At 70.7% G+C, this 54,533-nt stretch carries 61 protein-coding genes (2 of these 61 cut by a window edge); 42 read left to right on the top strand and 19 right to left on the bottom strand.

The features are described from left to right. The 6 genes in view from OIC96_RS11980 to OIC96_RS11955 are tightly spaced (at most 41 nt apart) and all read left to right on the top strand, a layout consistent with a single transcriptional unit that may run on beyond the window. Nucleotides 1-848 carry the 3' portion of an acyl-CoA dehydrogenase family protein gene (locus OIC96_RS11980; RefSeq protein ID WP_330307841.1) on the top strand. The gene continues 430 nt to the left of window position 1, outside the view, so only the last 848 of its 1,278 coding nucleotides appear in the window; its start codon lies off the left edge, out of view; it ends in the stop codon at nt 846-848. Next, nucleotides 845-1,858, top strand: coding sequence for a phosphotransferase family protein (locus OIC96_RS11975; RefSeq protein ID WP_330307842.1), 1,014 nt, complete (start codon nt 845-847; stop codon nt 1,856-1,858). The genes OIC96_RS11980 and OIC96_RS11975 overlap by 4 nt, the downstream gene beginning before the upstream one ends. Continuing rightward, the gene (locus OIC96_RS11970) at nt 1,855-2,796 is read left to right on the top strand and encodes an NADPH:quinone oxidoreductase family protein (protein ID WP_330307843.1); all 942 of its coding nucleotides are present in this window, start codon (nt 1,855-1,857) and stop codon (nt 2,794-2,796) included. Before OIC96_RS11975 ends, OIC96_RS11970 begins: the two co-directional genes overlap by 4 nt. Continuing rightward, nucleotides 2,786-3,658, top strand: coding sequence for an acyl-CoA dehydrogenase (locus OIC96_RS11965; protein WP_330307844.1), 873 nt, complete (start codon nt 2,786-2,788; stop codon nt 3,656-3,658). Before OIC96_RS11970 ends, OIC96_RS11965 begins: the two co-directional genes overlap by 11 nt. Next, nucleotides 3,655-4,803 carry an acyl-CoA dehydrogenase family protein gene (locus OIC96_RS11960; RefSeq protein WP_330307845.1) on the top strand — a complete coding sequence of 383 codons (1,149 nt, stop codon included), beginning with the start codon at nt 3,655-3,657 and terminating at the stop codon, nt 4,801-4,803. The genes OIC96_RS11965 and OIC96_RS11960 overlap by 4 nt, the downstream gene beginning before the upstream one ends. A 41-nt stretch (nt 4,804-4,844) precedes the next feature. Further along, nucleotides 4,845-5,639 (top strand): enoyl-CoA hydratase, encoded by a 795-nt coding sequence (locus OIC96_RS11955; protein ID WP_330307846.1) that lies wholly within the window; start codon nt 4,845-4,847, stop codon nt 5,637-5,639. Between the two features lie 57 nt (nt 5,640-5,696). Here the strand turns inward: OIC96_RS11955 and OIC96_RS11950 are convergent, their stop codons facing one another. Genes OIC96_RS11950 through OIC96_RS11925 form a run of 6 tightly spaced genes read right to left on the bottom strand, consistent with a single transcriptional unit; the run spans nt 5,697 to nt 10,033 of the window. Beyond that, on the bottom strand, nt 5,697-6,929 hold the full coding sequence (locus tag OIC96_RS11950) for a metal-dependent hydrolase family protein (RefSeq protein WP_330307847.1): 1,233 nt from the start codon (nt 6,927-6,929) through the stop codon (nt 5,697-5,699). A 5-nt stretch (nt 6,930-6,934) separates the two neighbouring features. Continuing rightward, the gene (locus OIC96_RS11945; RefSeq protein ID WP_330307848.1) at nt 6,935-7,255 is read right to left on the bottom strand and encodes a hypothetical protein; all 321 of its coding nucleotides are present in this window, start codon (nt 7,253-7,255) and stop codon (nt 6,935-6,937) included. Beyond that, the gene (locus OIC96_RS11940; protein ID WP_330310320.1) at nt 7,242-8,507 is read right to left on the bottom strand and encodes an aromatic ring-hydroxylating oxygenase subunit alpha; all 1,266 of its coding nucleotides are present in this window, start codon (nt 8,505-8,507) and stop codon (nt 7,242-7,244) included. Before OIC96_RS11940 ends, OIC96_RS11945 begins: the two co-directional genes overlap by 14 nt. Before the next feature lie 34 nt (nt 8,508-8,541). After that, on the bottom strand, nt 8,542-9,069 hold the full coding sequence (locus tag OIC96_RS11935; protein WP_330307849.1) for a carboxymuconolactone decarboxylase family protein: 528 nt from the start codon (nt 9,067-9,069) through the stop codon (nt 8,542-8,544). Next, nucleotides 9,066-9,770 carry an SDR family NAD(P)-dependent oxidoreductase gene (locus OIC96_RS11930; RefSeq protein WP_330307850.1) on the bottom strand — a complete coding sequence of 235 codons (705 nt, stop codon included), beginning with the start codon at nt 9,768-9,770 and terminating at the stop codon, nt 9,066-9,068. The genes OIC96_RS11935 and OIC96_RS11930 overlap by 4 nt, the downstream gene beginning before the upstream one ends. Continuing rightward, a complete protein-coding gene (locus OIC96_RS11925) occupies nt 9,767-10,033 on the bottom strand; it encodes a hypothetical protein (protein ID WP_330307851.1) in 267 nt (88 codons plus the stop codon). Before OIC96_RS11925 ends, OIC96_RS11930 begins: the two co-directional genes overlap by 4 nt. Before the next feature lie 232 nt (nt 10,034-10,265). On the opposite strand from OIC96_RS11925, the gene OIC96_RS11920 reads away from it, so the two are divergent. The 15 genes from OIC96_RS11920 to OIC96_RS11850 all read left to right on the top strand — a co-directional run bounded on the left by OIC96_RS11920 (nt 10,266) and on the right by OIC96_RS11850 (nt 23,692). Next, a complete protein-coding gene (locus tag OIC96_RS11920) occupies nt 10,266-11,000 on the top strand; it encodes an SDR family oxidoreductase (RefSeq protein WP_330307852.1) in 735 nt (244 codons plus the stop codon). Nucleotides 11,001-11,076: 76 nt separating this feature from the next. After that, complete coding sequence (locus OIC96_RS11915) at nt 11,077-12,516, top strand: aldehyde dehydrogenase family protein (RefSeq protein ID WP_330307853.1); 1,440 nt, start codon at nt 11,077-11,079, stop codon at nt 12,514-12,516. Then, nucleotides 12,513-13,718 (top strand): CaiB/BaiF CoA transferase family protein, encoded by a 1,206-nt coding sequence (locus tag OIC96_RS11910; RefSeq protein WP_330307854.1) that lies wholly within the window; start codon nt 12,513-12,515, stop codon nt 13,716-13,718. The genes OIC96_RS11915 and OIC96_RS11910 overlap by 4 nt, the downstream gene beginning before the upstream one ends. 37 nt (nt 13,719-13,755) lie before the next feature. After that, nucleotides 13,756-15,123 (top strand): ABC transporter substrate-binding protein, encoded by a 1,368-nt coding sequence (locus tag OIC96_RS11905; protein WP_330307855.1) that lies wholly within the window; start codon nt 13,756-13,758, stop codon nt 15,121-15,123. Continuing rightward, nucleotides 15,092-15,373, top strand: a complete 282-nt coding sequence (locus tag OIC96_RS11900; protein WP_330307856.1) for a ferredoxin — start codon at nt 15,092-15,094, stop codon at nt 15,371-15,373. The genes OIC96_RS11905 and OIC96_RS11900 overlap by 32 nt, the downstream gene beginning before the upstream one ends. Nucleotides 15,374-15,389: 16 nt before the next feature. Continuing rightward, a complete protein-coding gene (locus tag OIC96_RS11895; protein WP_330307857.1) occupies nt 15,390-16,787 on the top strand; it encodes a cytochrome P450 in 1,398 nt (465 codons plus the stop codon). Then, on the top strand, nt 16,784-18,451 hold the full coding sequence (locus tag OIC96_RS11890; protein ID WP_330307858.1) for a thiolase C-terminal domain-containing protein: 1,668 nt from the start codon (nt 16,784-16,786) through the stop codon (nt 18,449-18,451). Before OIC96_RS11895 ends, OIC96_RS11890 begins: the two co-directional genes overlap by 4 nt. Next, entirely contained in the window at nt 18,448-19,344 is an 897-nt protein-coding gene (locus OIC96_RS11885; protein WP_330307859.1) for an alpha/beta fold hydrolase, read from the top strand. Before OIC96_RS11890 ends, OIC96_RS11885 begins: the two co-directional genes overlap by 4 nt. Beyond that, a complete protein-coding gene (locus OIC96_RS11880; RefSeq protein WP_330307860.1) occupies nt 19,341-19,958 on the top strand; it encodes a DoxX family protein in 618 nt (205 codons plus the stop codon). Before OIC96_RS11885 ends, OIC96_RS11880 begins: the two co-directional genes overlap by 4 nt. After that, nucleotides 19,958-20,824: an NAD(P)-dependent oxidoreductase gene (locus OIC96_RS11875; protein WP_330307861.1), complete on the top strand. Its 867-nt coding sequence runs from the start codon at nt 19,958-19,960 to the stop codon at nt 20,822-20,824. The genes OIC96_RS11880 and OIC96_RS11875 overlap by 1 nt, the downstream gene beginning before the upstream one ends. A gap of 79 nt (nt 20,825-20,903) precedes the next feature. After that, nucleotides 20,904-22,205, top strand: coding sequence for a cytochrome P450 (locus OIC96_RS11870; RefSeq protein ID WP_330307862.1), 1,302 nt, complete (start codon nt 20,904-20,906; stop codon nt 22,203-22,205). Next, nucleotides 22,202-22,390 carry a ferredoxin gene (locus tag OIC96_RS11865; RefSeq protein ID WP_330307863.1) on the top strand — a complete coding sequence of 63 codons (189 nt, stop codon included), beginning with the start codon at nt 22,202-22,204 and terminating at the stop codon, nt 22,388-22,390. Before OIC96_RS11870 ends, OIC96_RS11865 begins: the two co-directional genes overlap by 4 nt. Before the next feature lie 10 nt (nt 22,391-22,400). Further along, a complete protein-coding gene (locus OIC96_RS11860; RefSeq protein WP_330307864.1) occupies nt 22,401-22,721 on the top strand; it encodes a DUF1330 domain-containing protein in 321 nt (106 codons plus the stop codon). After that, the gene (locus OIC96_RS11855; RefSeq protein ID WP_330307865.1) at nt 22,714-22,983 is read left to right on the top strand and encodes a hypothetical protein; all 270 of its coding nucleotides are present in this window, start codon (nt 22,714-22,716) and stop codon (nt 22,981-22,983) included. Before OIC96_RS11860 ends, OIC96_RS11855 begins: the two co-directional genes overlap by 8 nt. Nucleotides 22,984-23,125: 142 nt before the next feature. Next, a complete protein-coding gene (locus tag OIC96_RS11850; protein WP_330307866.1) occupies nt 23,126-23,692 on the top strand; it encodes a TetR/AcrR family transcriptional regulator in 567 nt (188 codons plus the stop codon). Here OIC96_RS11850 and OIC96_RS11845 read toward each other — a convergent pair. From OIC96_RS11845 to OIC96_RS11835, 3 genes are read right to left on the bottom strand one after another with little or no spacing between them, the layout of a single operon-like run. Next, entirely contained in the window at nt 23,646-24,575 is a 930-nt protein-coding gene (locus OIC96_RS11845; RefSeq protein ID WP_330307867.1) for an alpha/beta hydrolase fold domain-containing protein, read from the bottom strand. The two genes, OIC96_RS11850 and OIC96_RS11845, sit on opposite strands and share 47 nt — an antisense overlap. Further along, the gene (locus OIC96_RS11840) at nt 24,568-25,284 is read right to left on the bottom strand and encodes an enoyl-CoA hydratase/isomerase family protein (RefSeq protein ID WP_330307868.1); all 717 of its coding nucleotides are present in this window, start codon (nt 25,282-25,284) and stop codon (nt 24,568-24,570) included. The genes OIC96_RS11845 and OIC96_RS11840 overlap by 8 nt, the downstream gene beginning before the upstream one ends. Before the next feature lie 29 nt (nt 25,285-25,313). Beyond that, nucleotides 25,314-26,330, bottom strand: a complete 1,017-nt coding sequence (locus tag OIC96_RS11835) for a ferredoxin--NADP reductase (protein ID WP_330307869.1) — start codon at nt 26,328-26,330, stop codon at nt 25,314-25,316. A 65-nt stretch (nt 26,331-26,395) separates the two neighbouring features. On the opposite strand from OIC96_RS11835, the gene OIC96_RS11830 reads away from it, so the two are divergent. The 9 genes from OIC96_RS11830 to OIC96_RS11790 all read left to right on the top strand — a co-directional run bounded on the left by OIC96_RS11830 (nt 26,396) and on the right by OIC96_RS11790 (nt 36,043). Then, nucleotides 26,396-27,940 (top strand): AMP-binding protein, encoded by a 1,545-nt coding sequence (locus OIC96_RS11830; protein ID WP_330307870.1) that lies wholly within the window; start codon nt 26,396-26,398, stop codon nt 27,938-27,940. A gap of 29 nt (nt 27,941-27,969) precedes the next feature. Beyond that, nucleotides 27,970-29,148 (top strand): amidohydrolase family protein, encoded by a 1,179-nt coding sequence (locus OIC96_RS11825; RefSeq protein ID WP_330307871.1) that lies wholly within the window; start codon nt 27,970-27,972, stop codon nt 29,146-29,148. Then, complete coding sequence (locus OIC96_RS11820) at nt 29,145-30,572, top strand: FadD3 family acyl-CoA ligase (RefSeq protein ID WP_330307872.1); 1,428 nt, start codon at nt 29,145-29,147, stop codon at nt 30,570-30,572. Before OIC96_RS11825 ends, OIC96_RS11820 begins: the two co-directional genes overlap by 4 nt. After that, nucleotides 30,569-32,245 (top strand): methylmalonyl-CoA mutase family protein, encoded by a 1,677-nt coding sequence (locus OIC96_RS11815; RefSeq protein WP_330307873.1) that lies wholly within the window; start codon nt 30,569-30,571, stop codon nt 32,243-32,245. Before OIC96_RS11820 ends, OIC96_RS11815 begins: the two co-directional genes overlap by 4 nt. Further along, nucleotides 32,245-32,664: a cobalamin B12-binding domain-containing protein gene (locus OIC96_RS11810; protein ID WP_330307874.1), complete on the top strand. Its 420-nt coding sequence runs from the start codon at nt 32,245-32,247 to the stop codon at nt 32,662-32,664. Before OIC96_RS11815 ends, OIC96_RS11810 begins: the two co-directional genes overlap by 1 nt. 61 nt (nt 32,665-32,725) lie before the next feature. After that, nucleotides 32,726-33,667 carry an LLM class F420-dependent oxidoreductase gene (locus OIC96_RS11805; protein ID WP_330310321.1) on the top strand — a complete coding sequence of 314 codons (942 nt, stop codon included), beginning with the start codon at nt 32,726-32,728 and terminating at the stop codon, nt 33,665-33,667. After that, entirely contained in the window at nt 33,664-34,758 is a 1,095-nt protein-coding gene (locus OIC96_RS11800) for a CaiB/BaiF CoA transferase family protein (protein WP_330307875.1), read from the top strand. Before OIC96_RS11805 ends, OIC96_RS11800 begins: the two co-directional genes overlap by 4 nt. After that, entirely contained in the window at nt 34,755-35,210 is a 456-nt protein-coding gene (locus tag OIC96_RS11795) for a VOC family protein (protein WP_330307876.1), read from the top strand. Before OIC96_RS11800 ends, OIC96_RS11795 begins: the two co-directional genes overlap by 4 nt. Beyond that, entirely contained in the window at nt 35,207-36,043 is an 837-nt protein-coding gene (locus OIC96_RS11790) for an SDR family oxidoreductase (protein ID WP_330307877.1), read from the top strand. The genes OIC96_RS11795 and OIC96_RS11790 overlap by 4 nt, the downstream gene beginning before the upstream one ends. A gap of 183 nt (nt 36,044-36,226) precedes the next feature. Here OIC96_RS11790 and OIC96_RS11785 read toward each other — a convergent pair whose 3' ends face one another. Continuing rightward, nucleotides 36,227-37,012 carry an SDR family NAD(P)-dependent oxidoreductase gene (locus tag OIC96_RS11785; RefSeq protein ID WP_330307878.1) on the bottom strand — a complete coding sequence of 262 codons (786 nt, stop codon included), beginning with the start codon at nt 37,010-37,012 and terminating at the stop codon, nt 36,227-36,229. A 5-nt stretch (nt 37,013-37,017) separates the two neighbouring features. Further along, nucleotides 37,018-37,779 carry an SDR family NAD(P)-dependent oxidoreductase gene (locus tag OIC96_RS11780; protein WP_330307879.1) on the bottom strand — a complete coding sequence of 254 codons (762 nt, stop codon included), beginning with the start codon at nt 37,777-37,779 and terminating at the stop codon, nt 37,018-37,020. 78 nt (nt 37,780-37,857) lie between these two features. Between OIC96_RS11780 and OIC96_RS11775 the strand changes: the two genes are divergently transcribed. Further along, nucleotides 37,858-39,324, top strand: a complete 1,467-nt coding sequence (locus tag OIC96_RS11775; protein ID WP_406502144.1) for a class I adenylate-forming enzyme family protein — start codon at nt 37,858-37,860, stop codon at nt 39,322-39,324. Beyond that, on the top strand, nt 39,317-40,468 hold the full coding sequence (locus tag OIC96_RS11770) for a thiolase family protein (protein ID WP_330307881.1): 1,152 nt from the start codon (nt 39,317-39,319) through the stop codon (nt 40,466-40,468). The genes OIC96_RS11775 and OIC96_RS11770 overlap by 8 nt, the downstream gene beginning before the upstream one ends. Before the next feature lie 23 nt (nt 40,469-40,491). Here the strand turns inward: OIC96_RS11770 and OIC96_RS11765 are convergent, their stop codons facing one another. The 5 genes from OIC96_RS11765 to OIC96_RS11745 all read right to left on the bottom strand — a co-directional run bounded on the left by OIC96_RS11765 (nt 40,492) and on the right by OIC96_RS11745 (nt 44,525). Beyond that, nucleotides 40,492-41,352 (bottom strand): acyl-CoA thioesterase, encoded by an 861-nt coding sequence (locus OIC96_RS11765; RefSeq protein WP_330307882.1) that lies wholly within the window; start codon nt 41,350-41,352, stop codon nt 40,492-40,494. Nucleotides 41,353-41,511: 159 nt separating this feature from the next. Beyond that, nucleotides 41,512-42,327: an acyl-CoA dehydrogenase family protein gene (locus OIC96_RS11760; RefSeq protein WP_330307883.1), complete on the bottom strand. Its 816-nt coding sequence runs from the start codon at nt 42,325-42,327 to the stop codon at nt 41,512-41,514. A 1-nt stretch (nt 42,328) separates the two neighbouring features. Then, the gene (locus OIC96_RS11755) at nt 42,329-43,528 is read right to left on the bottom strand and encodes an acyl-CoA dehydrogenase family protein (protein ID WP_330307884.1); all 1,200 of its coding nucleotides are present in this window, start codon (nt 43,526-43,528) and stop codon (nt 42,329-42,331) included. Continuing rightward, nucleotides 43,525-43,968, bottom strand: coding sequence for a nuclear transport factor 2 family protein (locus tag OIC96_RS11750; RefSeq protein ID WP_330307885.1), 444 nt, complete (start codon nt 43,966-43,968; stop codon nt 43,525-43,527). The genes OIC96_RS11755 and OIC96_RS11750 overlap by 4 nt, the downstream gene beginning before the upstream one ends. 86 nt (nt 43,969-44,054) lie before the next feature. Beyond that, a complete protein-coding gene (locus OIC96_RS11745) occupies nt 44,055-44,525 on the bottom strand; it encodes a pyridoxamine 5'-phosphate oxidase family protein (protein ID WP_330307886.1) in 471 nt (156 codons plus the stop codon). A 118-nt stretch (nt 44,526-44,643) separates the two neighbouring features. On the opposite strand from OIC96_RS11745, the gene OIC96_RS11740 reads away from it, so the two are divergent. From OIC96_RS11740 to OIC96_RS11705, 8 genes are all read left to right on the top strand, one after another. Continuing rightward, nucleotides 44,644-44,832: a hypothetical protein gene (locus OIC96_RS11740; protein ID WP_330307887.1), complete on the top strand. Its 189-nt coding sequence runs from the start codon at nt 44,644-44,646 to the stop codon at nt 44,830-44,832. A gap of 10 nt (nt 44,833-44,842) precedes the next feature. Further along, complete coding sequence (locus tag OIC96_RS11735; RefSeq protein WP_330307888.1) at nt 44,843-46,978, top strand: branched-chain amino acid ABC transporter permease; 2,136 nt, start codon at nt 44,843-44,845, stop codon at nt 46,976-46,978. Beyond that, nucleotides 46,959-47,669, top strand: coding sequence for an ABC transporter ATP-binding protein (locus tag OIC96_RS11730; protein WP_330307889.1), 711 nt, complete (start codon nt 46,959-46,961; stop codon nt 47,667-47,669). Before OIC96_RS11735 ends, OIC96_RS11730 begins: the two co-directional genes overlap by 20 nt. A 92-nt stretch (nt 47,670-47,761) precedes the next feature. Then, nucleotides 47,762-48,469, top strand: coding sequence for an ABC transporter ATP-binding protein (locus OIC96_RS11725; RefSeq protein WP_330307890.1), 708 nt, complete (start codon nt 47,762-47,764; stop codon nt 48,467-48,469). After that, complete coding sequence (locus OIC96_RS11720) at nt 48,466-48,849, top strand: hypothetical protein (RefSeq protein WP_330307891.1); 384 nt, start codon at nt 48,466-48,468, stop codon at nt 48,847-48,849. Before OIC96_RS11725 ends, OIC96_RS11720 begins: the two co-directional genes overlap by 4 nt. Further along, entirely contained in the window at nt 48,815-49,141 is a 327-nt protein-coding gene (locus tag OIC96_RS11715; RefSeq protein WP_330462125.1) for a hypothetical protein, read from the top strand. The genes OIC96_RS11720 and OIC96_RS11715 overlap by 35 nt, the downstream gene beginning before the upstream one ends. Before the next feature lie 22 nt (nt 49,142-49,163). Beyond that, on the top strand, nt 49,164-49,337 hold the full coding sequence (locus OIC96_RS11710) for a hypothetical protein (protein WP_330307893.1): 174 nt from the start codon (nt 49,164-49,166) through the stop codon (nt 49,335-49,337). Beyond that, complete coding sequence (locus tag OIC96_RS11705; RefSeq protein WP_330307894.1) at nt 49,334-50,059, top strand: enoyl-CoA hydratase-related protein; 726 nt, start codon at nt 49,334-49,336, stop codon at nt 50,057-50,059. The genes OIC96_RS11710 and OIC96_RS11705 overlap by 4 nt, the downstream gene beginning before the upstream one ends. Before the next feature lie 3 nt (nt 50,060-50,062). Here OIC96_RS11705 and OIC96_RS11700 read toward each other — a convergent pair whose 3' ends face one another. Continuing rightward, nucleotides 50,063-51,007 (bottom strand): enoyl-CoA hydratase/isomerase family protein, encoded by a 945-nt coding sequence (locus tag OIC96_RS11700; protein WP_330307895.1) that lies wholly within the window; start codon nt 51,005-51,007, stop codon nt 50,063-50,065. 49 nt (nt 51,008-51,056) lie between these two features. Here OIC96_RS11700 and OIC96_RS11695 point away from each other — a divergent pair, with 49 nt between their 5' ends. Continuing rightward, nucleotides 51,057-52,079 carry a CoA transferase gene (locus OIC96_RS11695; protein ID WP_330307896.1) on the top strand — a complete coding sequence of 341 codons (1,023 nt, stop codon included), beginning with the start codon at nt 51,057-51,059 and terminating at the stop codon, nt 52,077-52,079. A 1-nt stretch (nt 52,080) separates the two neighbouring features. After that, nucleotides 52,081-53,340: an amidohydrolase family protein gene (locus OIC96_RS11690; protein WP_330307897.1), complete on the top strand. Its 1,260-nt coding sequence runs from the start codon at nt 52,081-52,083 to the stop codon at nt 53,338-53,340. Here the strand turns inward: OIC96_RS11690 and OIC96_RS11685 are convergent. After that, entirely contained in the window at nt 53,337-54,143 is an 807-nt protein-coding gene (locus OIC96_RS11685) for an SDR family NAD(P)-dependent oxidoreductase (RefSeq protein ID WP_330307898.1), read from the bottom strand. The genes OIC96_RS11690 and OIC96_RS11685 overlap by 4 nt on opposite strands. Before the next feature lie 5 nt (nt 54,144-54,148). Then, nucleotides 54,149-54,533, bottom strand: the 3' portion of a protein-coding gene (locus OIC96_RS11680) for an acyl-CoA dehydrogenase family protein (RefSeq protein ID WP_330307899.1). It continues 764 nt past the right edge of the window; 385 of the gene's 1,149 nt are visible here — the last part of the coding sequence; its start codon lies beyond the right edge, outside the window; it ends in the stop codon at nt 54,149-54,151.

Genomic DNA, 54,533 nt, shown 5'->3' with positions numbered 1-54,533 from the left:
CCGACCCGACGCTGTTCACGACGCGCGCGGTACGCGAGGGCGACGACTGGGTCATCACGGGCCGCAAGTTCTTCTCCTCCAACGCGCGCACCTCCCGCTTCGTCATCGTGATGGCGGTGACGAACCCGGACGTCAGCCCGTACAAGGGCATGTCGATGTTCCTGGTGCCGAGCGACACCCCCGGGGTCCGTATGGAGCGGAACCTCGGACTGATGGGCGAGGGCCCGGACGACGGCATGCACGCGCTGATCGAGTACGACGGCGCCCGCGTGCCCGGTGACGCGCTGCTCGGCGGTGAGGGCCAGGCGTTCGCCATCGCCCAGACCCGGCTGGGTGGCGGACGTGTCCACCACGCCATGCGTGTGGTCGGACAGGCCCAGCGGGCGCTCGACATGATGGCCGAGCGCGCGCTCTCCCGCGAGACGCAGGGCGGCAGGCTCGCCGACAAACAGCTCGTCCAGGCCGATCTCGCCGACTCCTACGCGGAGTTGACGCAGTTCCGGCTCTTCGTCCTCTACACCGCCTGGCAGATCGACCAGTACCAGGACTACAAGCGGGTCCGGAAGGACATCGCCGCCATCAAGTTCCTGACGCCGAAGGTGCTGCACGACATCGCCTACCGCTCCATGCACCTGCACGGCGCCCTGGGCGTGTCGAACGAGATGCCCTTCGGTGACATGTGGACCGGCGCGGCCGTCATGTCGGTCGTCGACGGACCGTCGGAGGTCCACAAGGTCACGGTGGCCCGGGACCTCCTGCGCGGCTACGAGCCCGCGCCCGGGCTCTGGCCCACCCAGCATCTGCCCTCTCGCAAGGAGTGGGCCCGCAAGCAGCTGGAGGACCTGTGAACATCGAGCCGCTCGCCCGCTGGCTGGACGGCCAGGGCATCGCTCCGGGCGAACCCGTCGAGGCGTCCCTCATCTCCGGGGGCACCTCCAACGACATCTACTCGATCCGGCGCGGCGACCGCCGGCTGGTGCTGCGCAAGCCGCCCCAGAAGGTCCCGCCGGGGCGCAACGAGACCATGCTGCGCGAGTACCGCGTGCTCAGGGCGCTGAACGGCACGGACGTACCGCACCCGGAGGCCGTCGCCGTCTGCGACGACACCGACGTGATCGGCTCCTGCTTCTACCTGATGGGCCATGTCGACGGCTGGTCGCCGATGAACACCGACGGCTGGCCCGAGCCGTATCTGAGCGATCTGTCGCTGCGGCCGTCGCTCGCCTACGCGCTGGTGGAGGGCATCGCCCGGCTCGGCAACGTCGACTGGCGGGCCCAGGGCCTTGAGGGCTTCGGCCGGCCGGACGGCTTCCACGACCGTCAAGTGGACCGCTGGCAGGCGCACTTGGCGAAGTTCCGGTTCCGCGAGATACCGGGCCTGGACGAGGCCGCCGCCTGGCTGCGCGGGCACCGGCCCAGTCACTGGGAGCCCGGGATCATCCACGGCGACTACCAGTTCGCGAATGTGATGTTCCGTCACGAGGTGCCGGCCGAGCTGGCGGCCCTGGTCGACTTCGAGATGTCCACCGTCGGCGACCCGCTGCTCGACCTCGGCTGGGTGCTCATGGGCTGGCCGGACGCCGACGAGGACCGGACACAGAAGGGGTACGTCGACTACACCGGCATGCCCGACCGCGCCGACCTCCTGGAGCACTACTCCAAGGTCAGCGGCAAGGACGTCGGCGAGATCGACTACTACATCATCCTTGCCCGCTACAAGATGGCGATCGTGCTGGAGGGCGGCTACGCCCGCCATGTGAAGGGCGAGGGCGGCAACCCGAAGATGGCCTACTACGGGGACGCGGTCCTGTCGATGGCGGCCCAGGCGGCCGAACTGGCCGCGGCGACCCGGCTATGAGGGCCGCCCGCTGCCACACCCTCGGCGGCCCGGTGACCGTCGAGGAGATCCCCGACCCGCGGGGCGAGGTGACCGTCGACATACGCTTCGCGGCGGTGAACTTCGCCGACGTGCTGGTGATCCGGGGGGCGTACCAGGTCAGGGCGGAGCCGCCCTTCACGCCGGGCAGTGAATTCGTGGGCGTGGTCGCGCAGTCGGGCCACGGGTTCCGCGCGGGCGAGCGGGTCATGGGCTCCGTCTTCGTCGGCGCCTTCGCCGAGCGCGTCGCCGCCCCGGCGGGCAGCCTGCACCGCGTCCCCGACGCGATCCCGTCGGACGTCGCCGCGGCCTTCGGCGTCTCGCACGCCACCGCGTTCAACGCGCTGCGTCTGGTCGCCGGCATGCGGCCCGGTGAGCGGGTGGCGGTGCTCGGCGCGGCGGGCGGAGTCGGCCTAGCCGCCGTCGAACTCGCCGCGCTGCTGGGAGCCGAGGTGATCGCTGTCGCCTCCACCGAGGAGAAGCGGGCGGTCGCCGCCAAACAGGGCGCCCACCATGTGCTGCCGTACGACGAACTCAAGAGCGGGATACGGGACTTGGGCGGGGCCGACGTGGTGATCGACCCGGTCGGCGGGCCGCACTCCGAGCAGGCGCTGCGGGCCATGCGCTGGGGCGGCAGGTTTGTGAGCGTGGGATTCGCGAGCGGTGAGATCCCGCGTCTCCCACTCAACCTGGCGATGCTCAAGGGCGTCACGATCCACGGCTTCGACTTCGGCGGCTGGGCCCGCCACGACCGGGAGAAGCTCGCGACCGCCCGCGCCGAACTGCACCAGCTGTTCGCCGACGGGGCGATCCATCCCCGTATCCATGCCGTGTACGCGCTCGACGACGTGGCGACCGCCCTGGATCTCGGCCGCGGCGCCCTCGGCAAGGTACTTGTGGAGGTCACCCGTGGAGTTTGAGTTCGACGAGGACCAGCGGCTGCTCCAGAGAATGGTCCGCGAGACCGTGGCCAAGTCCCGGTCGCTGCCCGAGAAGCAACTCTGGTCCACCTACCTGGAGTTGGGATGGCTGGAGGCCGGCCCTGTGGAGCTGGCCATCGTCCTGGAGGAACTGGGGTACGCCGCGGATCCGACCCCCTTCCTCGCCACCGCCACCTGGTTCGCGCCGCTGGCCGGACGGCTGCCGCGGGGCTCCGGCACGGGCGTGTTCGACGGAGCGGGGCGGTTCGTGCTCGACGCGGACCGGGCGGACGAGATCGCGCTTCTCACCTCCGAGGGCGTCGTCGTACGGGACGGGAAGGACGTTCCCGCCGAGCGGCTCTCCGTCTTCGACCCGACCCTGCATGTCGCCCACGTGGACGCGCCGGGCCTGGTCCCCGGCGTACCGGATCTGGTCGCCGGCGTACCGGACCTGGCCCTCATGGGACTGGCCGTCTCCACGGTCGGCAGCTGCCGTCGCATCCTGGACCTGGTGGTCGCGCATGTGAAGCAGCGGCACCAGTTCGGCGTGCCCATCGGCTCCTTCCAGGCGGTCAAGCACAAGGCCGCCGACATGTACGTCGCCATCGAACGGGCCAAGGTGCTCGCCTACTTCTCCGCGCTGACCATCGCCGAGGACGACCCGCGCCGCGGCAAGGCCGCCGCCATGGCCAAGGCCGCCGCCGGGGACTGTCAACGGGTGTGCTTCCAGCACGGATTCCAGCTGTTCGGCGCCATGGGCTACACGTGGGAGAACGAACTGCAGATCCATCTCAAACGGGCCAAGTCCGGTGATCTGCTCCTCGGTACGGCGTCCGAGCACAGGAAGGCGCTGCTGGTATGAGACTCGCCCCCGACCCCGAGATCGAGACGTTCCGCGCCGAGTTCAACGCCTTCCTCGACGCCAACCTGCCGGGAGCCGAAGAGGCCACGGACCGCCCGAAGTCGAGTTCTCATGTGCCGGAATGGGCCCGGCGCTGGCAGCGCAAGCTCTTCGACGCGGGCTGGCTGCTGCCCGCCCAGCCGCCCGAGTACGGCGGGCGGAACGCGACCCTGCCCCAAGTGGTCGCCCACTTGGAGGAGTTGTCCCGGCGGCGGATCTACCACAGCTTCAACCCGCAGGGCCTCAACATCATCGCCGCCTCGCTGCTGAGCTTCGGCACCGAGGAACAGAAGACGAGGTGGGCTCTGCCCATCCTGCGGGCGGAGATCACCGCCTCGCTCGGGATGAGCGAGCCCGGAGCGGGGTCCGACCTGGCCGGGCTGCGCACCCGCGCGGTCCTGGACGGCGACCACTTCGTCGTCAACGGGCAGAAGGTGTGGACCTCGGGCGCGCACGACGCGGACGTGCTGCTGACGTTCGTCCGCACCGATCCGGAAGCCCCCAAGCACAAGGGGATCAGCGTCCTGTTGATCCCCACCGACTCCGAGGGGCTGGTCAGGCGGCCCTTCGGGTCGATCGCCGCGCCCGACGACCTCGACTTCAACGAGGTGTTCTTCACCGACGTCCGGGTGCCGAAGGAGAACCTGGTCGGCCCCCTCAACGAGGGCTGGCGGGTGGCGAACGGTTCGCTCGGGCACGAACGGACCCTGCTGTGGCTGCACTACGCCGAGCGCATGGACGGCCTGATCCAGGACGCGGCCTGCGACGAGGAGTGGTACGCGACGCTGCTCATGGACGTCCAGGCCCTGCGGCTCCTCGGCTACCGGCTGCTCGCCCCCGACCGGAACCCGGTGGAGATCTCGGTGCTCAAGCTGTTCGGCTCCGAGGCCTGCCAGGCCGCCGACCTGCACGCGCTGGAGGCGCACGGGCCCGAGGCCCTGCTGCATCCCGCGCGGACAGGCCCGTACACCCATATGAACCTGGAGGTGTTCACCGCCAGCTGGTTCGAGCGGTACGCGCGCAGTTTCGGCGGCACCATCGCCGGCGGCACCTCCGAGATCCAGCGCAACATCATCGCCGAGCGCATCCTCGGCCTGCCGAGATGACCAAGCCTTCAGACTTCAGACTTCAGACAAGGACGACGCGGATGGACGACCAGATCCTGTACGAGGTCAGCGACCGGGTGGCGGTCATCACGCTGAACCGGCCCGAGGTCGCCAACGCCCAGACCATGGCGCTGCTCGACGACCTGGACGCGGCCTGGACCCGGGCCGCGGCCGACGAGGACGTACGGGTCATCGTGCTGCGGGGCAAGGGGCGGCACTTCTCCGCCGGACACGACCTGAAGGACCGCTGGCCGGCCCCGAAGGAGATCACCCTGGAGTGGATCTACACCGCCGAGGCGCGCCGGTATCTGGAGTACACGCTGCGCTGGCGCAATGTGCCCAAGCCCTCGATCGCCGCCGTGCAGGGCAAGTGCATCGCGGGCGGGCTCATGCTGTGCTGGCCCTGCGATCTGATCGTGGCCGCGGAGAACGCGGAGTTCTCCGATCCCGTGGTGCACATGGGCATCGGGGGAGTGGAGTACCACGGGCACACCTGGGAGCTGGGCGCGCGCAAGGCGAAGGAGATTCTCTTCACGGGGAGGGCCGTCACCGCCGAGGAGGCGGAGAAGGTCGGAATGGTCAACCGGGTCGTACCGCTGGACCAACTCGACGAGGCCGTCCTGGAGTTGGCCGCACAGATCGCCCAGATGCATCCCTTCGCCCTCCGGCAGGCCAAGCGGGCCGTCAACCAGACCCTGGACGTACAGGGCTTCTACGCGGCCGTGCAGTCGGTGTTCGACATCCATGAGACCGGGCACGGGAACGCGTTGAGCGTGGGCGGATATCCGATTCTCACGCGGCTGGAGGAGATGAAGGACCACATCAAGTCGCAGTGAGCGGGGTTGTTCGAAGGGCGAGACGCCGACCGCGTCTCGCCCTTCGAACAAGCCCGCTCACGACTCGTGCCGGAAGACCTTGCCCCCCTTCATCACGAACCTGACGTCCGCCATCACCGACATGTCCTCAAGCGGGTTGCCCGGTACGGCGATCAGATCCGCGAGCAGCCCCTCGGCGATCCGGCCCCGGTCGTCCGCCTCGATCAGCTCGGCCGCGTTGACGGTCGCCGCCCGGAGCACCTCCAGTGGCTCCATGCCTCGCTCGACCAGCGCGGCCAGCTCCTGCGCGCCCCGGCCGTGCGGGATCGCCGGCGCGTCCGTGCCGACCGCCAGCTTGACGCCCGCCTTGACCGCCCGGGCGACCACGGACCGGGCGTGCGGGAAGATCTCGGCGGCCTTGGCCCGCAGTTCGGGCGCGGCATGGGACATGTCCATCCCGTCGATCAGCGCGGTGGTCGGCACCAGGAAGGTGCCGCGCGAGGCCATCAGCTCGATGGTCTCGTCGTCCAGCAGGAAGCCGTGCTCGATGCAGTCGATCTCGGCCTCCACGGCTGCCCGGACCGCGTCGGCGCCATGAGTGTGGGCCGCCACCTTCAGGCCGCGCCGGTGGGCCTCGTCCACGATGGCCCGCAGCTCCTCGTCGGAGTAGTGCTGCGCGCCCGGCAGGCCGGTGTGCGACATCACGCCGCCGGACGCGCAGACCTTGATCAGCCGTGCCCCGTGCTTGATCTGGTACCGGACGGCCTTGCGCACCTCGTCGACCCCGTTGGCGACGCCTTCCTCGATGGACAGCGGCATGATCCCGGGCGCGTACGCGCCGAACACCGTGGGGTCGAGATGGCCGCCGGTCGGGGTGATGGCGTGTCCCGCGGGGACGATACGGGGGCCGTCGATCCACCCGGCGTCGATGGCCTTGGCCAGCGCGACGTCCAGCAGATACCCGCCGGTCTTCACGAACAGACCGAGGTTCCTGACCGTCGTGAACCCCGAGCGCAGCGTACGGCGGGCGTTGGCCACCCCGCGGAGCATCCGCAGCGGCGGATCGTCCTGGACGAGGGAGAGGCCCGCGATTTCTCCCCGGCCGCCCATCAGGAGGTTGACCTCCATGTCCATCAGGCCGGGGAGCAGGGTGACGTCCCCCAGGTCCAGTACGTCACCCTCGGCGCCGTGGCTGCCGCGCCTGGCTGCGCCGCCGTACGTGATGCGGTCGCCGTCGACGCCGATCAGCCCCGGCTCCTCGATCTCCCCCGTCTCGACATGCAGCACACGCGCGGCTCTGAGCGTGAGCATGCCGCTCAGACCCTGGGTTCGACGACGAGGTCGAGATAGGCGGCGCCGCTGTCCGGCACCCTGGGCTGCTTCCACACCTCGACCGGGAACGACACATTCACGAGGGAGAACATCAGGAGCAGCAGATTGCGCTCCGCTTCGGGCAGTTCGTGGAGCACGAATTCGTCGAGGTGCGCGGCGGCCTTCTCCAGCAGCGGGAACGCCGCGTCGTAGAAGGCCTGCATCTCCTCCATCGAGCTGGCCAGGCGCTTGGCGTACCGGTCCCGCTCGTTCTCCAGGATCCAGTCGCCGTACGGCTCCAGTGCGGCGAAGTCAGTCGGCAGCATCGGCATGCTCCTTGACGTAGTCCCCGACCACCTTGTGCAGATGGCGCAGGAGGATCTCCTGGTCGTTGAGCGGGAAGTCCATGACAGCGCGGCTCCGGAGCATGGTCTGGGTGGCCTCCAGGGTGTTGCCGTCCTGGAGCGCGTACTCCTTGAACGTCACCGCCGCGAGCTCCTGGGCCAGCCGCTCGCGTGCCGTCCTGGCGGGCGCGAAGTACAGGTTCGCCTCGAAGACGTGCTTGTCCACCGCGGTCGGCCAGTAGTGGTACGTCAGATACCAGCCCGGCGCCCAGACCAGCAGCGTCATGTTGGGGAAGAACTCGAAGGAATCGCTGCCCCATGCCCGGTGCCGGGCCGGGTTGAGCCCGGCCGGCAGTGTGTCGAGGCCCGCGATGTCGGGGCGGTCCCAGGGGCCGAACAGGCCGCTGCGCAGCACCCGTTCGACCGGCTTGACCATGTTCAGGTCCTTCGGGGGTGACATGCCGCCCCAGGAGGAGATCATCGAGTGCGGGCTGTGCAGTTCGTAGTGCAGCGCCTCGAAGCCGATGGTGAAGAGCTTGTCGGCCTCGCCCTTCACGGCCTGCTTCAGATGCAGGACGGGCGCGTGGTAGAACTCCGCGAACGCGTCGATGAACAGCTTCCAGTTGCTGCCCACCTCGGCCTTGTACGTGAAGACCTCGGTCATCTCGTGGAAGGGGTAGCCCTCCAGGCCCTTGGCCATCTCGCCGAGGTACTCGGCCAGCGGCTGCGCGTCGGGGTCGAGATTGACGAAGACGAAGCCTTCCCAGATCTCGCAGCGCACGGACTTCAGGCCGTACTCGCCCTTGTCGAGGCCGAAGAACTCCTCCTCCTGCTGGACGAACGTGAGGTCGCCCGCCAGGTCGTACCGCCAGGCGTGGTACTTGCAGGTGAACTGGCGGCAGGTGCCCTTGACCTCCTCTCCCGGGTAGTCGTTCCAGACCAGCTTGTTGCCGCGGTGCCGGCAGACGTTGTGGAAGGCGCGGATCTGCTGGTCCCTGCCCCGCACGAGGATCAGCGAGGTGTCCGCGACCGCGAGCTCCTTGGTGAAGTAGCTGCCGGTCTTCGGCAGGAGCTCGACGCGCCCGACGTTCAGCCAGGTCCGCTTGAAGATGGCCTCCCGCTCGGCCTCGTAGTACGCGGGATCGATGGAGTCCTCGTAGTTCACGGGGCCGGTGCCCAGCTCGGGGTACTGCTCGGTCCAGCTCCCCGCTGCCGGTTTGGCGAAGTGTGGCATGGTCACTCCCTTCTCCTGAGTGAGAATAGCATTCTCACTCAGGGAAATTGAAGTTCTCTTCCGGTAGTCCGGGATCGAGCTCCACCTCGAAGGTGTTGAAGGCGGCGGCCAGCAGGCCGTACGAGCCGACCGTGAAGACCAGGTCCATGAGCCGGCGGCCGTCCAGCTCGACGGCGAGCTCCTGATAGGTCGCGTCGGACAGACAGGACTCCGTTTCGAGTTCGTCCACCGCCCTGTTGAGCAGCGTGGGCGCTCCGGCGCGGACCTCGTCGATCTCCTCTTCGGTGACACCGGCCCGCCGGGCGATCAGCAGGTGCTGCGCCCACTCGTAGCGGCAGCGCCGCCGCCAGGCCACCCGCAGGATGGCCAGTTCGCGGGTGCGCTTGGGCAGCGTCGAGGCGGTCAGCAGATATCGGTTGAAGGTCAGGAACGCCTTGGCCAGTTCGGGGTGCTGGGCGAACAGTCCGAGGGCGTTGGAGGGCGGCAGCGGGTGTCCCGGTGCGACGGCGCCCAGCGCCTCGGTGTCCCACTCGGCGTGCGGGAGGGGGGAGAGGCGGTTCACGTGTTCCGCCCGCCGTTCACGCCCAGGATCTGGCCGGTGATGTACCCGGCCTCCTCCGAGACCAGGAACGCGCAGGCCGCGGCGATGTCCTCCGGGCGGCCGACCCGGCGTACGGGGGTGCGCTCGATGTGGTCCTCGACCGTCCCCCCGATCAGCTCGCGCGACTCCGCCTTGCGCAGCATGGGGGTGTCGATGAAGCCGGGCGGCACCGCGTTGACGGTGATGCCGGCCGGGCCGAGCTCCAGGGCCAGCGCCTTCGTCAGACCGTTGACCGCCGACTTGGACGCCACGTAGTGCGCCATGAACTGCTGGCCCGACTGCGCGCTGGACGAGGAGATGTTGACGATGCGGCCCCAGCCGGCCTCCAGCATGTCGGGCAGGACGGCCTGCACGCAGTGGAAGACGCCGTTGAGGTTGACGTCGATCACCCGCTGCCAGGCCGTGAACGTGAGGTCCTGGAAGCGTTTGAAGCCGTCCATCCCGGCCGCGTTGACCAGGATGGTGACCGGGCCCAGCCGATCCCTGACGGCGGCCAGCGCCGCGTCCACCTGTGCGCGGTCGGTGACGTCGGCGGTCTGCGAGAACGTCGTTCCGGCAGGATGGAGATCGAGCGTCGCGACGTGATAGCCGTCCGCCTTCAGACGCTCCGCGACGGCCAGTCCGATACCGGAACCACCACCGGTGACAAGGGCGGTCTTCATGCGAGGGCCTCGTCTCCGACGACGGTGGTGCGGTGCAGCGTCCGCAGGTCGTCGTACCGCTTTCGGTCCGCCGCCGGCAGGTTCTCGTAGGCCGCGCACGTACTGGCGAACTCCGTACCCCCTAGATGCAGACCACGGATCAGCAGGACGCCGCGCCACTTCAGCGCCTCCGCGCAGCGGCTGATCAGCTCGTTGTCGAGTGGGTCACCGACGCCGGTGACCTCAACTCCAAGGCTCGGGCTCAGTTCCTTCGTCTCGATCATGAAAATCTCCCTTCCGGATGCGAGAAGGGTATTCTCGCTGTTGGTCCGCCCGGAAGTGCTGTGCAGATCGGACCTCCTGACCGGAAGACCGGATTTCGGTCGCGCGAGTGGCTGGAGTGCGTCAACTCGCAGCGCTGGAGACATTCTCGTGTCCGGATGGTTGATTTGCGGAAAGTGAGAATGTAGTTTCCGCCACGTTGGGGCAAGCCGTCCATCCGAGCGAGGAGGCAGGATGCGGTTCCAGGACAAGGTGGCGATCGTCACCGGTGCGGGACAGGGGATCGGCGAGGAGTACGCCCGGGCGCTGGCCGCCGAGGGCGCACGGGTGGTGGTCGCCGAACTCAATGAGGAACAGGGCGAACGCGTCGCCAAGGAGATCGGCGACGCCGCCCTGTTCGTCAAGGTGGATGTGGCCGACCCCGCGTCGGCGGAGGCGATGGCGGCCGCAGTGATGGCGGAGTTCGGGCGCATCGACTACCTCGTCAACAACGCCGCGATCTTCCACAGCATGCGGCGCGACGGCCTCACCACGGTTCCCCTCGACTACCTCAACCGGTTCCTCCAGGTGAACCTGATGGGCGCACTGCACTGCACCCGCGCCGTGATCCCGCACATGACCGAGGGCGGGGCGATCGTCAACCAGTCGTCCACGGCAGCCTGGATGGGCGGCGGCTACTACGGGCTCGCCAAGGCCGGGATCAACAGCCTGACCGCCTCGCTCGCCGCCGAACTCGGCGGCAGGAACATCCGGGTCAACGGGATCGCACCGGGCCCCACCGACACCGACGCCACCCGGAGCATCGTTCCGGTGGAGTTCCAGGAGGCGATGACCAAGGGCCTGGCCATCAAGCGGATGGGCACGCCCCAAGACCTGGCGCCCACCGTCCTGTTCCTGCTCTCCGACGCCGCGCGCTGGCTGACCGGCCAGGTCGTCAGCGTGGACGGCGGACAGGTGGTGCGGCTGTGACGCTCTCGCTCAACGACGGACGGCACTCCCTCATCATCGATCGTCGTTCCCTCAACGACGGACGGAGGGTACGGCTGTGAAGCGGCTGCTCATCGACGGACAACTCGTCGCGACCGAACAGACCTTCTCCTCGCTCAACCCCGCCACCGGCGAGGTGCTCGACCAGGCCCCGGACGCCACCGCTGCCGACGCGGAAGCCGCCGTCGCGGCCGCCCGCCGCGCCTTCGACACCACCGGCTGGGCGACCGACGTACAGACCCGCATCCGCTGTCTCGACCAGCTGCACCAAGCGCTGACCGACCACCTGGAGGAGCTGCGCGAGCTGACCATCGCCGAGGTCGGCGCGCCCCGCATGCTCACCCACGGCCCCCAGCTCGACGATCCCGTCAAGCTCGTCCGCTTCTACGCCGACCTGCTGCGCAAGTACCCCATGAACGAGGAACTCGGCGAGGCCGAGATCCGGGGGCAGCGCCACCGCCGCTGGGTGGAGAAGGAGGCCGTCGGGGTCGTCGCCGGGATCACCGCGTACAACTACCCGAACCAGCTCGCCCTGGCCAAGCTCGCCCCCTCACTCGCCGCCGGCTGCACGGTCGTCCTCAAGGGCGCACCGGACACCCCGCTGACCACGCTGTTCCTCGGCGAGCTGATCGCCGAGCACACGGACATCCCGCCCGGCGTGGTCAACGTCCTGTCCTCCTCCCGCGTCGAGGTCGGCGAGATTCTCACCACCCACCCCGACGTCGACATGGTCAGCTTCACCGGCTCCACCGCCACCGGCCGCCGGATCATGGAAGCGGCCAGCCGCACGATCAAGAAGCTCTTCCTGGAGCTCGGCGGCAAGTCCGCCATGATCATCCTCGACGACGCGGACTTCGCGACCGCCTCCATGTTCGCCGCCTTCACCATCTGCTCCCACTCGGGGCAGGGCTGCGCCCTCACCTCCCGGCTGCTGGTGCCCAGGGAGCACCACGACGAGATCGTGGGGATGGTCGCCGCCGGGCTCGGCCGCGTCACCCTCGGCGATCCCACCGACCCGAAGACCTACGCGGGCCCGCTCATCAGCGAACGACAGCGCGACAAGGTCGACGGCATGGTCCAGCGGGCCGTAGCGGCGGGCGCCACGCTGGTCACCGGCGGCAAGAAGGTCGACCCCGGCTTCTTCTACACACCGACCCTGCTCGGCAATGTCGCCCCGGACAGCGAGATCGCCCAGGACGAGGTCTTCGGGCCGGTCCTCGCGGTCATTCCCTACGACGGCGACGACGACGCGGTACGCATCGCCAACAACTCGATCTTCGGCCTGTCCGGCGGGGTGCAGAGCGGCGACGAGGAGCGTGCCATCGCGCTGGCCCGCCGGATCCGCACCGGCACCTTCAGCATCAACGGCGGCAACTACTTCGCGGCCGACGTCCCGTTCGGCGGCTACAAGCAGTCGGGGATCGGCCGGGAGAGCGGCGTACCCGGCCTGGAGGAGTTCCTGGAGTACAAGTCCTTCGCGACCGTGATCCCGTCATGAGGCCGCTCGAAGGCATCCGCGTCCTCGAAGTGGCGATGTACGGCTTCGTCCCGTCGGCGGGAGCCGTGCTCGCCGACTGGGGCGCGGACGTCATCAAGGTCGAGCACGCCGTCACCGGCGATCCGCAGCGCGGCCTCCGCCAGACCGGAACCATCCGCGTCGAGGGCGACCCGAACCCCAACGTCGAGCACGCCAACCGCGGCAAGCGCAGTCTCGGCCTCGACATGGCACGGCCCGAGGGCAAGGAGGTGCTGCACGAACTGGTCCGCCGCTCCGACGTGTTCCTGACCAGCTTCCTGCCCGGCGCCCGGACCCGGCTGGGCATCGACGTGGACGACATCCGCGCGCTCAACCCCACGATCGTGTACGCCCGGGGAAGCGCCCTCGGCCCGCGCGGACCGGAGGCGGACCGGGGCGGCTACGACATGACGGCCTTCTGGGCCCGCGCCGGAACCGCCGCCAGCATCACCCCGCCCGGCGTCGAGGGAATGATCAGCCCGCCCGCGCCCGCCTACGGCGACACCATCTCCGGCACGAACCTCGCCGGAGGCATCGCGGCGGCCCTGCTCCGCCGCGAACGCACCGGCGAAGCCTCGGTCGTGGACGTCTCCCTGCTCGGCAGCGGCGTCTGGGCCATGGGCCACGCCGCCGCACTGGCCCTGCACCTCGACACGACCTGGGTGGCGCCGAAGCCGGGCACCCACGGCTCGCCGACCAACCCGCTCTCCGGCCTCTACACCACCGCCGACGGGCACTACCTGTCCTTCGTCATGCTCCAGCCCGCCAAGTTCTGGGCCGACGTCTGCCGGCACGTCGACCGGCCGGAGCTGGCCGGTGATCCCCGCTTCGCCACGGCCGAGCTGATCGCCGCCAACACCGAGCAGGCCGTCAAGATCCTGCGGGAGGTGCTCGCGACCCGCACCCTCGCCCAGTGGACGGAGCGCTTCGCCACCCTCGCCGGGCCCTGGGCCCCCGTACAGGATCTGCTGCACGTGGGACAGGACGGGCAAGTCCGGGCGAACGAGTACCTGTTACGGGCCGGAGAGCTCGAACTGGCCGCCAGCCCGGTGCAGTTCGACGTCGCCGCCCCTCACCTCGGGCCCGCGCCCGAGTTCGCCGCCCAGACCGAGGAGATCCTCATGGAACTGGGCCTGGACTGGACCCGCATCAGCGAGCTGAAAGCGGCGGGCGCGGTCACCTGATCACCGCACTTCGGGAACGATTGCTCGAGGAGGACCGATGAGACGCTTGCTCATCGCCGCGCTCGTCCTGGCCCTGGCCGGGTGTTCCGCCCGCTCCGCCACGTCGAGCAGCGACGTGCCGTCCAAGTCCGCGCCCGGCGGCTCCGCCGCCCAAGGAGACTTCGGCACGCTCAAGAACGTCTGCCACGACGGCAGCCCCAAGGCGGTGACGTCCCAGGGCGTCACCACCACCGACATTAAGGTCGGCGTCTTCAGCGACGTGGGCTTCACCAAGAACCCGGAGTTCGTGAACGCGGCCAAGGTGTTCACCTCCTGGTGCAACGACGCGGGCGGCATCAACGGACGCCAGCTCGTCCCCACCACCCGCGACGCCAAGCTCTTCGAGGGCCAGCAGCGGATGATCGAGGCCTGCCGGGAGGACTTCGCACTCGTCGGCGGAGGCACCGCCTTCGACGGCACGGCCGTCAAGACCCGGCTGAAGTGCCTGCTGCCGGAATTTCCCGCCCAGTCCGTCCAGTTGGCGGCCTTCGGCGCGGACCTCTCGGTGCAGACCCTGCCCGCCGGAGTCGGCTACGCGTCCTATCCCGGCTACTATTCCTGGCTGATCAAGGAGGCGTACCCGGACTCCGCCGGCCACATCGGCATCATCTCGGGCGACATACCGACCACCAAGGTCCTCGCCAGCGAGGCGAAGGAACTGCTGCCCGCGCTGGGCGGCAAGGTCACCTACACCGACCTCTACCCGGCCGCGGGCGTCGCCGACTGGACGCCGTACGCCCAGACCATCAAGAGCAAGAAGCTCAAGGGCCTGATCTTCAACGGCGACTTCGCCAGCCTCGCCAAGCTGGAGCAGGCGCTCACCAACGCCGGCTACAAGCTCGACTGGGTCGACGCCAACAACAACGCCTACGGCCCCGCCTTCATCAAACTGGCGGGCACCGCGCTCGACTCGCAGACCAACTTCGCCGACCTCAGCGGCTTCTCCCCGCTGGAGCAGGCCTCCGGCAACCCGGCGACCAAGAAGGTCGTCGACCTGTTCGCCAAGTACGCCCCCGGCGCCCAGGTCACCCTGCCCGTGCTGCGCGCCTTCTCCGCCTGGCTGCTGTTCGCCAGCGAGGCGAGCGACTGCGCCGAACTGACCCGCACGTGCGTGTACGACAACACGGTCAAGCAGAAGGCCTGGACGGGCGGCGGACTGCAGGCCCCCGCGGACCTGACCAGCCCCACCAACCCGCCCACGTGCTTCAACGTCGTCAAGGCGACCTCGAAGGGCTGGACCGCCGCCGATTTCAAGCCCGACCAGGGCGCCTACCGCTGCGACGAACAGCCGTACAAGTACAAGAAGTCGTACGGCAAGCCCGGGACCCTCGCCGATGTCGGCAAGTCCCTGGCGGATCTCAAGTAGCCACAGCGGATCCGAAGCAGCCACAGCCGATGCGGCCGATGCAGGAAGGAAGCACGTCGTGAAGGTACGAGTCGATCCTGAACGCTGCCAGGGCCACACGCTCTGCGCCATGCGGGCTCCGAAGGTCTTCGAGCTCAGCGAGATCGACGGTCACTCGTCGGCGATCAACGAGGACGTTCCGGACGACCAGCGGGACCAGGTCATCGAGGCGGTCAGGTCCTGCCCGGAACGCGCGATCTTCGTCTCCTGAGGGGAGAAACAGCAGGATGACCACGGACGACGTCGTGAGCGGCGACGATCGCACCCAGCAGGGTGGCGACGACCGCAAGAAACACAGGGTCGAGTTCGACCGGCACACCCCCGAGTACCGCCACCAATTCGAGGACATCACCCACGAGTTGCAGTCCCGGTGCCCCATCGCCTGGACCGACACCCACGGCGGTCACTGGGTGGCCAGCGGCAACCGCGAGGTCTTCGAACTGGCCCGCTCCGCCGAGTTCCTCTCCAACGACCACGACGTGCGGGGCGAGCGGCGCGGATACAAGGGCATCTCCATTCCCCCGCCGCCCCGCGAGCGGGGGGAGGTCCAGGGCGGATTCCTGGAGATGGACCCGCCGGAACAGCGCCACTACCGGCAGGCGCTCAACCCCTATCTCTCCCCGGCGGCCATCAGCCGCTGGATCCCGGTCATCGACGAGGTGGTGCGCGCCGCCCTCGACGAGAAGATCGAGGAGGGGCGGATCGACTTCGTCGACGACCTCGCCAACATCGTGCCGGCCGTCCTCACCCTGGCGATGATGGGCATCCCGCTCAAGGACTGGACCGTCTACAACGAGCCGGCCCACGCCTCGGTCTACACCCCGCCCCACTCGCCCGACATGCCACGCGTCATCGAGCTGAGCCGGAACATGGGCCGGGGCCTGGCCATGGCGATAGCGGAGATCCGGGCGAACCCCAGGCCGGGCCTGGTGGACGCCCTGGTCCGCGCGGAGATCAACGGCAAGACCCCGCCCGACTCCGAACTCCTCGGCGTACTCGCCCTGTTGATCGGCGGCGGCTTCGACACCACGACCGCGCTCACCGCACACTCCCTGGAATGGCTGGGGGAGAACCCCGCGGAGCGGGAGCGCCTCAGCCGGGAGCGGGACACCCTGCTCGACTCCGCGGCCGAGGAGTTCCTGCGCTTCTACGCACCCGCCCCGGGCGACGGACGCACCTTCTCGGCGGACTGCGAGATCGCCGGAACCCGCTTCAAGGAGGGCGAACGGCTCTGGCTCTCCTGGGCGATGGCCAACCGTGACCCCGCCGTGTTCCCGGACCCGAACACCATCGACATGCGACGCCCGGCCAACCGGCACAGCAGCTTCGGCCTGGGCATCCACCGCTGCATCGGCTCGAACGTCGCCCGCACGGTGTTCAAGCGGATGGTCGTCCAGGTGCTCGACCGGATGCCGGACTACCGGTGCGACCCGCAGGGCGCGGAGCACTACGAGACGATCGGCATCATCCAGGGCATGCGCCACCTCCCGGCGACGTTCACCCCCGGCCCCCGGCTCGGCGCCGGGCTCGACGAGACGCTGAAGGTCCTGCAGAAGGTCTGCGACGAACAGCGGATCGCCGAGCCGGTGACGGTCCGGAAGGCGAAGGCGCGGATCACCGAATGAGCGACGAGACCTCAGGGCGTCCGCTGCCGGAGATCACAGAGGAGAACGAGTTCTTCTGGACCTCCGGCGCGGACGGCCGGCTGCGCCTGACGGAGTGCGGAACCTGCGCGGCCCTGCTCCATCCCCCACAGCCGGTCTGCCGCTACTGCCACGGACACGACACCGGCGTACGGGCCGTCTCCGGCTTCGCGACACTGATCGGGTTCACCGTCAACCACCGCTTCGGCCTGCCCGGACTGCCACCGCCCTACGTGGTGGGGCAGGTCGCCATCGAGGAGGATCCCCGGGTCCGGCTCACCACCAACATCGTCCAATGCGAACCGGAACAGCTTGAGCTGGGCATGCGGATGGAGGTCGTCTTCGAGCAGGCCGAGGACACCTGGCTGCCGCTGTTCCGCCCCGCCGCCGAGCAGGGCCCGCCGGCTCCGCTCCCGTCGGACGAGGTGGCACCGGACCAACTCCGGTCCCGCGTACGCCCGATGGCCACCACCGAGAAGTTCGAGGACAAGGTCGCGATCAGCGGCATCGGCAGCTCACGGATCGGGCGCCGCCTGATGGTCCCGCCGCTGTCCCTGACCGTGCGGGCATGCGAACAGGCCATCGCCGACGCCGGGTTGACGATCGACGACATCGACGGCCTGGCGACCTACCCGGGCGCCGGAGCGTACGGCGGCTTCGCCGAAGGAGGCGTGACCGCGCTGGAGGCCGCCCTGGGGCTGCACCCCACCTGGCACCACGGCGGCGGCGAGACCTTCGGCCCCGGCGGCTCACTCATCGCCGCGATGCTGGCGGTCGCGGGCGGCCTCGCCCGGCATGTGCTGTGCTTCCGTACGGTCTGGGAGGCGACGTACACCGAACTGATACGGCGCGGCCGGATCCGCCCACAGGACAACTCCCGTACGGCGGCTGGCTGGTTGAAGCCCTTCGGCGCCATCTCGGCGGCCCACACGCTGGCCCAGAACGCGCAGCGGCACTTCCACCGCTACGGGACCACGCGCGAGACGCTCGGCTGGATCGCGCTCAACCAGCGGGCTAACGCCGAGCTCAACCCGACGGCCGTCTACCGCGAACCGATGACCATGGACGACTACCTGAACGCCAGGCCCGTCACCACACCCTTCGGGCTGTACGACTGCGATGTGCCCTGCGACGGAGCGGTCGCCGTGATCGTGTCGGCGGTGGACGCGGCTCGCGACCTGGCCAAGCCGCCCGTCCTGGTGGAGGCGGTCGGCACCCAGATCCTGGAACGGATCGAGTGGGACCAGAGCACGCTCACCCACGAACCGCAGGTGCTCGGCCAGTCCGCCCACCTCTGGTCGCGTACGTCGATGAAGCCCGCCGACGTCGACGTGGCCCAGCTCTACGACGGATTCACCTTCAACTGCCTCTCCTGGATAGAGGCGTTGGGATTCTGCGGGATCGGCGAGGCCAAGGACTTCCTCGACGGCGGAAAGAACATCGCCAGAGATGGCGTGCTGCCGCTCAACACCCACGGCGGCCAGCTCTCCCACGGCCGCACCCATGGCATGGGCCTGGTCCACGAGGCGGTCACGCAGCTGCGCGGGGAGGCCGGTGCGCGACAGGTGCCGGGCGCGCGGGTCGCCGTGGCCAGCAGCGGGGGGCTCACCCCGAGCGGTGTGCTGCTCCTCAGGGCGGACGCGTGACCAGCGTCGCGCGGATCGTCGACGTCGACGGCATCCCCGTATCGGCGCTGCTGCGGGAGGCGCGGCAGCCGCGGGCCGTGGTGCTGGCGCTGCACGGCGGATCCGCGTACTCGGGGTACTTCGACTACCCGGACCGGCCTCGGCTCTCGCTGCTGCGGACCGGGGAGGCGCTCGGGTTCACCGTCATCGCCATCGACCGTCCAGGGTACGGCAGTTCGGCCCAGCACGCCGCCGAGCTGACCACCGTGGAGCGGCGGGTCGACCTCGCCTACGCGGCGGTGGACCGGCTGCTCGCGGCGCGTCCGCGCGGGGCCGGAATCTTCGTCCTCGCCCATTCCATCGGCTGCGAACTGGCGTTGCGCATGGCGGTCGACGACCGCGGGCGGGACCTGCTCGGCGTGGAGCTCGCCGGCACCGGGCGCCACCACCACGACGACGCGGTGGGGATCCTGGGGGACGCGCTGCGCGCCGATCCCGCCCCGAGCCGGCCGCGCGGGGTGCGCGACCTGCTGTGGCAGCCCTCCCGGCTCTATCCCGAGGACGTGGTCGGCGGCGCCCGTATCTCGTCCCCCTCACCCGCCTACGAAGGGGTCGTGGCACGAAGCTGGATCGAGACTTTCCCCGAACTCGCCGCACAGGTGCGCGTCCCCGTGCACTTCAGCCTCGGCGAACACGAACGCGTGTGGCGGACCGGACCCTCGGCGCTCGCCGACATCGCGTCCCTGTTCACCGCCTCGCCCAGGGTCGCCGTCGACCAACAGGCGGACGGCGGCCACAACTTGAGCATCGGACTGACCGCGATGGCGTACCACCTGAAGGTCCTGTCGTTCGTCGAGGAATGCGTGCTCGCACGCGCGGAAGCCGCTCAGCAGCGGCCGGGGAGGGCGAGTTGAGCGACGCGGACGTGGTCGCGGTGCTGCTGGTGCGGGTGGTCCTGGGCGGCATCATGATCGCGCACGGGGTCAACCACTGGCGGGGCGGCGGCCGTATCGAGGGCACGGCCCGCTGGTTCGGCGGGCTCGGGCTGCGGCACGGGACGCTGCAGGCGTGGCTGAGCGTGCTGACCGAGGTGGGCGCGGGCCTGCTGCTGGTGGCTGGGCTGCTGACATCGCTCGCCTGCGCGGCGGTCATCTCGGTGATGCTGGTCGCGGGCGTCCTCGCGCACCGGCCGAACGGTTTCTTCGTCTTCAAGGACGGCTACGAGTACGTCCTCACGCTGGCCGTGGTCGCACTGGCACTGGCCGTGCTGGGCCCCGGGCGGCTGTCCCTGGACCACGCGAGCGACATCGAGGTCACCGGGTGGGCCGGGGGCGGCATCGCGCTCGGGGTGGCCGTGGGGGCGACGGCGGGGCTGCTGGCGGCGTTCTGGCGACCGCGGCCGACGACCGATACGCCGGACGGGGCGCCCGATACGCCGGAGGGGGCGCCCGAGACCGAGGGGCCGGCCGAGACCGCCGACTCAGGCGATCCACCGGCGACCGAACCGGCCGAGCAGGAGGCCCGCTGATGCGCGTCGGATTCATCGGACTGGGCAGTCAGGGCGGGCCCATGGCGCGCCGGATCGTCGACGCGGGCTTCGCGACGACACTGTGGGCCCGCCGTCCCGCCTCGCTCACCCCGTTCGCCGGCACGCCCGTGCGGCGCGCCGCCTCCCCCGCCGAACTGGCCGCGGCCAGCGACCTGGTGTGCGTGTGCGTCGTCGACGACGCCGATGTCGAGGAGGTCGTCGCCGGGGACCACGGTGTGCTGGCCGGCCTCAGACAGGGCGGGGTGATCGCCGTGCACAGCACCGTCCACCCCGACACCTGCTGCCGGCTCGCCGACCGCGCCAGGGCCCGCGGCGTCACGCTGATCGACGCGCCCGTGAGCGGGGGCGGGCGAGCGGCGGCCGAGGGGCGCCTGCTGGTGATGGTGGGGGGCGAGTCCGGCACCGTCGCCTTCTGCCGCCGCGTCTTCGAGACGTACGGCGATCCGGTCGTCCACATGGGCCCGCTGGGCTCCGGACAGGTCGCCAAGCTCCTCAACAACGCCCTGTTCACGGCACATCTCGCGACCGCCGCCGATGTGCTCGCCCTTGGGCGCACGCTTGACGTCGACCCCTCGGGCCTCGCCTCCGTCATCGCGCACGGCAGCGGGTCGAGCTTCGCACTGGGCCGGGTCGCCGCGGCGGGTGGGACCCTCGACCGCATCGCCTCCCACGCAGGACCGCTGCTCCGCAAGGACGTCCGGCTGCTGGCCGACCTCGCCGGCTCGGCGGGCGCCCCGACGGGCACGTTGATGGCGGCCGCCGGCGACGCCCTCGCCCTCATGGATCACCACCGGGCCGGGACAGCCGGTCTCCCAACTCCCTCTGGAACCAACCGAATTCGCTGATCCCCGAATATGGAAATGCCCTTCTCTTGATTAGAGAACATTGATATCGTCCTTCGGTGCCAGGGTGATGAAGGGAGCCGTGCAGCCAGTGCGAAAAGACTTCGAGGACATCGACTTCTTCCGGGACGACGAACCCGTCGCGGACCCGTACACGTACTTCGAGGCCCTGCGCGGAAAGTGCCCCGTGCACCGCGAGAGCCACCACGACGTGATGATGGTGAGCGGGTACGACGAGGCGGTGCAGATCTTCAGCGACGCCGAGACGTTCTCGTCCTGTCTCTCGGTGACCGGCCCCTTCCCCGGGTTCCCGGTCCCGCTCGAAGGCGACGACGTGAGCGAGCTGATCGAGCGGTACCGGGACCAGCTCCCGTTCAGCGACCAGCTGCCGACGCTCGACCCGCCCCTGCACACCGACCACCGTGGCCTGCTGATGCGGCTGATCACACCCAGGCGCCTCAAGGAGAACGAGGCGGCCATGTGGCACCTCGCCGACGCCCAGCTGGACGCGTACCTCGTCGGCGGCGAGGGCGACTACATCAGCGGCTTCGCGGGTCCCTTCACCCTGCGCGTCATCACCGATCTGCTCGGTGTGCCCGAGGAGGACCGCGAGGAGTTCGTCGAGGGGCTCGAACACCGGCCGCAGGACGACCCCGGCGTGGGCAGCACCGAGAAGGCCATGGAACACACGCCGCTGGAGTACCTGTACGAGCGCTTCGCCGCCTACGCCGAGGACCGCCGCCGCGCACCCCGCGACGACGTGATCACGGGCCTGGCCACCGCGACGTTCCCCGACGGCTCGACCCCCGACGTCGCCGATGTCGCGCGCGTCGCCACCAACCTCTTCGCGGCCGGGCAGGAGACCACCGTCCGGCTCCTCAGCAACGCCCTCAAAATCATGGCCGAGGATCGCGAGTTCCAGCAGCTGCTGCGCACCGAGCGCGACCGCATCCCCAACTTCATCGAAGAGACCCTGCGGATGGAGAGCCCCATCAAAGGCGACTTCCGGCTCTCCCGCGTGCCGTCCACGGTGGGCGGGGTCGACATCCCCGCCGGCACCACGGTCATGGTGCTCAACGGCGCCGCGAACCGCGACCCGCGCCACTTCGAGGACCCGGGAACGTTCGACGTGGGCCGCGCCAACGCCCGTCATCACCTCGCGTTCGGCCGCGGCCCCCACACCTGCCCCGGCGCGCCCCTGGCCCGTGCCGAGGCCCGGGTCGCCATCGAGCGGATCCTCGACCGCACGACCGACATCTGGATCTCCGAGCGCGTGCACGGCCCCGCGGACGCCCGCGCCTACCGCTATCTGCCGACCTACATCCTGCGCGGACTGACCCATCTGAACCTGGAGTTCACGCTCGCCGAGGAGCCCGCCCGATGAAGGCCACCGTCGACGACGAGCGCTGCCGCGGGCACGGCGTGTGCTGGTCGCTCTGTCCCGAGGTGTTCGACCTGACCGACGACGGCTACGCCGAGGTGCTGACACCGGAAGTCCCCGCCGAGTTCGAGGACACGGTCCGCAAGGCCGCCGGAAGCTGCCCCGAGCGCGCGATCACGGTCAGCTGAGGATAAGCCGATGCCCGAGGGGCCGAAGGGGTACGTCATCCTGACCGAGACCATCAAGGACCCGGCGGGCATGGACGCCTACAGCCGAGCGGCCGGTCCGTCGATGGTCCAGGGCGGCGCCTCCGTCCTGGCGGTCGACGGACAGCCACAGGTACTGGAGGGCGCCTGGCACGGCGACCGTACCGTCGTCCTCGAATTCGCATCGGTGGCAGCGGCCCGCGCCTGGTACGAATCGGCCGCCTACGAGCGGGCGAAGCCACTGCGGCACGCCGCGGCCGACACCAACGCCGTGATCGTCTCCGGCTTCGAGCCGCCACCCCGGCATGCGTGACCTGGAGCTGTCCTGCGGGCTGCCACCGGGTCCCGACTTCGCCGAACTCGTCGTACTCGCCGAGGAGTTGGGCTACGAACGGCGGCTGCTGGAGCACATCGACCTCACGACCATGGTCGGTGCCGCGGCGCGCGTCGCCCGACAGCTCTCGCGGCTCGCCGACGCCGGATTCCGGGAGGTCGTCCACACGCCGGCCGGGCCCGACGTGGCCCGCGAGCTGCGTGCCTTCGCCGCCGCCCACCGGCAGCGGACGGAGCGATAGTTCCGGGCGGGTTCGAGCATTCGATGCGAGCAGTCGATCGAGCAATCAACCGAGCAGCGGATTCGCACCGGCCGAAGGGTCGCCTGCCCGCCGCGGTAACCGTAATGTCACATCGGTATGTCCGTGGCGGAAGGGGTGCCGAATGACGACGGCCCGGCGCGAGGAGATTCTTGCCGCGGCCCTGGCGGTGTTCGCCGAGCGCGGCTACCGAGGGGCCTCGATCGACGCGGTGGCGGAACGCGCGGGTCTGACCAGACAGGGCGTGCTGCACTACTTCCCCAGCAAGAAGCGGCTTCTCGTCGCACTCCTGGAGCTCAGGGAGGAACTCGCCCGGGAACATCTGGCCGCCGACCACGCGGACAAGGACATCCCGAGCCAGCTCGCCGAGGTCGTCGCCTACGACCACCTCAACCCCGGCCTCGCCCAGATCCACAGCGTGCTGGTCGCCGAGGGGATGGCCGGGAGCGATCAGGCCCAGCAGTACTGCCACGACCGCAATCAGGCGATCCAGGAGCACACGACCGAGTACCTCACCAAGCTCTACGGCGACCGCCTGCCCAGCGGCCTCACCCCGCGCGCCGCGGCGACGGCCCTGGTGGTGATGCTCGACGGGATGCACCAGCAGTGGCTGCTGGACGGCGAGCAGTCCGACTATCCCGAGATCACGCGGGATGTGGTGGCTGTCCTGCTGGGCTCCACGCCTGTATGAAGTCGGCCATGGCCGTGACGACTTCGGGGCGCAGGCTCGCCGTGTCCTGCCGTACCCGCAGGTCCACCGTGACGCCGGACCGGGCCGCGCGGGCGGCGAACTCCAGGGAGTCGTCCAGCAGCGGATCGGTGCCTGCCGCCAGCAGCTGGATCGGGGGCAGCCCGTGCAGATTGGCGTGCAGGGGACTCAGCAGCGGGTTGGTCGGATCGGTGCCGGCGGCGTAGGCCGCGGCGCGCAGCCGGAGTTCGTCGACGTCGAAGGTGGGATCGGCGGCCGCGTTGAGCAGCAGACTCGGTGCCTCCAGGGTCAGATCGAGCAGCGCCGAACTGAGCACCCCGCAGCACGGCGGCGGTGCTCCCATGTCCCGCAGCCGGACCAGCAGGGCGGCCGCGAGTCCGGCCCCCAGCCGCTCGCCCGCCACGGCCACGGGGCCGCGGGCCTGGCAGGAGCCGTACACGGCGTGGATGTCGTCGAGCGCCGCCGGGAACGACGTCCGGTAGCGGGGGCAGACGACGACCGCTCCCGTGCGCAGCGCCAGCCGCTCGGCCAGGTCGAGCGCCGACTCCGGCGTCCCCGACAGATGCCGGTCACCGTGCACATAGAGCACGACCAGATCGGTGGGCTCCGGCGGCCGCACGACGGGACCGACCGGACTCGACTCGATGCGCACATGCGTCAAGTCACCTTGTATGTCGGCCGATTCGGCCCGTACGTCGATCACGCCGGCGGCGCGTACGTCGGACGAACCGGCGCGTACGTCGGACGAACCGGCGCGTACGTCGGACGAACCGGCGCGTATGTCGGCCGAATCCGCTCGTATATCGGCCGAACCCGCCCGTACGTCCGTCCTGTTGGTGCCTGCCTCGACTCGCGTGTCATCCACGGGACATCACCCTTTCCGCTGCCTGCCAGTGCTCGTCCGCCACCCACAGCCGGGCGAAGGCGCGCGCGGCCTCCTCGGCGGTCAGGTCTCCCGCCATGACCCGCTTGATCTCCTGCGCCGGGCGGGTGGCGAGCGAGCGGGCCAGCGCACGCCAGCCCTCCTCGAAGGCGGCCCGTGGCAGTACTCGGTCCACCAGTCCGAGGCGCTGGGCCTCCGCCGCGTCCAGCACGGTTCCGGTGCCGGCGAGCAGCAGTGCCCGGCCCCTGCCGACGAGCGCGGCGAGCCGTTCGGCGCCGCCCCACGCGGGCATGATCGCCAGGGCCGTCTGGTTGAAGCCGATCCGGATGTCGTCGGCGGCGACGCGGATGTCGGCGGACACCGCGACTTCGGCGCCGCCACCGAACGCGTGACCGTTCAGCGCGGCGATCACCGGGCCGGGGAAGGCGGCGAGCCGGTCGCAGATGCCGCGCATCCTGAGGGCCATGGCCAGCGCCTCGTCCTCGGTGCGGATCGCGGCCAGTTCCTTCAGGTCGCCCCCCGACACGAACGCCTTGTCGCCCGCGCCCTTGATGACCAGCGCCCGGGCGTCCGCCGCCGCGTCGAGGGCCTTGTCCAGCTCGCCCATGGTGGCCGGCGCGATGGCGTTGCGGGCGTGCGGGCGGTCGATGGTGATGACCGCCAGGCCCTGGTCCACTTCGAGATCTACCATGTGCGCCTCTCCGGTCTCCGGTTGAGAGTTCAGTTCTCGTAGACGACGGTGACGTGCGGCGTCACCGGTTCGCCCTGGCAGGTGAGGACCCAGCCCTCGGCCACCTCGTCGTCGTCCAGCGCGTTGTTGACGCGCATTTTGGCCTCGCCCTCGGTGACATGGGCGATGCAGGTGGCGCAGTTGCCCGACTCGCAGGAGAAGGGCGGGAAGAGTCCGGCCCGGCGGGCGCTCTCCAGGAGGGTCTCGCCCGGGTGCTGCGGGAGGGTGTGCCGCTTTCCGGCGAGGACGATGCTGACGGTGCCGTCCTTTTTCCCGTCTGCTTTCCCCTCTGCGGGAAGGGTGTTCGCGACGGCGGTCGGCTCGTCCGCGGCCGGCGTGAAGCGCTCGGCGAAGATCTGCCCGGAGTCGACACCGTGGGCGAGAAGGGCGTTCTCGGACAGCTCCATGAAGGGTCCGGGCCCGCAGAGGTAGAAGTCCGCGTCCAGGTCGTCGCCGGTGAAGTCCCGCACCTGGGCGTCGGTGACGAATCCGCTCAGGTCGTCCAGGTGGTGCCGGATCTCGAAGCGGTCCGGGTGCCGCGCCGCCAACTCGGCCAGTGCGGCGGCGAAGATGACCGAGTCCGCGTCCCGGTTGGCCGCAAGGACGCGCACCCGCCTGCTCGTTGTCGCCAGCGCCGTCTTGGTGAGCGACAGGATCGGTGTGATTCCGCTGCCCCCGCACAGCGCCAGCAGCGGCGCGGAGGTCTCCCGCAGACAGAACACCCCAGCGGGGCGGGTGGTCTCGATCATGTCGCCGGGTTCGAGATGCTCGTGCATCCAGTTCGACACCAGCCCTCCGGGAACCCGCTTCACCGTGGTCATCAACTCGCTGTCGGTGTCCGGAGAACTCGACATCGAGTAACTGCGCAGGGCGCCGCATGCCCTGACCGTCAAGAACTGTCCGGCTCGGTAGGGGAACGGCGCGTCGAGCACATAGGTGCGCGTGTCGGGTGTCTCCTGGACGATCCGCTTGATCCGGACCGGGTGGAAACCGTGGTCTCGTACCATGTATGGAATTTACCTTCTCCTTCTGCGAGAGTGCAATTCTCATGCAGAGGGAGGGAGTACTCGCGATGCGAAAGATCCCCGCCGATCTGGTCAAGCGCTATGAGGCGGAGGGCTGGTGGACCCGGGAGACGGTCGGAGATCTGCTGGCACACGGCCTGGCGGCCGCGCCCGGCACCGAGTTTCGCGTGCATTCGGCCGTACGGCCATGGGAGGGGACCTTCGCGGAGGTCGAGACGACCGCGCGGAGGCTGGCCGCCGGGCTGCGGGACCGAGGCGTCGGCCCCGGTGACGTCGTCGCGTTCCAGCTGCCCAACTGGATGGAGGCCGCGGCGGTCTTCTGGGCGTCCGCCTTCCTCGGGGCGGTCGTGGTGCCGATCGTCCACTTCTACGGGCGCAAGGAAGTCGGCTACATCCTGGGCGCGGTCAAGCCCCGGGTGTTCGTCACCGCCGAGCGGTTCGGGCGGCTGGAACACCAGGCGGACCTGTGCGCGGACGTGCCCGTCGTCGGTGTCGTCGGGCGGGACTTCGACGAACTGCTGGCCGACGATCCGCTGCCCGGCGTGCTCGCGACGGACCCGGCGGGGCCCGCCCTGATCGCGTTCACCTCCGGCACCACACGCGACCCCAAGGGCGTCGTCCACAGCCACCGGACCCTCGGCTTCGAGACGCGCCAGCTCGCCGGGCTCTACCCGCCCGACCGGGGAAGCCAGCTCACCGCGGCCCCCGTGGGCCACTTCATCGGCATGGTGAACGCCTTTCTGATACCCGTCCTCGACGGCTCACCGGTGAACCTCGCCGACACCTGGGACCCGGGCCAGGCCCTGAAGCTGATGGAGAGTGACGGGCTCACCGTCGGGGGCGGGGCCGTGTACTACATGACGAGCCTCCTCGACCATCCCGACTTCACGCCCCGGCATCTGGCCGGCATGAAGTACGCGGGCCTCGGCGGGTCGGCGGTCCCGGTCGCCGTCACCCGCCGGCTGGCGGAACTCGGCATCACGGCCTTCCGCTCCTACGGCAGCACGGAACACCCCTCCATCACGGGCTCCTTGCACACCGCACCCGAGGCGAAGCGGCTCTGCACAGACGGAAACGCCCTTCCGGGAGTGGAGATCCGCCTTGCCGACGACGGCGAGATCCTCAGCCGGGGCCCGGACCTCTGCCTCGGCTACACCGATCCCGCCCTCACCGAGAGGGCCTTCGACGACGAGGGCTGGTACCGCACCGGCGACATCGGCCTCATCGACCGGGACGGCTACCTCACGATCACCGACCGCAAGTCGGACATCATCATCCGCGGCGGCGAGAACATCGGCGCCCTGGAGGTCGAGGAGGTGCTGCTCGGCCTGCCGGCCGTCGCCGAGGCCGCGGTCGTGGCCGCCCCCGACGCACGGCTCGGCGAGCACGCCGTGGCCGTCGTACGACTGCGGTCCGGGCACCCCGAGTTCACCCTCGACGAGATGCGCGCCCACCTCGACCGATCGGGTCTCGCCCGGCAGAAGTGGCCGGAGGAGCTGCGCTTCGTCGACGCGTTCCCGCGCACCGCGAGCGGGAAGGTGCAGAAGTTCGTTCTCCGCATGGCCGTTGCCGTGCGAGCAAACCGAGAATAGGATTCTCATAATCAGCGAAGGAGGATCTCATGCCATCGCGTGCGCTGCCGTATCCGCTTTTCGACGCGGACAACCACCTGTATGAGACAGAGGACGCGCTCACCCGGTACCTGCCGAAGCAGTACGCGAGCGCCATCCAGTACGTACAGGTGAAAGGCCGTACGAAGATCGCCATCCGCGGTCAGATCAGCGACTACATCCCCAACCCCACGTTCGAGGTGGTCGCCCGGCCCGGAGCCTGGGAGGACTACTTCCGGGACGGCAACCCGGAGGGCAAGTCGCACCGGGAACTGTTCGGTGAGCCGATGCGGTCGATACCCGCGTTCCGCGAACCCGGGCCCCGCATGGAGCTCATGGACGACCTGGGGATCCAGCAGACGCTGATGTTCCCGACGCTGGCCAGCCTCATCGAGGAACGGATGCGGGACGACCCGGAGCTGATCCATGTCGTCGTCCACTCGCTCAACCAATGGCTGCACGAGACCTGGCAGTTCAACTACAAGGACCGGATCTTCACCACTCCGGTGATCAGCCTGCCGATCCTGGACAAGGCGATCGCCGAGCTGGAGTGGTGCCTTGAGCGCGGAGCGCGGGCGATTCTGATCCGGCCCGCCCCGGTCCCCGGGTACGGCGGGTCGCGGTCCTTCGCGCTGCCGGAGTTCGACCCCTTCTGGAAGAGGGTCGAGGAAGCCGGGGTGCTGGTGGCGATGCACTCCTCCGACAGCGGCTACTCCCGGTACTCCAGCGACTGGGAGGGCAAGAGCCAGGAGATGACGCCGTTCCAGGCGCAGGTCTTCCGGATGCTGGGCGAATGGCGGCCCGTCACCGACGCGGTGGCCTCCTGGGTCTGCCACGGAGCGCTGTTCCGGTTCCCGGAACTCAAGGTCTCGGTCATCGAGAACGGCTCTTCCTGGCTCGTGCCGCTCCTCGACCAGCTGACCGACGTCTACAAGAAGCAGCCGAAGGGCTTCCTCGGCAACCCGGTCGAAGAGGTCAGGAACAGGATCCACATCAGCCCGTTCTGGGAGGAGGACATGGCCGAGCTGGCCGGGATCGTCGGCGTCGAACGGGTGCTGTTCGGCTCCGACTACCCCCACCCCGAGGGCCTGGCCGACCCGGTCAGCTACATCGACGCGATCCAGGGCATGAGCGAACCGGACCAGGCCAAGATCATGGGCGGCAACCTCGCCCGGCTGATCCGCCCATGACCTGGGAGTCCATCCCCCGGATGGTGCTGAGCGCCGCCGACCGCTTCGGCGCCGCCGAAGCGGTTGTCGACGGCCAGCTCCGGCTCACCTTCGCGGAGTTGGCCGACCGGGTCCGGGTGGCCGCGGGAGCCTTCGCGGCGGCCGGGATCGAGAAGGGCGACCGGGCGGCGATCTGGGCGCCCAACTCCGCCGAGTGGATCGTCGCGGCCTTCGGGCTGCTCACCGCCGGCGGAGTGCTGGTCCCGGTCAACACCCGGTTCAAGGCGGACGAGGCGCACGACATCATCCGCCGCAGCGGGGCCAGACTCGTCCTCGTCGAACAGGGCTTTCTCGGCCTGGACTTCGAGGCCCCGCCGGGCGTCCCGGTGATCGACCTCAAGTCCGGCTTCCTCGCGAGCGGTTCACCGTTCGAGCGCGAGGTGAGCGGCGACGACGTGAGCGACATCGTGTTCACCTCCGGGACGACCGGCCGGCCCAAGGGCGTCCTGATGACCCACGCCCAGACCCTCCGGCTGTACGCGGAGTGGTGCGACCTGGCCGGGCTGCGGGAGGGCGACCGCTATCTGATCGTCAACCCGTTCTTCCATATCTTCGGCTTCAAGGCGGGCTGCGTCGCGTCCCTGATCCGCGGCGCGACCATCCTGCCCGTGCCCGTCTTCGACGTGGACCGCGTACTCGACCTCGTCGAACGCGAGAAGGTCACCGTCCTGCCGGGCCCGCCCACGCTCTACCACTCGCTGCTGGCCGCGCGGGGCTGGCGCGACCTGTCCTCGCTGCGGGTGGCCGTCACCGGGGCCGCCGACATCCCGGTCGAACTCGTCCGCAGGATCGTGAGCGAACTGCCCTTCCGGTCCGTCATGACGGGCTACGGCCTGACCGAGGCGGGCACGGCCACGGCATCCAGGCCCGGCGACTCCTTCGAGGACATCGCGACGACGGTCGGCACCCCCTGCGACGGCGTCGAGGTCCGCATCGCGGACGACGGCGAGGTCCTGGTGCGCGGATACAGCGTGATGCTCGGCTACCTGGACGATCCGAAGGCGACCGCCGAGACGGTCGACAAGGAGGGCTGGCTGCACACCGGGGACCTCGGGACGCTCGACGAGCGGGGACATCTGCGGATCGTCGGCCGCAAGAAGGACATGTTCATCGTGGGCGGCTTCAACGCCTATCCGGCCGAGATCGAGGGCTTCCTGCTGAAGCATCCGGCCGTCGCGCAGGCCGCCGTGATCGGTGTACCGGACGAGCGGCTCGGCCAGGTGGGAAAGGCGTTCGTCGTACGGAGAAGCCCGCTCTCGGTCGAGGACCTGCTCGCCTGGAGCCGGGAGCGGATGGCCGGGTTCAAGGTGCCCAGGTCCGTGGAGTTCCTCGAAGAGCTGCCGTTGAACGCCACCGGCAAGGTGATGAAGGACCAGTTGCGATGACGCCTCCAGCCAAGCCCCCGGAGACAGCCTCGGAGAAGCCTCCTGAGACACCTTCGGAGAAGCCTCCCGGGACACCCTCGGAGAAGCCTCCGGAGAAGAGCTTCTTCTCCCGGACCGCCTCCGGCATTCCCCTCAACCCGGTCTACGGGCCGTCGGACCTGCGCACGCAGCCGCCCGCACCCGGCCAGTTCCCCTTCACCCGCGGCAACTACGCCACCGGCTACCGGGGACGCCTGTGGACGCTGCGGCAGTACTCCGGATTCGGTACGGCGGAGGAGTCCAACCGCCGCTACCGCTATCTCCTGGAGCAGGGCGGAACGGGACTCTCGGTGGCGCTCGACCTGCCCACCCAGTGCGGCTACGACTCCGACGACCCCGAGGTGAGCGAGGAGGTCGGCCGGGTCGGCGTCGCCCTCGACACCCTCGCCGACGCCGAGGTGCTCTTCGAGGACATCCCGCTCGACCGGATCAGCACCAGCTTCACCATCAACGGAACGGCGGCGATCCTGCTGGCCTTCTACGTGGCCGCCGCCGAACGCAAGGGCGTGCCCAGGGCGAAGCTCACCGGCACGATCCAGAACGACATTCTCAAGGAGTACGCCTCCCGCGGCACCTGGATCTGGCCCGCCGAACCGTCCCTGCGGCTCATCGCCGACACCATCGAGTTCTGCGCGGCCGAGGTGCCGAAGTTCAACGCGATCTCGGTCGCCGGCTCGCACTTCCGTGACGCCGGGGCCAACGCCGTACAGGAAATGGCGTTCACCCTCGCCGACGGGGTCACCTACTGCGACACGGTGCTGGCCCGTGGCCGTATGACGATCGATCAGTTCGCCCCGCAGATCTCCTTCTTCTTCTACACGCACGGCGACTTCTTCGAGGAGATCGCCAAGTACCGTGCGGGACGCAGGCGTTGGGCCACGATCGTCCGGGAGAGGTACGGCGCGAGCACCGACAAGGCGGCGATGTTCCGCTTCGGCTGCGTGGCCGGCGGTGCCTCCCTCTACGCGCCCCAGGCGCAGAACAACACCGTCCGGGTGGCGTACGAGGCGCTGGCCTCCGTGCTCGGCGGCGTCCAGTCGATGTTCACGGCCGCGTGGGACGAGCCGTTCGCGCTGCCCAGCGAGGAGTCGGCGACGCTCGCGCTGCGCACACAGCAGATCCTCGCCCACGAGACCGGCGTCGCCCGCGTCGCGGACCCGCTCGGCGGCTCGTACTTCGTGGAGGCGCTCACCGACGCCACCGAGGCCCGGATCGTCGAGGTCATGGAGGACCTGGAGCGCTACGGGGGCATGGTCCGGGCGATCGAGGACGGCTATCTGCAAGGGCTCATCGCCGACGAGGCCTACCAGCTCCACCGCGAGGTCGAGGCGGGCACCCGGCCGGTCGTCGGGGTCAACCGCTTCGTCTCGGACGAGCCGCCGCCCGACCTCGCGACATACGAACTGGACGCGGAGGGCCGCGACCGCCAGCTGAAGCGGCTCGCCGATGTGAAGGCCACCCGCGACGCCGCAGCCGTACGAGACCGTCTCGCGGAGCTGGCCCGCGCCGCGGAGGGAACCGAGAACCTCATGCCCGTTCTGATCGAATGCGCCTCCGCCTATTGCACGGTCGGCGAGATGGTCGCCGCGCTCAAGGCGGTCTGGGGCGAGTTCCAGCAGCCGGTGGTGTTCTGATGGCGGCCCCCGGCCAGGCCGCGCGCGTCCTCATAGCCAAACCCGGTCTCGACGGCCATGACCGCGGTGCCAAGATCGTCGCGCGCACGTTGCGCGACGCGGGCTTCGAGGTGGTGTTCACCGGGATCCGCCAGCGCGTCGACACCATCGTGGCGACCGCGATCCAGGAGGACGTCTCCATCGTCGGCCTCAGCATCCTGTCCGGGGCACATCTCGCCCTGACCACCCGTGTCATCGAGGGGCTGCGCGCCGCCGACGCGGTCGACATCGCCGTGGTCGTCGGCGGGACCGTCCCTCCGGCCGACGTGCCCCGGCTGCGGGCCGCGGGCGCCGCCGCGGTCTTCCCGACCGGTACCTCTCTCGACGCCATCGTGGCGGAAGTCCGCGCTCTGTCGGATCTCGGACAGCTGTCGAAGTAGCTGTCGAAATAGCTGTCGAAGTGGCTCTCGAACAGTTGGAGGCATTGTGCGTGTCGGTGTGATGATCGGGCCGGAGCGAGGGGACTCCGCGCGGAAGGTCGCGCGGATGATCGACGATGTGACCTGGGCCGAGAACGCGGGTCTCGACACCGCGTGGGTGCCTCAAATCCCCACGGACTTCGACGCGTTGACGGCTGTGGCGCTGATGGGAGCGCGGACCGCGCGGATCGAGCTGGGCACGGCCGTCGTACCCCTGCAGGCGCAGCATCCGGTCGCGCTGGCGCGGCAGGCACTGTCCGCGCAGGCCGCCGCGCGCGGGCGGCTGGCCCTGGGCATCGGGCCCTCGCACCACTGGATCGTGCGGGACATGCTCGGCCTGCCGTACGAGCGTCCGGCCGGGCTCACCCGCGACTACCTCGACGTGCTGGACAAGGCCCTCGGCGGACCGGGCCCGGTCGACGTCGAGAACGCCACTTTCACCGTGCACAACCCGCTCGATCTCGGCCCGGTAAGCCCGTTGCCGGTGCTGCTCGCCGCGCTCGGCCCGGTCATGCTGGCCCTCGCGGGCGAGCGGGCCGACGGGACCGTGCTGTGGATGGCCGACGAGCGCGCGGTCGCCGAGCATGTCGTACCGCGCATCACCAAGGCGGCCGAGGGCGCCGGGCGTCCGGCGCCCAGGGTCGTCGCGGGCATCCCGGTCTGCCTGTGCCGGCCGTCGGAGGTCGACGCGGCGCGCGAGCGTGCGAACCGCATTCTCGGGGAGGCGGAGATCTCCCCCAACTACCAACGGCTGCTTGACTACGGCGACGCCAAGGACATCGGCGACCTGTGCGCGGCCGGTGACGAGACGGCCATCGCGGACCGGTTCCGGCGGTTCGCGGACGCCGGGGTCACCGACCTGTCCGTACGGCTGCTGCCCCTCGGGGAGGGCCGCGACGCACTGGTCGCCTCCAAGCGCCGTACCCGCGAGGTGCTCGCCGGCATCGCGGCGGACTTGCGATGACCGCCCGGCAGCCCCAACAGCAGGGAAAATCAGGCCCGTTGGCGGGCATACGCGTTCTGGAGGTCGGTCATCTGCTGGCGGGCCCCTACGCCACGATGATGCTCGCCGACCTCGGCGCCGAGGTCACCAAGATCGAACCGCCGGGCGGTGACATCTCGCGCCAGGTGAGCGACGCCTACTTCGCCAGCCTCAACCGGGGCAAGCGCAGCGTCTGCCTCGACCTCACGACGGGCGAGGGGCAGGACCGGCTGGGCGAACTCGTCGCAGGTGCCCACGCGTTGCTGGTCAATATGAAGCCGTCGGTGATCCGCCGGCTCGGGCTCACCTATGAGGACCTGAAGCGGTGGAACGAGCGGATCGTGTGCGTCGCGCTCACCGGCTTCGGCCTGAACGGCAGTGACGAACCGGCCTTCGACTATGTGATCCAGGCGGCCACCGGCGTCGCCGCGCTCACCGGCGACCCGGCCGGGCCGCCGACCCTGCCCGGGTACTCCGCGGCCGACAACTCCTCCGGGCTTACCGCGGCCCTCGGCCTGCTCGCCCAGATCGTCTCCGGTCGCGGCGGCCAAGTCGAGGTCTGCCTACGGGATGTGATGCTCTCTCAGCTCAACTACCGGGCATCGGCTTACCTGAACGAGGGCGTAGAGCCGCGGCGGCTGCCCCTCGGCGCGCACTCGTACTACGTGCCGGCGCAGCTCTTCGCGACGGCCGAAGGACATCTGGCTCTCTTCATCACGCACGACGGCTTCTGGAAGTCCTTCGCCGCGGAAGCGGGCATCGAGGGGTTCCCGACGATGGCCGAGCGGGCGGAGCACCGCGCGGAGGTGCTCGCCGCGGTGACCCAGGCCCTGGCTGGTGACACCGCCGCCGGCTGGGAGTCACGGCTGCGCCCCCTGGGGATACCGGCGGCCGCCGTACGGACGCTGTCCGAGTCGCTGACCGCGACCCCGGAGGCGGTCGTGCGGGCCGGCGGCTTCCGGCTGGTGGGCAGCCCGGTCCGGGTGGCGGGATACGAGCCCGACTACCGGCCGCCGCCGCGCCTGGGCGAGCACGGCGCCGCCACAGCCGTAGGGGCGGTGACCGAGTCATGAGGGCCGAGGACCAGTTCCATCTCGGCATCGTCGCCCGGGACTTCGAGGCGACCCTGGCCGAGTTCTCCACCGCGTTCGGATACGAGTGGTGCGCGGAGATCGGCGGGCCGGTCCCGGTGACGCTGCCGACCGGCGAGGCCGTCCTCGACATGAGGTGCGTGTACTCCAGGACGTCACCCCGGCTGGAGATCGTCCGGCGTATCCCGGGGACTCTCTGGGAACCGGCGGGCGGCACCGGAATCCACCACGCCGGCTACTGGTCCGACGACGTGGTCGCGGACGCCGCCGAGCTCGTACGCCATGGATTCGTGAGGGAGGCGTCACGTACGGGGCCCGGCGGCACCCCGTTCGCCTTCCTGCGCGGCACGACCGGCTTCCTGGTCGAACTCGTCGACCGGGCGGCACAGCCGGGGCTGGAGAAGTACTGGGGCGAGGGAGGGACGAACGCATGACGACCGTGGGGATCGCGACCGGAGCCGGGCGCGGCATGGGCCTGGCCTGTGCGGAGCGGCTGACCGGCATGGTGGACACGTTGCTGCTCGTCGACCGGGACGAGACGACCGTGACCGCGGCGGCCAAGGAGTTGTCGGCCACGGGAGGCGGGGCCGCCGTCGAGCCGTTCGTCCTCGACATCACCGACGCCGAGGGCCTCGCCCGGCTCGCCGCCCGGGTCGACGAACTCGGCGCCCTGCGGGCCGTCGCCCACGCCGCCGGTATTTCCCCCACCATGGCGGACTGGCGGCGCATCTTCACCGTCGACCTCGTCGGGACCGCGCTGCTGGTCGAGTCGCTGCGCCCGCTCGCCACGGCCGGGACGGCCATCGTGTGCTTCGCCTCGATGGCACCGCTTCTCGCCGGCCTCGACGCCGATCCGGCGGTCGCCGCGATCCTGGAGGACCCGCTCGGCGAGGATTTCCTCGACCGGATCCGCGACGCCCTCGGGCCGTCCGTCGAGGACACGGGTGCGGCGTACACGTGGGCCAAGCACGGGGTGCACCGTTTCGTACGGCGGGAGGCGGTGCGCCTCGGGCCGCTCGGCGCCCGTATCTGCTCGGTCTCGCCCGGCGTCATCGACACCCCTCAGGGGCAGCAGGAAGCGGCGAGCCATCCGACCATGGACGCGCTCGTACGGCAGACCCCGCTCGGCCGTACGGGGCGCGCCGAGGACGTCGCCGCCGCCGTGGCCTTCCTGCTGTCGGCCGAGGCCGGTTTCCTCTCCGGGATCGACCTGCTGGTCGACGGCGGCGTGTGTGCCGCCGTGCGCGGACGGTCCGGCCGGCCGTGAGCCTGGTGTACGGCGGCGCCACTGATCGCGGCCGAGAGTATCGCCGCCGGCACCCGCGCCCCGGGCCCGGTGTCCGCTGCGACCACGATGGAGTGGAGACGGTCCATCAGTTTCCGGAACGGGGGGAGCGGCCGGCCGGGGCGGCGGGGCCGTCGTGGACGGTGTGCCCGCCGCGTCCGCCCTTCACGCGAGCGATTCCGAGCGCTGTACGGTGCCCGTGATGCCGGAGGCGTTCTGGCCGGCCAGCAGGACGGCGGCCCTGGCCATCGCCTCCGGCGGTTCCACCATCTCCGGGGGGATGTCGAGGCCTCCGCCCCCGGCGCGCCAGCCCTCCGTGAGGACGACACGTGACGGGGCGAGGCAGTTGACCGCGATGTCGTCGGGCCTCAGATCGGCGGCGAGCCCGAGGTAGAGGCGCTCGACCGCGGCCTTGGAGACCCAGTAGGCGTTGGCTCCCCGGTCGGTCATGGCGACCCCGCCGGTCGTCACGGCCACCAGGGAGCCGCCGCCGCGCTCACGGACGTACGGAATGACGGCCTTGGTGACGAGGAAGACGCCGGTCAGGTTGACGTCCAGGCACAGCTGCCAGCGCTTGAGCGGGGTGGACTCGACCGGGCCGAGCCAGAGGACCCCGGCGTTGGCGATCAGGATGTCGATCCCGCCGAACTCCTCGGCCGTCGCGGCCACGGCGGTCTCGACCGACTTCTCGACGGTGACGTCACAAGGGACGGCCAGCGCGCGGCCGCCCGCCGTCACGATGCGGTCGGCGACGGCGTGGATCGTGCCGGGCAGCCGGCCCTCCTCCTCGGACCGCGCGGCGACCGCGACCGCGGCCCCGGCCTCGGCGAGCGCCAGCGCGACCGTCCTGCCGATGCCGCGGCTGGCGCCGGCGACGAACGCCACTTTCCCTTTCAGCGAACCGCTCTTCCCCTTCAGCGGGCCGCTCATCTCGGTCTCGGTCTCGGTCACGGGGCTCACTTCGGCGGGAACCTGAGCGCGCCGTCGAGCCGTATGACCTCGCCGTTGAGATAGGCGTTCTCACAGATGTGCTCGACGAGCGCCGCGTACTCCGGGGAGCGGCCCATGCGCCGGGGATGCGGGATCTTCGGCCCCCAGTAGGCCTCCAGCTGGTCGCCCGCCTTGCCGTAGGCCGGGGTCAGGAACGTGCCCGGCGCGATGGTGACGACGCGGATGCCCAGCGGTGACAGATCGCGGGCGGCGACGAGGGTCATGCTCACCACTCCGCCCTTGGCGGCGGCGTAGGGAAGTTGGCCGATCTGGCCCTCGTACGCCGCGATTGACGCGGTGTTGACGATGACGCCCCTGTCCCCGTCGACCGGCTCCTGCCGGGCCATGGCGGCGGCGGCCAGCCTCAGCACGTTGAAGACACCGGTCAGATAGACCTCGATCGTCGTCCTGAAGCCCGCGAGGTCCAGGGGTTCGCCGTCCTTGCCGACCAGCCGGCCGCCGCTCGCCGGGCCGCCGTGGGCGTCCACCGAGATCCTCAGCGGTCCCGCCGACTCCGCCTCGGCCAGCGCCGCCCGCACATCGCCCTCGTCGGTGGCGTCGGTCCGTACGTACCGGACGCCCAACTCCTGCTCCAGGGCCTTGCCCTTCTCGTCGGCGAGATCGGCGACGACGACCTTCGCGCCCGCCGCGTGCAGGCGACGGACGGTGGCCTCGCCCAGGCCTCCCGCCCCACCGACGACGACCGCGGAACTCCCACTGATCTGCATCAAGGTTTTCCTCTCTTGCAAGCGGGGCTCTAGGTAGATGAGAATAGCATTCTCATGAATATCACGATGATTCTCGAGATGGCAGCCTCCGTCGGCGATCGGGGCGATCGACCGGTGATCACGGCAGGCGGCCGATCCCTGACAGCCCCCGAACTGCTGCACCGGGCGCGGGCCGCCGCCCACCGGTTCCGGCAGCACCAGGCCGTCCTCTATCTGGGCGCCAACCATCTCGCCTACCCCGTCGCCCTGTTCGGCGCGGCGCTGGCGGGCGTTCCCTTCGTCCCGGTCAACTACCGCCTCGGCACCCACCAGTTGACCGCTCTGCTGGCCCGCCACCCCGGCGCGCTGGTGCTGCGCCCCGGCGACCTCGACGCACTCGTCGGAGACCTCGAAAACCTCGGAAAACTCGGAAACCCGGACAACCTCGACGTACACCGCGAAGAGCCGGACACGGACGTCCTCGACGCGTCACAGGACCAGGACTCCGTCGCCGTACTCCTCTATACGAGCGGTACGACCGCCGAGCCCAAGGCGGCCGTGCTGCGGCACCGGCATCTGCTCGCCTATGTGCTGAACACACAGGAGTTCGCGTCGGCGGAGGCGGACGACGCGGCGCTGGTGGCGGTTCCGCCGTACCACGTGGCCGGGTTGATGAACCTGCTGACGAACCTCTACTCCGGGCGCCGGGTGGTGTATCTGGAGGCGTTCGGCGCGGGGGAGTGGCTGGAGGCCGTACGGCGGGAGCGGATCACGCACGCGCTGGTGGTGCCGACGATGCTGTCCCGGATCGTCGCCGAGGTCCACGGCGACGACGCCGGTGCGCCGGCCCTGCGCAGCCTCGCCTACGGCGGCGCGCGCACCCCGCGGCGGGTGGTGGAGCGCGCCCTGCGGATCTTCCCGCAGACGGGCTTCGTCAACGCCTACGGACTGACCGAGACGGCCTCCTCGATCGCGGTCCTCGGCCCGGACGACCACTGGCAGGCGTCGGTGTCCGACGACCCGGCGATACGGGACCGGCTCGGCTCGGTGGGCCGCCCGCTGCCCGGAGTCGAGATCCAGATCCGCACCGAGAACGGCAAACCGGTCGGAGAGGGGGAGACGGGTCTGGTCTTCGTACGGGGTGAGCAGATCTCCGGCGAATACGGGGGCCGCAGTGCCCTCGACGGGGACGGCTGGTTCGCCACCCGGGACCGGGGGCGCCTCGACGCCGACGGCTATCTGTTCATCGAGGGCCGCGCCGACGACACCATCATTCGCGGCGGCGAGAACATCGGTCCCGCCGAGATAGAGGACGTTCTCCTCGCCCACCCCGGGATCGTCGAGGCGGCGGTCGTCGGACTGCCCGACCCCGAGTGGGGGCAGCGGATCGTCGCCATCCTCGTCGGCGAGGGGGACCCGGCCGAGATCCGGCAGTGGGTCAAGGAACGGCTGCGCTCCTCCAAGACGCCCGACGCCATCGTGTTCCGCGCCGAACTCCCCAGGACCGAGACCGGAAAACTGCTGCGCCGCATCCTGCTGGCCGAGTTGGAGACCACCCATGCCTGAAGCCGTGCTCGTGTCCGCCCTGCGCACCCCCATCGGCACCGCCTTCAAGGGGACCCTGCGCGACACCACCGCCTTCGAACTGGCCCACCATGTCGTCAGCGCCGCCGCGGCCGGCCTGGACCCCGACCGGGTCGACGACGTGATCCTCGGCGAGGGACTGTACGGCGGCGGCGTCATCGCCCGGCATGCCGCGCTCACCGCCGGACTCGCCTCGGTCCCCGGGCTCGCCCACAACCGGCACTGTGCCGCGGGCCTGGCCGCCGTCCAGGGCGCGGCCGCGAGCATCCGCGCCGGCATGGACGAACTCGTCATCGCGGGGGGCGTGAACTCGGCTTCCACCGCGCCGAGGTCGACCAGGCGGGTCGACGGCGAGTGGGAACCCTGGATGTCGCCCACCCACCCCGACCGGCCCGACGCCCCCAACACGGACATGTCGATCACGGTGGGCTGGAACACGGCCGTCCGCGCGGGCGTGAGCCGTGAGGAGATGGACGCGTGGGCGCTGCGCTCGCACCGGAACGCCGTTCGCGCCATCGACGAGGGCCGTTTCGACGAGGAGATCGTGGCGATCGAGACCCCGCACGGCCTCTTCTCGGTCGATGAGCATCCGCGTCGCAACACGAGCGCGGAGCGGCTGGCCGCGCTGAAGCCGCTCCACCCGGAGATCGAGGGATTCAGCATCACGGCGGGCAACGCCGGAGGTGCCAACGACGGCGCGGCCGCCCTGGTCGTGGCGAGCGACACGACGGCGTCCCGGGAGAGCCTGCCGGCGCTGGCCGTCGTCCGGTCGTGGGCGTCCGTCGGCGTCGATCCCGCGGACATGGGGCTCGCGCCGGTGAAGGTGATTCCCAAGGCGCTCAAGCGCGCGGGACTCTTGCTCTCCGACGTCGGCCTCTTCGAGATCAACGAGGCGTTCGCCGTGGTGCCCGTCGCGGCCGTACGACAGCTCGACCTCGACCCGGACCGGGTGAACGTGAGCGGCAGCGGCTGCTCACTCGGCCACCCGGTCGCCGCCACCGGCGCGCGGATGCTGGTCACCCTCGTCCACGAACTGCGCCGCCGCGGCGGGGGGATCGGCGTCGCCGCGATGTGCGCGGGAGGCGGCATGGGGTCGGCCACGGTGATCGAGGTCGCGGGCGCGTAGCAGAACCCGGGCGCCGCTCCGCTTCAGCCGCCCGCCGGCCGGAAGCGGAGCAGCGCCTCCTGCGCGTACGAGGCGACCAGCGAGCCGTCCTCGGTGAACACGTCACCCCTGCCGAAGCAGCGGCCATGCGCCAGGAGCGGGCTGTGCTGGTGGAGCAGCAGCCAGTCGTCGGTCCGGAAGGGGCGATGGAACCAGAGCGAGTGCGAGGTGACGGCTGAGGAGAACGCCGTTCCCGCGTCGTGCTGGCTGATTCCTTCGAGCGGGCGCAGGGCCGTGCCGATGAGGCTCAGATCGGTCGCGTACGCGATGAGCGCGGGGGCGAGTTCCGCGCTCACCGTCGGCGTACGCATCCAGAGGTCGTACTCGGGCGGTTCCGACTTCGGGGAGTCCAGCTCGGCGACCGCCCGGGTCTCCCAGGGCAGCAGATCGAGCGTCACCCGGTGCTCCGCCCCGGGAACGGAGGGGACGGGAGCGGTGGTCTGGCGTTCGAGGCCGTCCTCGTGCGCGTGCAGGGACACCGAGGCGGTGGCCACGACCCCCTGGCGCTGCCGGGCGATGACCGTCAGCGTCGCGAAGGTGCCGCCCTCGTGATGACGCACCACCTCGTACCGGACGGGCTCCTCGGTACGGCCCGCACGCGGGAACGCGGCATGCAGCGACTTGACCGTCTTGCCGGGGCACGTGAGGGAGGCCGCCCGGACGAACTGGGCCAGCAGCTGCCCGCCGAACAGCCGGTGATAGCTGAGCTGTTGGTTGCGTCCCTCGAAAACGTCGCCGGGTTCGGCAGCTGCGCCGGGTTTGGCAGCGCCGCCGGATTTGGTGGCGTCGCCGGGTTCGGCGCGCAGGCCGAGGCAGCCGAGCAGGTCACTCCACAGATCGGTCACGGGATCTCCAGGCGTGAGTCGGGCAGATGCGTCGGGCGGAGGAATCGGGCGGAGGATCGAGGGGTGCATGGCCGAGTCCTGGCAGCCGGGGACGGGCCAGGTGGCCGCCCGGTGTGCCGGCGTCACCCTGCGCGGCCGCGCGCAGAGCCGCTGCTGGCGTCACAGTTGAACGAGTCGTGGCGCCGTGCCGGCCTCCCGCAGCAGCGCCCCGGCCTTCCGGGTCAACTCCCTTGCGCTGCCGAGCAGTCCGTCCAGCACGAGAGCGCGCCGGACGTGCCGATGCAGGGTGTGCTCGGCGGTGAAGCCGATGCCGCCGAGTACTTGCTGGCAGTGGCGGGCCGCCGTCAGCGCCGCCTGTCCCGCCGCCGCCTTGGCGAGCAGGGAGCCGAGGTCGTCCTCGGCGGCCACCAGGGTCGCCTCGGCGCCGTCGAGCGCGACGAGCGTCTCGGCCAACCGGTGCCGTACGGCCTGGAACGAGGCGAGCGGATGCCCGAATTGAGTCCGGTCCAGTACGTGCGCCCGGGCGAGCCCGAGCATCGCCCGACCCGTGCCGACCAGCCACCAGCCGAGCGCCCGCCGTCCCGCGGCGAGCCGGACCGGATCCCCGTCCGGGACGCCGCGCAGCGGCAGGTCGCCGTCGAGCGGCGCGGCGTGCGGGGGCGGGTCGCCGTCGAGCGTCGCCCCGGTCTTGTCGGCGCGCTCCCACACCACCCACGCACCGCCCGCGTACGGCAGCGGCAGCGTGCCCCCGAGGGGACGCCCCGCGGCCTGCAGCAGTACGTCGTTCAGGAGCGGCGCGTGCGCACCCGTCTCGCCGAGCAGCCCGAAGGTGAGCGGGACCGCCGTGTCCGGCGCTTCCGTCAGCAGCTCGGCCCAGCCGAGGTCGGCCAGCGCCGAGTCGAGGGCGGCTCCGGACGCCGCCGTCATCGTCTTGCGGAGCGTCTCGGCCAGCAGGTCCCGTTCGGCCGCGTCCACGTCAGTCCTTCCCCAGGTCCAGCAGCCGGCGGGCGATGATGTTGCGCTGGATCTCGGCGGTGCCGCCGTAGATGGTCGCCGCCCGCGAGTACAGGTACTCCGCCCGCCACGGCGACTCCGTCAGCTCCAGCACGCCGGGGAGTAAATCCCGTACGGTGTCGAAGAGTTGCTGCTCCGCCGTGGCCAGCAGCACCTTGTCGACCGACGTCTCCGGGCCGAGCCGGGCCCCGTCGGCCAGCCGCCGCTGGGTCGCGTGGGAGCGGCAGCGGACGGTGTGCAACGCCAGGTAGGCGGCGCCGAGTTCGGCGTCGTCCGTCGCTTCGGCGGCCTCGAATCCGGAGCCCTTCCCGACTCTGTTGCCTCCAACGCCTCCAGCGGCTCCAACGCCTCCGACGGCTCCCGCTGTTCTCTCGGCTCTCTCGGCCTTCTCGGCCTTCTCGGCCAGCAGTCGGTCAAGTCGCGTGTAGAGATGGGCGATCCGGTGCCAGAAGCAGGTGGAGCGCTCGTGGGGGAGCAGGTCCATCGCGAGCCGCCATCCGTCGCCGGGGCGGCCCAGCATGCGGTCGCCGGGGACCACCACGTCGTCGAGGAACACCTCGGCGAACTCGTCCACGCCGTGCATCGTGCGCAGCGGTCTGACGGTGATGCCGGGGGTGTCCATGTCGACGAAGAAGGCGGTGATTCCGCCGTGGCCCGGCGCGGTACGGGTGAGCAGGACACAGCGGGCCGCGTACTGCGCGAGGCTCGTCCACACCTTCTGCCCGGTGACCACCCAGTCCTCGCCCCGGGGGACGGCGCGGGTGGTCAGCGACGCGAGGTCGCTGCCGGAGCCGGGTTCGGAGAAGCCCTGGCACCACTGCTCGCGGCCGCCGAGCAGCAACGGGACTATTTCGGCGGCCAGTTGGGCAGGGGCGTACGAGATCATCGTCGGTGCGAGGACCTCGACCATCGAGTAGATGCCGGGCTCGGCCAGGCCGCGGGTGGCGACCTCCTCCCCGAGCACGGCCCGCAGTACGGCGGGACCGCCGAGCCCCCCGGCGCCGGCGGGCCAGCCGTACCGCATCCAGTCCGCCTCGTAGAGCGCGCGACGGACCCGGGCCAACTGCTCGACCTGGCCGTCGAGCGAGCGGTCGGGGCCGGGGGAGAGGTCGTGCGCGTCGAGCCAGGTGCGCAGGCCCGAGCGGAATTCCGTGACGTTCATGCCCCGGGACCGGAGCGCTCGTAGGCGTGCGGGCGGCCCGAGTCGTGCGCTCCGCTGCGGCGGATGAAGGTCATCGCCCGCGTGCGCAGCCGCCAGCCGTCCGCGGTCCGTACATAGCTGTCGGAGTAGTAGCCGATCCGCATGGCGTGGGTGGCGTGGTCGATGAAGCACAGCGGCTGACTGCCGCTCGCGGCGTTCCCGTCCCCGGCAAGGTCGATCGTGGCCGTCCCGGTGAGGAAGAGCCCCTTGGGCGCGGCGGCGACCAACGCCGGGAACTCGGCGAGCGGATAGGTGTCCCCGAACGCGCTGTAGGTCCCGTCGGGAGTGAAGACCGCGAGCACGCCGTCGATGTCGCCCCGGGTGATGCACACCGCGTAACGGGCCAGCAGTTGCTGGATCTCCATCAGGTCGTCAGTGGACGTCGGGTGGTGAGTGGACAAGGTCGGCTCCCCGTAGTCGGATTCCCGGTGGAGAGAATGGCATTCTCGATGGTGAGTGGAAGGTTTTCACGGTGGTCGTCCCGGCGTCAACGGTCCCGGCGCAGCTTCGCGAAGTCCCAGCTCACGACCTTCTCGGCGGAGAGCCGGAGCCAGCCGTGCCGTCCGTCGTAGCGGAACGTGCCGCCGTCCATGTACTTGTCCGCGAAGAGCTGCTCGGGGACCCGGAGTTCGTCCAGGGGGTCGCCCTTGCGCGGTGCCTCGCCGACCACGCGGACGCTTCCCCGCAGTTCGACGCCCCGTAGACGCATGAAGTCGGCGCCTCCTTCGTCGACGATCACGCTGAGCCGTGGATCGCGGTCGAGATCGGTCCAACGCTGGCTGTGGACGAGCGAGTTGAGCCACAGAGAGGCTCCGTCCCACACGAACCACAGGGCGCTGGCATGGGGATGTCCGCCCGGTCCGACGGTCGCGACCCGGCAGACCGGTTGAGTGCGCAGAAAGGTGTCCCTCTCCTCGTCGGTCATGGCGATCGCGGTGCCCCTGCGTTGTCCGCTCATCGGCCCTCCAGCCTTTGTCCGAATGGTTGATTCTCTCCTACTGAGAAGCTAGTTTCCAGAACGAGAGAGGAGGACACTCAATCAGCCGCCCCGGGGACAGCGCCGTGGAGGAAACCCCATGAACGAGCCGAGAACGCTTGCCGCCCTGGCGGCGGTCGCCAAGTACGCCCTGCAACAGATGTCGCCGCCGACGCTGCGGCCCTTTCCGGCCTGGCTGTTGTTCGCCGCCTCGGCCGCGCCGTGCGAAGCCTCGCCTCTGTGCACATGTGCCTACGCCTCCATGTCGCCCGACACCGGCACCGGGTGACGGTTGCGTCATGGAACAGTTCCTCACCTTCGGGATCGTCGGCCTGAGCACGGCCGCGATCTACGCGGTCATCGGCAGCGGCCTGGTGCTCACCTACACCACCACCGGCGTGTTCAACTTCGCGCACGGTGCCGCGGGCATGCTGTCGGCGTTCACCTACTGGCAGTTCACCGTCGGCTGGGGCTGGCCCGTCCCGGTGGCCCTCGCGGTGGTGCTGCTCGTCCTCGCCCCGGCCTTCGGCCTCTTCGTCGAACGCGTGATCCTGCGGCCCGTCCAGGCACTGGGCGAGGCCGAACGGCTGGTGATGACGGTCGCGCTGCTGAGCGGTCTCATCGGGGTCGCCCGCTGGATCTGGGACCCCAACGTCCCGCGCCCCCTGCCGGTGTTCTTCGCCGACCGGGCCCCCTTCCACATCGGGCCGGTCGCCGTCACCTGGCACCAGGCCCTCACCATGGCCGTCGCGGTGGCGGTCGCGGTGGGCCTGCGGATCCTGCTCTACCGGACCCGGGCCGGAGCCGAGATGCGCGCGACCGTCGACGACCGCGCGCTGGTCGGGCTCACGGGAGCCGATCCGGTACGGGCCAACAAGGTGGCGTGGATCCTCGGCACCCAACTGGCCGCGATCGGCGGCATCCTCATCGCGCCGACCGTTCAACTCGACGCGGCCCAGCTCTCGTTGCTCATCGTCAGTGCCTACACCGCCGCCGTCTTCGGGCGACTGCGCAGCGTGCCGCTCACCTTCATCGGAGCCGTCGTCATCGGCTGCACGGAGAGCTTTCTGACCGGCTATCTCCCCCAGAACGACTATCTGCCGGGCCTACGGCTGGCCGCACCCGCCCTGCTGCTGTTCCTCGCCCTGCTCGCGTTCCCGCACCGACGACTGCGCGGCCGCGACCGGCGGCTGGCACCGGTACCGATACCGACGGTCCGGGGCACCCTCGTGTTCGCCGCGGCGACGATCGCGTTCGGGGTGGTGCTGGCATCGGTGCTCGGCGAAGCCGACCTCATCACGTACGGAGCGATCTTCTCGCTCGGCGTGGTGGCCCTCTCGTATGTACCGCTGGCCGGCTACGCGGGCCAGATCTCACTGTGCCAGCTGAGCATGGCCGGGATCGGCGCGGTCGTCTGGGCGCACGTCGGCGCGCACGGCCAGCTGTGGGCGCTCGGCGCCGCGATCGGGGTCTCCGCGGTGGCCGGGGCGCTGATCGCGCTGCCCGCACTGCGGCTGTCCGGGGTGTATCTGGCGCTGGGGACGGCCGCCTTCGCCGTCGTCCTCGACCGGTGGATCTTCAGCCTGCCCGCGTTCCACGTCTTCGGCGTGAAGGTCGCGCTGTTCGACCAGGGCTCGGTGGAGGTGGCCGGACCCCGGTTGTTCGGCCTCCATCTGGACAGCGGGACCGACCTGATGGTGTTCGCCGCGGTCTGTCTCGCCCTCGCCTCGCTCGGCGTGGCGGCGCTGCGGCGCGGCCGGTTCGGGCGGCGGCTGATCGCCCTGCGGGACAGTGAGGCCGCGTACGCGACGCTCGGCGGGAACCTGCTGACGGCCAAGGTGCTCGTCTTCGCGCTCGCCTCGGGCATCGCCGGGCTCGGCGGAGCGCTGTACGGCATGCAGCAACGATCCGTCACCGCCGAGCAGTTCAGCCTCATTTCCGGACTGCCCGTCTTCCTGGTCGCGGTGATCGGCGGCCTCGGCGCGGTGGGCAACGGACTCTTCACCGGGACGGCGCTCGTCGGGCCGACGAACGCGCTGGTCACCGTGGCGTCCTCGCTGCAGAACCCGGTCGCCCTGCTGCCCGCCCTGGCCGGCATGGGCCTCGGCCACAACCCCGACGGCATCGCGTCACGGTTCCGCCGCCAGTGGGAGCCGATCGCCCGGGACCGGATCGCCCTGACCGCGCTGATCGGCTGGCTCGCGACGGCATGGCTGCTGCGGCTCGGCGACCTGATCAGCGGGTGGACCTTCCTGGGGGGCGCCCTGGCCGTGGCGGTGGCGCTGCGCCTCTGGGCGGCCGCCCGGGAGGCGACGGCGCACTCGCGGACGCGGCCTTCGGCCGAGCCGGAGATCCCGGTCGAGTGGTGGGGCGTACGGCGTGCGTGGCGCCCGGAGGACGGGGAGGTGCTGGCCCGTGGAGTCACTGCGAGTTAGCGGAGTGACGGTCTCCTTCGGCGGAAACCGGGCTCTCGACTCGGTCGCCATGACCGCCGAACCGGGCCGGATCACCGGCCTGATCGGGCCCAACGGGGCGGGCAAGAGCACCCTGTTCGACGTGGCGTCCGGGCTGCGCAGGCCCTCGTCGGGGCGGGTGTTCCTCGACGGCCGGGACATCACCCGGCTGCGCCCCTCGGAGCGGGCCCGGCGCGGACTGGCCCGTACCTTCCAGCGGCTGGAGCTCTTCGGCCGGCTCAGCGTCCGCGACAACCTGCGCGTCGCCGCGGAACTCGGGCCCGAACGACGGCGCGCGGACCGCGCGGTGACGGAGATCCTCGCCAGGCTCGGCCTGACGGACATCGCCGACACCGCGCCCGACGCACTGCCCACCGGGGTCGGCCGCCTGGTCGAGGTCGGCCGGGCGCTCGCCATCCGCCCCCAGGTGCTCCTGCTCGACGAGCCCGCGGCGGGACAGGACGGCGAGGAGACCGAACGGTTCGCGGCGCTGCTGCGCTCGCTGGCGGCCGACGGGACGGCCGTCGTCCTCGTCGAGCACGACATGAGCCTCGTCATGGGCGTCTGCGACGAGGTGTACGTACTCGACCTCGGCAAGGTCATCGCCGTCGGCCCGCCCGAGGTGATCCGAGCCGACGAGACCGTTCTGGCGGCCTACTTGGGGGACGCGTGAGCGCACTGTCCGAACCACTTCCCGGGGCGAGCTCGGATCCCCTTCCCGGGGCGGGCTCCGAACCTGTTCCCGGGGCGAGCTCCGAGCCACTTATGGACCCGCTGCTCGAACTGCGCGGCATACGGGCCGCCCACGAACGGATCACCGTTCTGCACGGGGTGGACCTGAGCGTCGCCACCGGCCAGGTCGTGGCCCTGCTCGGCCCGAACGGCGCGGGCAAGACGACCACCCTCCGGGTGGCGGCCGGCGTCCACCCGGTCGACTCGGGCCAACTCCGCCTTGCCGGACGGGACATGACCGGCGCCGACCCCCGCGACCTGGCCCGCGCCGGGGTCTGTCTGATCCCCGAGGGACGCGGCGTGTTCCCCAACCTGTCCGTCCGCGACAACCTCCTGATGATGACCTTCACCGGCCGCGGCCGCGAGGAGATCGAGGAGATCGCGTTCGCCCGGTTCCCCGTCCTGAAACAGCGTTCCTCGCAACCGGCGGGCACCCTCTCCGGCGGCGAGCAGCAGATGCTCGCCCTCGCCCGGGGCCTCGCCACCGACCCCGCCGTACTGCTCCTCGACGAACTCTCCATGGGCCTGGCCCCGTTGGTGGTCGCCCGGCTGTACGAGCAGGTCGCCGAGATCGCCCGGCAGGGCGTGGCCGTCCTGGTCGTCGAGCAGTTCGCGGCCGCCGTCCTCGACATCGCCGACCACGCGGCCGTCCTCGTACGCGGCCGGGTCCAGCGGCAGGGCCACCCCGACGGCGGCCTGCGCGCCGAACTGTCCGCCCTCTACCTGGGGAGTTCCGCATGACCACCACCGAGCCGCGCGCGGACCGCTTCGTCCGCGAACTGGCCGTACTGAAAATCCCCGACCCGGCAGCCGCGAGGGCCGTTCTCTGGCTGCGCCTCGGGGTGTCCCTGATGGTGCTCGGCCTGGTGCTCGGGGTGTCGGGCTACCTCGTCTCCCACCAGACCACCGATCCACTCGTCCAGGGCGACGGCCTCGCGCTCGGCCTCGGCGGGATCGCGGCGAGCGTGGTGGGCTCCGCGCTCTTCCTGCGCTACTCGCTCACCGGCTTCCTGCGGTTCTGGATGGCCCGCCAGTCCTACGACCTCAACCTCCTCGCCGACCGCCTGCTCGAAAGGGACATCCGCCATGACCCCACCGGCAACGACGCTGCGCCCCGGTGACCAGCTCTCCAGCACCGTCTGCGGAGCGCGGGTTGTCGTAGTCCGGGCACCCGCCTCCGCCGAGCGGCGGCCCGTTCTCGCCTGTGGGGGAAGCCCGATGGCTCCCGCAACCTCCTCCGCGCAGCCGTCACCGCCCGGAGCGACGCCCCACGTCACGCTCATCGGCAAGCGCTATGTCGACGCCACCGGGACCCTCGAAGTGCTCTGCACCTCCTCCGGCACGGGCGAACTCACCTGCGACGGCGCCCCGATGACCCTCAAGGCGGCCAAGCCGCTGCCCGCCTCCGACTGATCCACGACCCGAGGAAACCGCCATGGAACGAGACGACCTCATCCTCATCAGCGTCGACGACCACATCATCGAGCCGCCCGACATGCTCGTGAACCACCTGCCGGAGCGGTACAAGAACCCCCTCGCCCCCTTCGCCCACAAGCTGGAGGCGTTCCACTCGAAGGCGCGCGCGGCGGTCGCGACGGCGGCCCGATGAGCGACCTGGTCCTGACCGAACGGGTCGGCAACGTGCTGATGGTGACCCTGAACCGGCCCGAGGCACGCAACGCCCTCAACCCCGCGCTGATCGACGAGCTGTCGGACGTACTGCGCTCCGCGGACGCCGATTCCGGGATCCGGGCGATCGTGCTCTCGGGAGCGGGAACGGTCTTCTGCGCCGGCATGGACCTGAAGGCGTTCGCGCAGGGTGGCAAGTTCGACGGCCTGGTGTGGTTCTTCCAGGAGGGCATCGGCACCCCGGTGATCGCGGCGCTGAACGGCTCCGCGCTCGCCGGCGGCTTCGAACTGGTGCTGGCCTGCGATCTGGTCGTCGCCGCCGAGGAGGCCAGGCTCGGGATCGCCGAGGTCAAGCGGGGCCTGTTCGCGGCCGGGGGCGGGACGACGCTCGCCGACCGGGTGCCCCTGTCGGTCGCCCTGGAAATGGGCCTGACCGGCGAACCGGTCACGGCCGCGTACGCCTGGCAGATCGGTCTGGTGAACCGAGCCGTCCCCGCCGACCGGGTACGGGAGGAGGCGCTGGCCCTGGCCGAACGGATCGCCGCGAACGGGCCACTGGGCGTCACCATGACCAAGAAGCTGATGCGGCAGCGCCGCTGGGCCGAACCGGACGAGGTCACGTCGGTGTTCCGCAGCGCCGACGCGACGGAGGGAGCACGGGCGTTCGCGGAACGCAGGGCGCCGGTATGGACGGGGAAGTGACCGTCACCCTTCGGCGGACGCGGTGACCTCGTCCACCAGGCCCCACTCGAGGGCCTCCTCGGCGGTCAACGGGTCGCCCGTCAGGGCGAGATACGCGGTGCGCTCCCGGCCGATGCGGACCGGGAGGCTCGCCGTGCCCCCGGCGCCCGGGATCAGCCCCATCTCGATCTCGGGCAGCCGGATCACCGTGTCGGGCGCGGCGAGAACGCGGTTCGCGAACGCCGCCAGTTCGATGCCCGCACCGACACACGCGCCGTGCAGATGAGCCGTGACGCGCGCACCGCACCGCTGGAGCAGAGCGGCGGGACTGCGGTGCACGCGCACCAGATGGGCCTGCGCGGGATCCCGGGAGGTCCCGAACTCGGAGAGGTCCCCTCCGCTGCAGAACGAAGGCCCGTTGCCGTACAGATCGACGCGCGCGATCGACGCGTCCGCCACGGCGACCCGCAGCGCTTCACACAGCGCGTCACGCGTTGCGGCGTCCATGGCGTTCCGTGCCCGGGGCCGGTCCAGGGTGACGGAGAGCCGGTCACCCTCACGACGCAGCCGTACGGGGCTGTCGGCGGGCCGCGGCGTGCGCTCGGGCGCCGCGGCCAGCCAGGCCTCGAAGTCGGCCCCGCCCTGGAGCGTCGAGTAGGCGAGGGATTCGACCACCAGCCGCTCGGGCGGGGCCAGGGCGGCACCCATCCGCAGTACCTGCACCAGCGCGACGGACGCGGCGGGCCGCCTGTCGACGAGCCACCCCAGCCGGCGGCCGGTGGTGAACGGGTCGGCGCAGGTCACCCATGGGCGCGGCGCCTCGGGGGCACCGGTGAGCAGGACATCGAAGTCCTCGCCCGTCTCGGTCGGTTCGGCCGCGAAGCCGACGCGCACCTGGTCGGCCGCGTCCATCCGGTACGGGGCTTCGCGGTCCAGATCGACCAGGAGGAAGGGCGGGTCCAGGATCACGACCGGAGTGTAAATTGGGGCCACCTCAAAAGAGAAGGGCGTTTGTCCATTGGGGAATGATGTTCTCGCCGATGTCGCGCTCGGCGGCTGGATGGCGACGCTGGAGCCGTTCCTTCCCCCGCTCGCCGCCGTCGCGCAGGACTTCACCGCCCTCACCGGTGTACCGGTCGACCTGCCCTCCGCCCTGTTCCTCCGCGCCCACCTCGCGGGTCTCGGCTTCCCTGACCGGACGTCGGCCGGCGGCTCCTGCCATCTCCTCGAAACCGCCGACGGCTGGGCCGCCGTCAACCTGGCCCGCCCCGACGACCACGCAGCCGTACCCGCCCTTCTCGCCCTCCTGGGCGCGGCGCCGCACGCAACGCTTCACGAGGCGGCGCGGCGGGTGAAGGCGGCCGAGGTCGCCGCGCACGCACAGCTGCTCGGGGTGGCGGCGGCGGAGCTCGGCTCGGCCCGCGGAACCCGCGCTCCCGTACGCGCGGAGAGGCTCGGCGAGCGGAGCGTACGGGACCCCGCCACCCTCCGCGTGGTCGACCTGTCGGCCCTGTGGGCGGGCCCCCTGTGCGCACGGCTTCTGGGAAGGGCGGGAGCACACGTGGTCAAGGTGGAGAGCGCGACCAGACCCGACGGCGCACGGCGCGGGTCGCCCGCCTTCTACCGCTGGCTGCACGACGACCACGAGAACCTGGTGCTGGACTTCGCCTCGGGCGCGCTCGCCGAGGTCGTCGCCGAGGCCGACGTCGTCATCGAGGCGTCAAGACCGCGCGCACTGCGCCGACTTGGCGTGTGCGCCGAGCGGTTCCTGGCCGCCCGCCCCGGCCGCGTCTGGGTCGGCGTCACCGGGTACGGCCGCGACGACGACCGCATCGCCTTCGGTGACGACGCGGCGGTGGCTGGCGGCCTGACCGGCCTCGACGCACAGGGCGCCCCCACGTTCCTGGGCGACGCGCTCGCCGACCCGGTGACCGGTGTCTTCGCCGCCCGCGCCGCGGCCCGCTCGCTGGCCCAGGGAGGCGGCGAGCTGCTGTGCGTCTCGATGGCAGCCTGCGCGGCCTCACTCACCGACGGTGGATGACGTGCTGATCACCGACGTGGAGGTCGAGGGGTACGGCCGGGTGGACGTACGGATCACCGGGGGCCAAGTCACCGAGATCGGGCCCCGGTTGGCGGGCCGGAGCGACCTCGACGGACGGGGCGGCGCCCTGCTGCCCGGGCTGCACGACCACCACGTACATCTGGCGTCGCTGGCGGCCGAGGCCACCTCCGTGCGGGTCGGCCCGGCGGACGTGCGCGGCCCGGACGGGTTCGCGGCGGCGCTGCGGAGCGGCGGGCCCGGGGAGTGGGTGCGGGCGGTCGGATACCACCAGAGTGTCGCCGGGGAGCTGGACCGGTGGGTGCTGGACGGGTTCGCGCCGGACCGGCCGGTGCGGGCGCAGCACCGCGGTGGGGCGCTGTGGGTGTGGAACAGTGCCGCGTTGCGGGCGGCCGGAGTCCACAGCGCCGATGGACGGTTCTGGCGGGAGGACGAACGGCTGAGGGGGTTCGTCCCGCCCGTACGGCTGGATCTGGTGAGCGTGGGGCTGCGGGCGGCGGCGTACGGGATCACGGGATGCACCAACGCCGATCCGCACCCGGAGAACGGCCTTCTCGACCTGCTGTCGGTGCTGCCGCAGCGGCTCGTCGTGATGGGGGTCGGCCACGCGCCGGTGAAGGTGCTGCTCGACGACACGACCCTTCCGACGCCGGGTGACCTCGCGGCGGCGGTCGCGGCGGCGCGGCCCCGGGCGGTGGCCGTGCACTGTGTGACCCGGGTGCAGTTGCTCGTGACCCTGCTCGCCCTGGACGAGACCGGGCCGGTCGACGGCGATCGCATCGAGCACGGTTCGGTGATCCCGGCCGAGACGATCCCCTGGCTGAGGCGGCTCGGCGTGACCGTCGTGACGCAGCCGCACTTTCCCCTGGAGCGGGGCCGGGAGTACGCGACCGACGTGCACCCCGACGACAGGGCCCACCTCTACCGCTGCCGCTCCCTGGCCGAGGCGGGCATTCCGCTCGCCGCCGGCACGGACGCGCCCTTCGGGACCCGCGATCCCTGGGCGGTCATGCGGGCGGCCGTCGAACGGGGCGACGGGGAGGGGATCGGTCGCCGGGCGGCGCTGGACCTGTTCGCCGGGGATCCCCAACTCCCGGGCAGCGCACGACGGGTGACGGTCGGTTCGGTGGCCGACCTGTGCCTGCTTCACATATCCCTGCGGGAGGCGCTCGACGCGCTGTCCGCGGAGACGGTGCGCGCCGCCTTCGTCGGCGGACGCCGGATCACACCGCGGGACGGCTAGACGCTGTACCCGCCGTCCACCCCCAGTGCCTGCCCGGTGATGAAGCCCGCGCGGTCCGAGGCCAGGAACGCGACCGCCTCGGCGATGTCCGTCGCGCTGCCGAAGCGGCGCAGCGGGATGTTGCGCCGGGTGATCTCCAGCGCCGGCTCGTCGAGTTCGCCGGAACTGATCAGGCGGGCGGCGATGCCGTCGGTCAGCATGCCGGGGCCGACACAGTTCACCCGGACGCCGTACCGCCCCTCCTCGGCGGCCAGTGCCCGGGCGACCGCCTCGACCGCCCCCTTCGTGCCCGACGAGAGCCCGTCGCGGACCGGGAACCGGCGGGTGGCCACGGTGGTGACGGCGACGATGCTGCCCCGGCTCTCCCGCAGCCGGGGCAGCGCGGGATGGACCAGATTGAAGAACGCCCCCGCGTCGGCGTCGAGTTGGGCGCGGTACTGACTCGGCGTGACCTTGCTCAGATGCACCATCGGCACATGCGGGCCCGCCGCGTACACGAGGGTGTGGATTCCGCCGAACGCCGAGGCGGCCTCGGACACCGCCGAAGCGGTGGCCGACTCGTCGCTCAAGTCGAGCCGCAGCGTGCGGACTTGACGCCCGTACTCCTTGACCTCGCCGGCGAGCGACTCGGCCGCGGCCTGATGCGAGCGATACGTGAGCACCACGTCACTGCCCCGCTCGGCCAGCGTACGGACGATCGCCGCCCCGATGCCGCCCGTGCCGCCCGCGACGAACGCGGCCCCCGCCCTGTGGGCGAAGTCGCCGGAGAAGCCGGTGGAAGAACCGCTGGAGGAGTCCGTCATGGTGTTCACAGTCCCAGGGATTTGGCGATGATGACCTTCATGACCTCACTGGTCCCGGCGTAGATCCGGGTGATGCGCGCGTCCGCGTACAGCCGGGCGATGGGGTATTCCAGCATGTAGCCGTACCCGCCGAACAGTTGCAGGCAGCGATCCACGGCCCGCGCCTGCATCTCCGTGCAGAACAGCTTGACCTTCGCGGCGTCGGCGCCCGACAGCTCCCCGCCGACCAGCTCGGTCACGGCACGGTCGAGCATCATCTGCGCGGCCTCGATCTCGGCGGCCACCGCGGCGAGTTCGAACTTCGTGTTCTGGAAGGAGGCGACCGGCGTCCCGAACACCTGCCGTTCCTTCACGTACGCGATCGTCGTGTCCAGCGCCGCCCGCGCCTGG

Source organism: Streptomyces sp. NBC_00775 (assembly GCF_036347135.1).
Taxonomy (GTDB): domain Bacteria; phylum Actinomycetota; class Actinomycetes; order Streptomycetales; family Streptomycetaceae; genus Streptomyces; species Streptomyces lutosisoli.
The sequence above is the reverse complement of the archived record's forward strand: the minus strand, read 5'-3'. Positions and strand labels throughout refer to the sequence as shown.

Coding starts and splice junctions, on each gene's coding strand:
- OIC96_RS11970 (WP_330307843.1), top strand. CDS start 1,855: ATGAGGGCCGCCCGCTGCCACACCCTCGGCGGCCCGGTGACCGTCGAG.
- OIC96_RS11960 (WP_330307845.1), top strand. CDS start 3,655: ATGAGACTCGCCCCCGACCCCGAGATCGAGACGTTCCGCGCCGAGTTC.
- OIC96_RS11955 (WP_330307846.1), top strand. CDS start 4,845: ATGGACGACCAGATCCTGTACGAGGTCAGCGACCGGGTGGCGGTCATC.
- OIC96_RS11950 (WP_330307847.1), bottom strand. CDS start 6,929: ATGCTCACGCTCAGAGCCGCGCGTGTGCTGCATGTCGAGACGGGGGAG.
- OIC96_RS11945 (WP_330307848.1), bottom strand. CDS start 7,255: ATGCTGCCGACTGACTTCGCCGCACTGGAGCCGTACGGCGACTGGATC.
- OIC96_RS11940 (WP_330310320.1), bottom strand. CDS start 8,507: ATGCCACACTTCGCCAAACCGGCAGCGGGGAGCTGGACCGAGCAGTAC.
- OIC96_RS11930 (WP_330307850.1), bottom strand. CDS start 9,770: ATGAAGACCGCCCTTGTCACCGGTGGTGGTTCCGGTATCGGACTGGCC.
- OIC96_RS11925 (WP_330307851.1), bottom strand. CDS start 10,033: ATGATCGAGACGAAGGAACTGAGCCCGAGCCTTGGAGTTGAGGTCACC.
- OIC96_RS11920 (WP_330307852.1), top strand. CDS start 10,266: ATGCGGTTCCAGGACAAGGTGGCGATCGTCACCGGTGCGGGACAGGGG.
- OIC96_RS11910 (WP_330307854.1), top strand. CDS start 12,513: ATGAGGCCGCTCGAAGGCATCCGCGTCCTCGAAGTGGCGATGTACGGC.
- OIC96_RS11905 (WP_330307855.1), top strand. CDS start 13,756: ATGAGACGCTTGCTCATCGCCGCGCTCGTCCTGGCCCTGGCCGGGTGT.
- OIC96_RS11900 (WP_330307856.1), top strand. CDS start 15,092: ATGTCGGCAAGTCCCTGGCGGATCTCAAGTAGCCACAGCGGATCCGAA.
- OIC96_RS11895 (WP_330307857.1), top strand. CDS start 15,390: ATGACCACGGACGACGTCGTGAGCGGCGACGATCGCACCCAGCAGGGT.
- OIC96_RS11890 (WP_330307858.1), top strand. CDS start 16,784: ATGAGCGACGAGACCTCAGGGCGTCCGCTGCCGGAGATCACAGAGGAG.
- OIC96_RS11875 (WP_330307861.1), top strand. CDS start 19,958: ATGCGCGTCGGATTCATCGGACTGGGCAGTCAGGGCGGGCCCATGGCG.
- OIC96_RS11865 (WP_330307863.1), top strand. CDS start 22,202: ATGAAGGCCACCGTCGACGACGAGCGCTGCCGCGGGCACGGCGTGTGC.
- OIC96_RS11860 (WP_330307864.1), top strand. CDS start 22,401: ATGCCCGAGGGGCCGAAGGGGTACGTCATCCTGACCGAGACCATCAAG.
- OIC96_RS11855 (WP_330307865.1), top strand. CDS start 22,714: ATGCGTGACCTGGAGCTGTCCTGCGGGCTGCCACCGGGTCCCGACTTC.
- OIC96_RS11850 (WP_330307866.1), top strand. CDS start 23,126: ATGACGACGGCCCGGCGCGAGGAGATTCTTGCCGCGGCCCTGGCGGTG.
- OIC96_RS11840 (WP_330307868.1), bottom strand. CDS start 25,284: ATGGTAGATCTCGAAGTGGACCAGGGCCTGGCGGTCATCACCATCGAC.
- OIC96_RS11835 (WP_330307869.1), bottom strand. CDS start 26,330: ATGGTACGAGACCACGGTTTCCACCCGGTCCGGATCAAGCGGATCGTC.
- OIC96_RS11830 (WP_330307870.1), top strand. CDS start 26,396: ATGCGAAAGATCCCCGCCGATCTGGTCAAGCGCTATGAGGCGGAGGGC.
- OIC96_RS11825 (WP_330307871.1), top strand. CDS start 27,970: ATGCCATCGCGTGCGCTGCCGTATCCGCTTTTCGACGCGGACAACCAC.
- OIC96_RS11820 (WP_330307872.1), top strand. CDS start 29,145: ATGACCTGGGAGTCCATCCCCCGGATGGTGCTGAGCGCCGCCGACCGC.
- OIC96_RS11815 (WP_330307873.1), top strand. CDS start 30,569: ATGACGCCTCCAGCCAAGCCCCCGGAGACAGCCTCGGAGAAGCCTCCT.
- OIC96_RS11810 (WP_330307874.1), top strand. CDS start 32,245: ATGGCGGCCCCCGGCCAGGCCGCGCGCGTCCTCATAGCCAAACCCGGT.
- OIC96_RS11805 (WP_330310321.1), top strand. CDS start 32,726: ATGATCGGGCCGGAGCGAGGGGACTCCGCGCGGAAGGTCGCGCGGATG.
- OIC96_RS11800 (WP_330307875.1), top strand. CDS start 33,664: ATGACCGCCCGGCAGCCCCAACAGCAGGGAAAATCAGGCCCGTTGGCG.
- OIC96_RS11795 (WP_330307876.1), top strand. CDS start 34,755: ATGAGGGCCGAGGACCAGTTCCATCTCGGCATCGTCGCCCGGGACTTC.
- OIC96_RS11790 (WP_330307877.1), top strand. CDS start 35,207: ATGACGACCGTGGGGATCGCGACCGGAGCCGGGCGCGGCATGGGCCTG.
- OIC96_RS11780 (WP_330307879.1), bottom strand. CDS start 37,779: ATGCAGATCAGTGGGAGTTCCGCGGTCGTCGTCGGTGGGGCGGGAGGC.
- OIC96_RS11775 (WP_406502144.1), top strand. CDS start 37,858: ATGGCAGCCTCCGTCGGCGATCGGGGCGATCGACCGGTGATCACGGCA.
- OIC96_RS11770 (WP_330307881.1), top strand. CDS start 39,317: ATGCCTGAAGCCGTGCTCGTGTCCGCCCTGCGCACCCCCATCGGCACC.
- OIC96_RS11755 (WP_330307884.1), bottom strand. CDS start 43,528: ATGAACGTCACGGAATTCCGCTCGGGCCTGCGCACCTGGCTCGACGCG.
- OIC96_RS11745 (WP_330307886.1), bottom strand. CDS start 44,525: ATGAGCGGACAACGCAGGGGCACCGCGATCGCCATGACCGACGAGGAG.
- OIC96_RS11740 (WP_330307887.1), top strand. CDS start 44,644: ATGAACGAGCCGAGAACGCTTGCCGCCCTGGCGGCGGTCGCCAAGTAC.
- OIC96_RS11735 (WP_330307888.1), top strand. CDS start 44,843: ATGGAACAGTTCCTCACCTTCGGGATCGTCGGCCTGAGCACGGCCGCG.
- OIC96_RS11725 (WP_330307890.1), top strand. CDS start 47,762: ATGGACCCGCTGCTCGAACTGCGCGGCATACGGGCCGCCCACGAACGG.
- OIC96_RS11720 (WP_330307891.1), top strand. CDS start 48,466: ATGACCACCACCGAGCCGCGCGCGGACCGCTTCGTCCGCGAACTGGCC.
- OIC96_RS11715 (WP_330462125.1), top strand. CDS start 48,815: ATGACCCCACCGGCAACGACGCTGCGCCCCGGTGACCAGCTCTCCAGC.
- OIC96_RS11710 (WP_330307893.1), top strand. CDS start 49,164: ATGGAACGAGACGACCTCATCCTCATCAGCGTCGACGACCACATCATC.
- OIC96_RS11705 (WP_330307894.1), top strand. CDS start 49,334: ATGAGCGACCTGGTCCTGACCGAACGGGTCGGCAACGTGCTGATGGTG.
- OIC96_RS11685 (WP_330307898.1), bottom strand. CDS start 54,143: ATGACGGACTCCTCCAGCGGTTCTTCCACCGGCTTCTCCGGCGACTTC.